Raw genomic sequence first — 56,561 nt, 5'->3', positions numbered from 1 at the left:
ACCGCGTACGTCGTGAAGAAGTCGTCCTGTTCCTTGACCGCGAGCCGCAGGCGCACCGCGTCCTCGTCGACGCCCGCCATCGCCGCCCGCGCGGCGGCCAGCTGCTCCGGGGACTCCACCTGCTCGGCGTGCAGCAGGCGTACCCGGGTGGCGACCGGCACGAAGCCGTCGGCCAGCATCTCGCCGAGCAGGTCGGGGTGGTCGGCGGCCTTCTCGATCAGCGGCAGGTCGGCCGGGGCGACGCACATGGCGCCGAGGTAGCGCACCGAACCGCCGCCGGGCGGCGCGGCGATCACCCGGCCCCGGTCCTCCTTGAGACCGCCGGACGCGTCCGGGACGACGAGCACGGTGCTGCGCCCGGCCGGCTCGGTGGCCAGCGTCCACAGCAGGCTGCCGTGGGCGACCAGGTTGTCGGCGCAGATCAGCAGCGGCTCGCCGGCGTCCCGGGCCTGCCGGGCCAGCTCGCGCAGACGGGCCGCCTCGTCGGTGCCGGGGACGAGCCGGTCGACGGCCGAGACCCCGGCGGCCCGCAGCGCCCCGGTCAGCTCACCGGCGAGCCGATCGGCGTCGTCGTCCGGGAGGGCGTGGCCGGTTCGAGCGGTCAGAACGGCCAGCGTCAACGCTTGCCTCCTTGTAAAGGGTTCGGCACGACGCCGCCACCAGGGCCGAAACGGCATCAGGTTAACAGCGGGCGTCGGGCGGGTACGGGAGACCCTTACGGGAGTTGCACCGCCGGCATCCACCTCGGGAACGAGGGACGCCGTCACTCCCGTACCTACCGTCGAAGTGGCCACGGCAGGAAGCCGGGGCCACCGAAGGAGTGGATGAAGTGACCAGCCCCCTCAGGACCCGCTCGTTCTCCCGCCCGCGTCACAACCGCCGGATCGCCGGCGTCTGTGCAGGTCTGGCCCAGCGCTTCGGGATGAGTCCCGGCATGGTTCGGATCCTGTTCGTCGTCTCCTGCCTGCTGCCCGGCCCGCAGATCCTGATCTACCTGGCCCTCTGGGCCCTGATGCCGAGCGAGTGACGGCTCGGATGCCGAGCGAGTGACGGCTCGGATGCCACGCAAGTGACGGCTCGGATGCCACGCAAGTGACGGCTCGGATGCCACGCACGCGACGGGCCGTCATGTCGAGCTTGTGACGCCGGCACCGTGACTCCGGGCGTCCCGCCCCTGCCCCCGTGGCGGGACGCCCGGATACAACCGACGGGCCGCACCCCGGGCAACGAAGCCAGGGGTGCGGCCCGCCGTATGTCAGACCTCTCAGGGGGCCGCGAACGTGACGGTCACCGTCGTGTACCCCAGCCGGGCGAAAAGGCTCTCCAGCATCCGCTGGGTGTTGTCGCGCGCCCGTTGGTCGAGGCCGCTGGCACGGGCCGCCTCCGTGATGCGCTCCTGGGCCATCTGATAGACCTTCTGCTGCTTGGCCGGATCGTTGGCGAAGGCGTCGCCGATCCGGTTGAACAGGCCGCGCTCCTCCGCCACCACGTAACTGCGCTGCATGTCGAGCGCCGCGGTGGAGTGCTGCGGCGCCGGCAGGGTCAGCTCGATCGTCTTCTTCTCCTCGTCGATCTTCAGCGCGTCGCCGGAGAGGGCGCTGAAGTCCACGTAGGTCTCGACGGTGCCCGAGCCGACGAACAGCGTCCGACGGTTGACCAGGAAGTCGGGGATGTTGTCCCGGTTCTCCTGGAGATCCACGATGACCTGGAAGGTGCCGTCGGCCGCGACATAGCGGTGCAGGTCGCGCATGGACTGCAGCAGCACCGGCTGGCTGCGGTCGGTGGTCTCCTCAGCGAACGGGTTGTCGAAGCTGGGCAGCACGTTGACGGCGCGCAGCCCGAAGCACGTGAGAACGATCAACGCGAAGACGAAACCGACGAAGATCAGCAGCCGCGCACAGCCGCTCGGCCTGACCTGCTCGGGGGTGGGTTCCGAGTCTTCCGGCCGATCGGGCACGGCCGGATATTCGCTGGTGGGGTGATCGGGGGTGGGCGATTCGGCCATACCCATACGGTACGGAGGGGGTACGACAATCCGCGACCGGAGAGCTCCGACCGGTCAGTCCTCGAGCACCAGCACCCGGGCGTGGATCTCCTTACGCTGCTGCAGAGCGGCGCGGAGTGCCCGGTGCAGACCGTCCTCCAGGTAGTAGTAACCCTGATACTCCACGACATGCGGGAAGAGGTCACCGTAGAAGGTCGAGTCCTCGGCGAGGAGCTTGTCGAGCGCCAGCTCACGCTTGGTGGTGATCAGGTCGGCCAGCCACACTTTGCGCGGCGGGATCTCCGCCCACTCCTTGAGCGTCGTCTGGTGATCGGGGTACGGGGCTCCATCCCGGACCGCTTTGAAGATCACGGCGGTTGCCCTTTCCGTGAGAACCGTATGCCAGCGTACTCGCGGGCCGGTCAGACCTCGCCCGACGAAGCCCACCGGCCATGATGCACCACGTCGGCCACCGGCCGGTGGCCACGCCGCAGTGACGGTGACCTCTTGTCGGGTCCCGGGTACCCGACCGTGAGCGCCCCGATCGGGTGGAACTCGTCCGGCACCCCGAACGCGGCCTTGAACGCACCCACCCGGCCGGCCGGCAGCCCGAAGAAGCAAGAGCCGAGGTCCTCGTTGACCGCGGTGAGGTGCATGAGCAGGGCGGCGAACCCCGTGTCGATGTCCCAGTACGGTGCCGGCCAGCGCGACTCGTCCCGATCGGTCCAGCCCTTGTCGGCCTGGGCGTACCGGTCGAGATACGCCGATTTGTTGGACAGCGCCACGATGATCAGCGGCGCGTCCCGCATCCGGGCCAGCCAGCCCTCGGCCGGACCCGCGTCCTCCGCGGTGCTGGACCAGTAGAGCCCGCGATCCTCCGGCGACGTGAGGACCAGGAAGCTCCAGCCCTGCGAGAAACCCGCCGACGGCGCCCGCAGCCCGTGCCGGACGATCTTGTCGACCAGCTCGGGCGGAATCGGACGGTCCGGGTCGTAGCCACGCACCATGCGTCGGCGACGGACAACCTCATCGAAGTCCATCAGAAGCGGATGCCCCAGGACGCGGCCCAGGTCGAGCCCGGAGCCAGGACGGTCAGATCGCGGCCGCTGCGGAAAGCGTCCGGCGGGCAGGTCATCGGCTCGACCGCCACGGACCGGCGGAACCGCTCCCCGTGCAACGTGTCCGCGGTGAAGACCTGCCAGTACCTGAACTTCTCGTCGGCCCAGACCACGATCCGCGCGTCGCTGCCGGGGTCGGACAGCGTGACCGCGGTGATCCCGTCGGCGTCGAAGTCGATGTCGCCGAAGCTGGCGTCCATCACGAGGGAGCCGATCCGCCGTGACTCGGTGAAGTCGAACTCGGTGCCGGCGATCTTGGTGGCACCGATCGGCAGCAGCCGGGCGTCGGCCTGGATCCGCGACCGGGCCGGGACGTGCAGCACGGTGTCGTCCACCGAGACACCGGGCAGCCGCAGGTACGGGTGGACCGAGTACCCGAACGGCGCGTTCGCGTCGGAGGTGTTGACGACCTCCTGGTCGCAGCGCAGCCCGTCGGCCGAGACCGACCACCGGGTCCGGAACAGCAGCGACCACGGGTAACCGACCTGGCCCGGCAGTTCGTACTCGAGCGTGACCGACGCGGCGGTCCGCTCGGCGAGCCGCCAGCGGGACCAGTTGACCAGCCCGTGGATGGCCGTCCGCCGGGGCGGTTCGGTGAGCGCGAGCTGGTAGGCCTGCCCCTCGAACTCGTACTGCCCGTCCCGGATCCGGTTGGGCCACGGCGCGAGGATCTGCCCGGCCGATCCGGGAGAGATCTCGTCGGTGCCGAACCCGTCCAGGATCTCGACCCCGTTCACCGAGTACGACCGGAGCGTCCCGCCGACCTCGACCAGGACGGCACGGTGGCCGTCCGCCTCGATCGACCACTGGATGCCGGACTTGGCGGCTGACTCTGCGCTCATACCCGCGACACTATCGGTCGTCCGACGGGCCCTGTTCAGGCCGGTATCTGATGAGTGCGGGCGAGGTGAGCCCCAGCACGACGGCCAGGCCGGCCGCGACCAGGCCGCCGCCCACCCACGAGGTGGTGACGCTCGTCAGGTCGGCCGTGGCGCCGGCACGCAGGTCGCCGAGACGTGGTCCACCGGCGACCACCACGGTGAACACGCCCTGGAGCCGGCCGCGCAGGTGGTCCGGCGCGAAGGTCTGCATGATCGTCTGCCGGTAGACCGCGCTCACGAGGTCGGCCGCGCCGGCCACGGCGAGCATCAGCACCATCAGCCACAGACTGTGGGCCAGACCGGACAGGGCGATCGCAACGCCCCAGGCGACCACCGCGGCGATCAGGGCGAGGCCCTGACGCTTCACCCGGCCGATCCAGCCCGAGGTGAGCCCACCGGCCATGGCGCCGATCGCGATCGCGCTGTACAGCCAGCCGACCGCCGAGCCACCGCCGAACTGCTCCTGCGCGACCGCCGGGAACAGCGCCCGCGGCATCGCGAACACCATGGCGACCAGGTCGACCGCGAACGAGAGCAGCAGCACCGGCTGGGTGACCAGGAACCGCAGCCCGATCACGATGCCGCGCAATCCGGCGCTCGGCCGCTCCGTCGCGCCCGAGGGGGTCGAGGGCGGGATGCCGGGCAGTCTCCATGTGGCCCAGAACGTGACCGTGAAGAGCAGGGCGTCGAGCGCGTACGCCACGATCACGCCGGTCCCGGTGGACCAGATGCCGATGATCACGCCGGCCGCGAGCGGGCCGAGCACCCCACCGGCTGTGCTGGCCGTGTAGTTCAGCGTGTTGGCGGCCGGGACCAGGGACTCCGGCACGATCCGCGGGACGATCGCCTGACGGGCCGGCGAACTGACCGCGAACCCGGCCGACTGCACGGCGGTCAGCAACAGCAGCAGGTGCCCGCTGCGCACCCCCAGCATCGCCTGCACCAGCAGCGCGAGGGTGGTCACCCAGGTCACCACCGAGCCGGTCAGCAGCAGCTTGCGGCGATCCACCACGTCGGCGGCGGCGCCACCCCAGAGACCGAAGATCAGCAGCGGTACGAGACCCGCGACCCCGAGCAGGCCGACCCAGGTGGTCGAGCCCGTGACGGCGAACATCTGCACCGGCACGGCGACCGCGGTGAACTGGAACCCGAAATACGCGGCGCCGTTGCCCACCCAGGTCCGCCGGAACGTGCGCACGCTCAACGGCCGGGTGTCGATCATCCAGGACCGGGGCTCCTTGGTGCCCTGGCTCAAGGCGCGAGCCTCTCCACGACCCAGTCGTCCTCGACCCGCCGGAACCGCAGCCGATCATGGAGTCGGCTGCTGCGACCCTGCCAGAACTCCACGGTGTCCGGGCGTACCCGGAATCCGCCCCAATGCGGTGGAACCGGAACCGGCCCATCACCGAAACGCTCAGCGGCCGCGGTCAGGTTCGCCTCCAGCGCCTCCGGGCCTGGCAGCACCCGCGACTGCGGACTGGCCCAGGCGCCGAGACGGGAGCCGCGCGGCCGTGACGCGAAATACTCGCCGGTCTCCTCGCGGGACACGCGCTCGACTCCCCCGGCGACGATCACCTGGCGCTGCATCGGAAACCAGGGGAAGACCAGACTTGCGTACGGGTTGAGCGCCAACTCCGTACCCTTGCGGGACTCATAGTTCGTGAAAAAGACGAAACCGTCCTCGTCGTACGCCTTGAGGAGAACCGTGCGCGCCGAGGGACGCCCGTCCCCGCCGGCCGTGGCCACGATCATCGCGTTGGGCTCCGGCAGCGCGGCCGCCGCCGCGTCGGCGAACCAGGCGGCGAACTGGCTGGTCCAGTCGGCGGCCAGCGACTCCTCGGTCAGCGGCGGCCACTCGGTGTAGTCCCGGCGCATCCCGGCTGGTGACAGCGGTTCGGTGGCCACACCGGCTCCTTCGTTCACGTCTCGACGCATCCATGCGACGGAAACGACGGTAAGTCGCGCGCCGCGAATCGTCAGTTGAACCAGGATGGGTGTCATCCAGAGCACAATCGCGACGGGTCGACCGTGCGGTTACCCGCGGGCAAGATGAAACACCCACCGCAGTTCGGTTCCACAGGGAGTGCCGTGACCGACTTCAAGCCGGGGCTCGAGGGCGTCATCGCGTTCGAGACCGAGATCGCCGAGCCCGACCGGGACGGCGGTGCCCTGCGGTACCGCGGTGTCGACATCGAGGACCTGATCGGACAGGTCTCGTTCGGCAACGTCTGGGGCCTTCTCGTGGACGGGAGGTTCGGGCCGGGGCTGCCACCGGCCGAGCCGTTCCCGGTCCCGGTGCACTCCGGCGACATCCGGGTCGACGTGCAGTCCGCGGTGGCGATGCTCGCGCCGTACTGGGGCCTGTCGCAGATGTTCGACATCAATGACGAGCAGGCCCGCCGCGACCTGGCCCGGGTGTCGGTGACCGCGCTCTCCTTCGTCGCCCAGGCGGCCCGGGGGCTGGGTCTGCCGGCCGTCCCGCAGAAGGACATCGACAAGGCCGAGACCATCGTGGAGCGGTTCATGCGCCGGTGGCGCGGCGAACCCGACCCACGGCACGTCAAAGCCGTCGACGCGTACTTCATCGCCGCCTGTGAGCACGGGCTGAACGCGTCCACCTTCACCACCCGCATCGTGGCCTCCACCGGCGCCGACGCGGCCGCCTGCATCTCCTCGGGGATCGGCGCGCTCTCCGGCCCGCTGCACGGTGGCGCGCCCACCCGGGTGATGCACATGATCGAAGCGGTCGAACGCAGCGGCGACGCCGAGGCGTACGTGAAAGATGTCCTCGACCGCGGCGAGCGCCTGATGGGTTTCGGTCATCGCGTCTACCGCGCCGAGGACCCGCGCGCCAAGGTGCTGCGCCGCATCGCCAAGGATCTGGGTGCACCCCGCTACGAGGTGGCCGCCGCGCTGGAGGCGGTCGCACTGGCCGAGCTGCGCGAGCGCAAGCCCGGCCGTGAGCTGTGGACGAACGTCGAGTTCTGGGCCGCCGTTCTCCTCGACTTCGCCGAGGTCCCGACGCACATGTTCACCTCGATGTTCACGTGCGCCCGGGTGGCCGGCTGGAGCGCGCACATCCTCGAACAGAAGAAGCTGGGCCGCATCCTGCGCCCGGGGCTCCACTATGTGGGACCGGAGCCGCGCAAGCCGCAGGAGGTCGAGGGCTGGGATCAGCTCCCGCATAATGTGTGACCGTGAACGACATCCGGATTCCTGACGCGATCAAGCCCGTCGACGGACGGTTCGGCTCCGGGCCGAGCAAGGTTCGTCCCGAAGGCGTCGAGGCGCTCTCCGCGGTGTCCCGCACCTTCATGGGCACCTCCCACCGGCAGAGCACGGTGAAGGACCAGGTGGCCCGGCTGCGCCGCGGCCTGGCCGAGTTCTTCTCGATCCCGGACGGTTACGAGGTCATCCTGTCCAACGGCGGCACCAGCGCGTTCTGGGAGACCGCCACCTTCGGCCTGGTCCGTGAGAAGGCGCAGTTCGCCGAGTTCGGTGAGTTCGGCGCCAAGTTCGTGCAGGCGGTCACCGACGCGCCCTTCCTGGCCGAGCCGACCGTCCACCGCGCACCGGGCGGCCAGGCGTCCTACCTGACCGCCGAGGCCGGCGTCGACGTCTACGCCACCGTGCAGAACGAGACCTCCACCGGCGTGGCCGTCCCGGTCCGCCGGGTCGCCGGCGCCGACCCGGGCGCCCTGCTTCTCACCGACGCCACCTCGGGCGGTGGCAGCCTGCACGTCGACGTCAGCGAGACCGACGTGTACTACCTGGCCCCGCAGAAGGCGCTCGGCTCCGACGGCGGGATCTGGCTGGCCGTGATGTCGCCGGCCGCGATCGAGCGGGCCTTCGAGATCAAGGCGACCGGTCGCTACATCCCTCAGTTCCTCGACCTGGTGACCGCGATCCAGCAGTCCCGGTTGGAGCAGACATACAACACGCCGGCGCTGGCCACCGTCTTCCTCGCCGCCGAGCAGGTCGACTGGATGAACGCGCAGGGCGGTCTGGCCTGGGCGGCCAAGCGCAGCGCCGAGAGCGCGGCGGCCATCTACGGGTGGGCCGACAGCTCGTCGTTCGCCGAGCCGTTCGTCACCGACCCGGCCCTGCGCTCCGCAGCCGTGGCCACCATCGACTTCGCCGAGAACATCGACGCCGCGAAGATCGCGAAGATCCTGCGCGCCAACGAGGTGGTGGACACCGAGCCCTACCGCAAACTGGGCCGCAACCAGCTACGAGTGGCCCTCTACCCCACAGTCGACCCGTCAGACGTGGCAGCCCTGACTGCCTGTATCGACTACGTGGTGGAACACCTGTAATCCCAGCCACAGATCTTGTGGGGTTGTGGCCGACAACTCGGCGCAACCTCACAAGATCCCGAGCTCTCGTAATGGCCGCGCGCCCGCAATCTCCGCGAGGACGGAGCCACGTTACGACCCGCAAAACGCCGCCGGTGACGAGGCAGTCGGTTGCCGGCGCCCAGCAAACCCCGCCGGGTGGCGGGAAATCGCCTGCCTCGTCACCGGTTACAAGGCGTTTTGCCGAGCAGCGAAGCGGAGCCAGCGAGTTCAGTGACCGGGCTCATTGCTGTTGACTCGCTCCCCCCGTACCGATAAATGTCTTGTTGGGTTTGAATGGAACCGGGTTTTGGAAGACGAAGATCATCGGGGCTGGTCAGCAGTTTGACGGCGTGGCTTACCCCCATCGGGTGACCGAGGCGCGTACCGTGTTCCGAAACGCGCCCGGGTGAATGACTCTCGGGGATGTCAGGCCAACGCGACGAGACGGAGGCAACGCATGCGGCCGGTACGCTTCGTCGCCCTCTCCGAAGACGGTCAGGCTCTCGTACTCGCCGACGAGGTCGGCCGGCTACTGGCCCTCCCGATCGACGACAGGGTGGCCGGTGCGCTGAACGAGGGTCCGGTCGCTCCGGGGACTGCTGTGGCGGTGCTCTCACCCGAGCACGCGCCGGTTCTGTCCCCACGTGACATCCAGGCCCGCATCCGTTGCGGCGAGTCCGCCGAGGACGTGGCCCGCATCGCGGGTGTGCCGGTCGACCGGGTGCTCCGCTACGCCGGCCCGGTGCTGCAGGAACGCGCCATGCTGGCGCAGCACGCCCGCCGCACCCGGCTGAAGACGTCTGACTCCGGTCAGCCGCTTGCCGAGGTCGTCGACAGCCGCCTCGCGCAGCACGGCATCGACACCGAGAAGATCTCCTGGGACGCGTTCCGCAAGGACGACGGCACCTGGCGGATCGTCGCGACCTGGCCGTCCGGCAAGGCCACCGCCCAGGCCATCTGGGACCTCGACAAGGGTCGCCAGGTGGTCGCGCCGCACGACGACATGGCTCAGTATCTGTGCGCCGAGCGGCCCACCCAGATCCTCGGCCAGGAGCCGGCCCCCGAGCGCGGCGGCCACGGCCTGCCCGGTCCGGCGCGCAGCTCCGAGCCGACCCGCGGCGGTCACGGCCTGCCCAGTCACGACCAGGCCGCAGCCCGTTCGGGTCGTGACTCGATCCGGGCCAGCCGCGACGCCCTGCTCGCCTCGCTCGACCGCCCGCTCGAGGGTTCGTCCGGGCGCAGCCTGGACACGCCCGCCCGCCGCCCGGTCGCCGGTGGCGCCGCCGCCCTGCTCGGCGGTGGTTCCGGCTCCGCCTTCGACGACGACGCCGACCTGCCCAAGGAGGTGCCGGCCGTGCCGTCCCTGGCGGTGCTCCGGCCACGCCGCACGGTGGGTCAGCCCGCTCCGGCCAGCACCGAGTCCGAGGAGAGCGCCAAGCCTCGCAAGCGGCTCCCCAGCTGGGACGACGTCCTGTTCGGCGGCGGTCCGGCGGCCCGCGAATCCTCCTGAGCAGGCTCTTCGTCGCGGTCTTCCCATCCGAGGAGGCCCGCGATCATCTGCGCGCCCGTCTGCCGCATCGCGCTGCCCGGCGCCCGGAGAAGTGGCACGTCACGCTCGCCTTCCTGGGTGAGGTGCCGGACGGGGACACGGTCCTCGTCTCCCGGGCGCTGGCCACAGTGCCACCTCCCGGCCCGATGTCGCTGCGGCTCGCGGGCACCGGACGGTTCGGGCCGGTCATCTGGACCGGCCTGCGCGGCGACGTGGAGGCGCTGGGCGCGTTCCGGGAGGACGTCCGGGGTGCGCTGGAGGGTGCCGGGTTCCCGATCGACGAGCGGCCGTTCCGGCCGCATTTGACGATCACCTATCGGTACGACCGAAGTATCGCAACAGTCCTCGCCGACTACGCCGGACCGCCCTGGCCGGTCGAGAAGCTGGCCTTGGTCCACAGCGCCGACGGCGACTACCTGCCGGTCTGGGAGCGCCCGCTGTCTCCCTGACAGCCACCGCCACCCACCGCCGCTCGCCGCCCACTCACCACCACCATCCACTCACCCACCCACTTCACCGTCGCCACCAACCCGCTCACCGCGGCAGATCTTGCGCGTTCACGGCCGGCGGGACGGCACAACCCCACAACATCCGCCACCCACCTACCCACCGGCAGATCTTGCGACGTTGTGGTGGGGCAGGCGGCGCAACCTCACAACATCAAGCGCCACCTACCACCGCAGCAGATCTTGCGCGTTCACGGCCGGCGGGACAGCACAACCCCACAACATCAAGCGCCACCTACCACCGCAGCAGATCTTGCGCGTTCACGGCCGGCGGGACAGCACAACCCCACAACATCAAGCGCCACCTACCACCGCAGCAGATCTTGCGCGTTCACGGCCGGCGGGACAGCACAACCCCACAACATCAAGCGCCACCTACCACCGCAGCAGATCTTGCGCGTTCACGGCCGGCGGGACGGCACAACCCCACAACATCAGCCACCCACCTACCCACCGCGGCAGATCTTGCGAAGTCGTGGTTGGGCAGGCGGCGCAACCTCACAAGATCGGCGGTGAGGAGCGGCGCGGACGGCGGCGGCGCCAAGGCCGGGGCCGGAGCCGGGGCCGGAGCCGGAGCCGGGGCCGGAGCCGGGGCCAGGGCCGGAGCCAGGGCCAGGGCCGGAGCCGGGGCCGGGGCCGGAGCCGGGGCCAGGACCGGGGCCAGGACCGGGGTCAGAAGGCCGGGCCCGCCTCGTGGCGTAGGACCAGGCCGGCCTCCTCGAGCAGGCCCTCGACCCGGAGGCGCTCGAGGTCGAGTTCCACGCCTTCGAGCTTCTCCAGGTACTCGGTGATGCCCAGGCACTGGCAGGCCAGACACAGCCGGGTGTCATAGGCGATCATCACGGCGGCCAGGTAGACCTCGGAGTTCATGCCGGGACCGGTGCGGCGCTGGTGGTCGAGACGCCGCAGGTCGAAGGCGATCTGCTCGATCGCGGGCGGCCGCAGCGACGCCAGCCGGGCCGACTGGTCGGAGCCGCGCAGCGAACGGTCCAGACGCCGGTGGGCCCGGTCCGCCCGGCCACGTGGGCCCCGATCGATGATCCGGCGACGGTAGCGCCGGACGGGGCGGCGGCTGGAGGACCGTTCCAGGAGGCGCTCGGCGCGCAGCTCACGACGGCCGTGGCGGGTCAGCAGGCGGCGCAGGTCGGCGGATCCGCCGGTGATCAGGATGGTCGCGGCACACGGCAGGATGAGCAGCGCCGACAGCGCCGCCGAGAGCACAGCTATGTGCGCAATCGCCACGGTTCGACGCTAGGCCCTGACCAGCCAGTCGGGAATACCCGTTCGGGGGAGCCGTTCTGCCAACATCACCGGTAGGCGCCGGCCTTGGAAGGGGCGAGCGGCTCGGCATGCGGACGCTGGACGGGCGCCGGATCCCCTGCCGCCGATGAAGAATCGGACACGGAGGCACCAGGCGCGGAGACACCCGACCCGGCACCAGGCGCGGAGACACCCGACCCGGCACCAGGCGTGAAGAGGCCCGACCCGGCACCAGGCGCGGAGACACCCGACCCGGCACCAGGCGTGAGGGCGCCCGACCCGGCACCAGGCGCGGAGACACCCGACCCGGCACCAGGCGCGGAGACGGATGCAGCGGCGGGCTCTGAGGCGGCGTCAGAGGAGACGGCGGCCGACGGGCTGACGATCCGGAACCGCGGACGCGGCCGTAGCTCGATCCGGATCCGGTCGCCGCTCACCCGCAACTGCCAGACCAGGGCACCGAGCGCCGCCACGAAGCTGATCAACCCGGCCGCCCAGATGCTCGACGGCACCCCGAAGTGCTCACCCCACCATCCTGAGAGCGACGCGCCGATCGGGGTCGTACCGAGGAAGACCAGCACGTACAGCGCCATGACCCGCCCCCGGAACTCCGCGTCCACGCCCATCTGCACCCGGTGGTTGCAGCCCTGGGCCAGGTAGATCGAGAAGAATCCGGTCGGTACGAGCAGCAGCGCCGCGGTCACGAAGTTCGGCGCGAACCCGACGGCGAACTCGAAGATCCCGAAGAGCAGGGCGGCACTGATCACGAGGTAGGCGCTGGGCCGGGAGCGACGCCGGGTGCCGGCCAGCGCCCCACCCAGCGAGCCGATCGCCAGACACGTCGTGAGCAGTCCGAACGTCGACGGGCCGGCGTTGAAGTCGATCTTCGCGAGGGCGGCCAGGGTGACCGGGAAGTTGAATCCGATCATGCCGATCACGGCCATCAAGCAGATCGGCAGCAGCAGGTCGTGACGCTTGCCGACGTACCGCAGGCCGTCGATCACCCGCGCGCCGCCGCGGTTCCGGCGTTCCGAGCGGTACAGGTTCTCGGGGCGCATCCGTACGTAGGTGAAGACCGGCGCGATCGCCAGCGCGGTCGAGATCAGGAACACAGCGGGCGTCGAGAGCAGCGCGAGGAGCACTCCGGCCAGGGCCGGGCCGCTGATCCGGGCCACGTTGAAGGTTGCTGCGGAGAGCGCCAGCGCGTTCGGGAGCAGCCGCAACTCGACCAGCTCGGAGACGAACGACTGCCGGACCGGGGTCTCGACGGCGCTGGCGGTGCCGAGGAACAGCGCGGCGACGAACACGTGCCACAGCTCGACCACCCCGGCGGCGACGATCACGGCGAAGATGACGGCGAAGACCGCGAAGGCGGCGTTCGCGGCGATGAGGAGCTTGCGCTTGTCGTACCGGTCGGCGAGTTTGCCGCTCCAGAGGGTCAGGAGCATGACGGGTACGAATTGAAGCGCCGTGACGATGCCGAGTGCGCCGGGCGAGTTGTCGGAGAGTTCGAGGACCAGCCAGTCCTGGGCGGTGAACATCATCCACACGCCGATCAGCTTCACCAGTTGCCCGGCGGTGAAGAGCCGGTAGTTCTTGACCTGTAGGGATCGGAACATGGCGTTCAGAGCGGCCGCCCCCTAGTTTCGTCGTACGCGTCATGAGCACGTGACGAAGCGGAACGACCTCGGGGGCTTCTCAGCCCCGGGCGACTCGCAGCATGATCTCGGCCGCCTGCGCCAGGGTTTCCCGTTCCTCGGGGGTGAGCCGGTCCAACTCCCCGGCCAGCCACTCGTTGCGGGCCCGCTCGTTGAACGCGTAGACCGCCCGGCCCTCGTCGGTCGGGGCCAGGATGACCTGACGACCGTCGGTCGGGTGGGGTGTCCGCGCCACGAGCCCGCGCTCCTCCAGCTTCCCCACGATCTTGGTCATCGTCGGGGGCTGGACCCGTTCCATGTCGGCGAGCTCACGCGGAGTCAGCGCGCCGGCCAGCTGGAGGCTGGTCAGCGCGGAGAGCTGACTGAACGTCAGGTCACCGACCGGGCGGGCCTGCCGGACTCGCCGGCTGAACCGGATGATCGCGTCACGCAGCGTTTTGGCCAGCGTGTCCGCTGTTGTGCGCTCCGTCGTCATCACCCGCTCCGTCACAATCCTTAGCCTAGCTAATGAGCATGGCTAACGACATCTGTTGACCCATATGACAGCCGTCACCGGGTCTGATGGAGCACCCGGTGACGGCTTGAAACCTCAGAGGATCCAGGATTCCAGGGGACCCCGGGCGAAGTACAGCACGAACAGCGCCGCGATTCCGTACATCAGCGGGTGGATCTCGCGCGCCCTGCCGGTGAACACCTTCAGGACCACGTACGTGATGATCCCGGCCCCGATGCCGTTGGAGATCGAGTACGTGAACGGCATCAGCGTGACGGTGAGGAACGCCGGCACCGCGATGGTGTAGTCCGACCAGTCGATCTGGCGGACCGTGGTGATCATCAGGAAGCCGACCACGACCAGCGCGGTCGACGCCGCCTCGAACGGCACCACCTTCACCAGCGGGGCGAAGAACATCGCGACCAGGAACAGCGCGCCGGTCACGAGGCTCGCCACACCGGTACGGGCACCCTCGCCCACACCGGACGCGCTCTCCACGTACGACGTGTTGCTGGACACACTGGCCGCACCACCGGCCACCGCGGCCACCGAGTCGACGAGCAGGATCTCCTTGGTCCGCGGCGGCATGCCCTCGGAATCGAGGAGCTCGCCCTCCTGGCCGACGGCGACCATCGTGCCCATCGTGTCGAAGAAGTCCGTCACCAGCAGCGTGAAGACGAACATCAGCACGACCAGCGGACCGGCCGTGGTCCACGAGTCGAGCACGTTGAACTGGCCGACCAGCGAGAGATCCGGGGTGTCGATGATCTGGTCCGGCAGCGCCGGCACGTTGAGCGACCAGCCGCCCGGCTTGAGCACGGCCGGGCCCAGGTTCGCGACCGCCTCCACGATGATCGCCAGCACCGTGGTGCCCAGGATGCCGATCAGGATGGCGCCCTTGACCTTGCGGACGAACAGCACCAGCGTGAACAGCAGGCCGATCACGAAGACGAAGGTCGGCCAGGTCACCAGCTTGCCGCCGAGGCCGAGCTCGACCGGGACGGTGGTGTTCGCGGCGTCCGGGATGCGGTGCACGAACCCGGCGTCGACCAGACCGATGATCATCAGGAACAGGCCGATGCCCACACCGATCGCGGTCTTCAGCTGGGTCGGCACGGCCTTGAACACGGCCGTACGGAGCCCTGTCAGCACCAGGATCAGGATGAGCACGCCCTCGATGACGACCAGGCCCATCGCGTCGGCCCAGGTCATCTCCGGCGCGATCTCGTACGCCACCAGCGCGTTGACGCCGAGACCGGCGGCCAGGGCCAGCGGGAACCGGCCCACCACGCCCATCAGGATGGTGATCACACCGGCGACCAGGGCGGTCCCGGCGGCGAGGGCGGTGATCGGGAGTTTCTGGTCGTCGGCGTCGACACCACCGGCCAGGATGAGGGGGTTGAGGACCACGATGTAGGCCATCGTGAAGAACGTGACGACGCCGCCACGGATCTCCCGGCTCAGCGTCGAGCCGCGCTTGGTTATCTCGAAGAACCGGTCGAACCCGTTCTTCGCGGTTGCCGATTCGGTATCAGCAGACATGCGGACCTTCCGAAAGATGGCGCAGGGGTGAACGCGCGCATGCTTTCAGATGCAAGTACCTAGGTAAAAGGGAAGTGATGTTACAACTCTCACGCGCTGCACCGATGCAATGCGTAGTGGTCGTACCCTGTCGGAGTGAGTGACCTGTCTCCCGCCACGCACACCGGCGAACCCCTGCCGGTCCTCGCCGTGGTGACCGGGACGAAACCGAGGCCCGAACCGCTGGACCCACCCATGGTCCCGTTCGCGCTCGCCGGCGTCGCCGCCTTCGCCCTCGCGTCCCTGATCACCTGGCTGGGCAACGCGCCGCAGTCGTGGGTCGAGATCAGCGTCGCGGGCCTGGTGTGGGGAATCCCGGGCACACTGACCATGGTGGTCCACGATCGGCACCGCAAGCGCCGCCGGGCGCTCACGCACCCGGAGTTCCACGCGGTGGACCAGCCCTAGCTGTGGCCGTAATCCTCGGCCGGCTCACCCGACTCGACCGAGCCGTGGCCACGGCTGACCGCCACCGTCTCGACCTCACTGTCGTCGTACACCGTGGGCAGTTCTTCGACCGGCTGCTCGGCAGCGCTCAGCAGAGCCTCGGAGTGGGCGCCGCACCCGTGGTCGGCGCTGACCGCCCGGCCGTCGTCGGGCGCGTAGAGGTTGCCGCAGACCCCGAACATCGACCGCAGCGAACCGGCCAGCGGCAGATAGAACCCGCAGGTGCCACAGCGGGCGTTACGCGGCGCGGCGGAGGCGATCGGCGCCTCCGGACCGGCATCCCCGTCGTACCACCGCTGGGCCGTCTCCATCCGGCCCTCCTGGGACATCACCCGGGACCGGCCCAGGCCCAGCTCCCAGGAGACGTCCTCGACCGCGGCGTCGTCGCTGAGCACGTAACCCGGAGTGAGCCGGTCGTCGTCGGGAGCGGTCGGCATGAGGTCACCGACGCCGAGGTCGCCGGGCTGCACCCGCTCGTTCCACGGCACCCAGCCGGGGGCGAGCAGAGCGTCCGGCCCGGGCAGCAGGACGGTCTCACAGACGGTCACGTGGCGGCTGCGCGGGACGCGGGTCACGGTCACCGCCCACCGCCAGCCGCGATAGCCGTCGAGGTGGCTCTCGAAGAAGTGGGTCACCACGCGATCGCCCTCGGCGATCACTTCGAGATGCTCACCGATGTCGGCGGGGTCCACTTCGGTGATGGCACCACGGGCCACACCGACGGCATCGGCACAGACCTGGTCGAGTCGGGCGGCGCGGGCGGTGGTCCTGGAGGTCACCCGCCCATTGTTGCCTATCACACCCGGTGACCCGCAACGACTCCCCAGATAGCCGAGCGTCAGAGGCGACGCGGGTCGCCCGGATCAGTCAGGATGGTTCCCATGCCGCAGTTCTCCGCGCTCGGACGCATCGTCGGCACCGGCATCAAGGCGGGCCGGCTGATCGTGCGTGGCTCGGTGCGCGGCGGCGCGTGGGCCACCCGCCGGGTCGGCTCGGCGCGCGCCCGTGGCGCCGCCAACGAGATCGGCATGATCCGGCTGTTCGACCTGCACGCCGTCTCCTGTGCCGGTGACGCGCTCATCGCCATCGGGCTCGCCGGGACGATCTTCAGCGTCCCGCTGGGCGAGGCCCGCAGCAAGGTGGCGCTCTACCTGCTCATCACGATGGTGCCGTTCGCCCTGCTGGCGCCGGTGGTGGGCCCGCTGCTCGACCATTTCCGGCACGGCCGGCGGTACGCCCTGGCCAGCACCTTCCTCGGCCGGGCCTTCCTGGCCTACGTGATGTCCGACAACCTGCTCGGCTGGGGGCTCTATCCGGCGGCCTTCGGTGTGCTGGCGCTGTCCCGGGCGTACGGGGTGGCCCGTTCCGCCGCGGTCCCGCGTCTGCTGCCCGAGGGCATCGGACTGTCTCAGGTGGGCGCGCGTGCCAGCGTCTACGGCACCTTCGCCGGCATCCTCGTCGCACCGATCGGCCTGCTGGCCTTCAAGTTCGGGCCACAGTGGCCGCTGCGGGTCGCCACGATCATCTTCATGGTCGGCATGGTCGTCGCGTTGCGCCTGCCACCTCGTGCCGACTCCGACCCGCCGGAGGCACTCCCCCGCGCCTGGCGCACCGTGCTCGGCATCGGCCGCGGCTCGGAGCGCCCGCTCTCCAACCGCCTGGTCGTCGCCACCCTGATCGGTAGCAGCAGTCTCCGCCTGCTCTACGGATTCCTGCTGCTCTTCCTCACTTTCGCGATCATGGGCGATCAGCTGACCACCGAGGTCTTCGGGATGGAGCTCGGCCGTAACACCGCGGCCGGCCTGGTCGGCGGCGCACTGGCCCTGGGCACGTTCCTGTCCACGGCGGCCGGCACCGGTCTGCGCATTCGCAGGCCCTTGGCGCTGCAATCGAGCGGCCTGATCGTGACGGCCGGCGTCGCCGTGCTCACCACGATCTTCTACAACCTCGCGATGGTCACCCTGCTGGCACTGCTCACCGCGGTCTTCAGCGGCATCGCCAAGCTGGCCGTCGACGCCAGCATCCAGGAACGCGTCCCGGAACGACAGCGGGCCACCGCGTTCGCCCACTCCGAGACGGTTCTCATGCTCGCCTGGGTGACAGGCGGCGGCCTCGGCATCATCCCGTTCGACGGCCGGCTCGGCCTCGGCTTCGCCGCGCTCCTCGCGGTCCTCGCCGCGGCCCGGGCCGCCTGGGCGGCGGCGAGACTGCACAACGAACGCCTTGCGGGCCGGCCCGGCGCCGTTTCCCCAGACCTTCCCGACGATGGGGGTACGGGTGAAGCCGGTCCCCGCCCGCCAGCGCCCGCCGGGCCGCACCGCGGTCCGGACGCCGCGGACCAGCCGACCAGCCGGATCGACACGGACGCGTGGGTCGACGCCGAGGACCCGTGGGCCGACCAGGACCAGACCGTGCCGCTCGGCGCCGGTCGTGGCACACCGTCCCAGCGCCACCCCGGCGCGGCCGCCCACGACACCGACACGCGGCTCGCTGGCCGCGGCCGGCCCCGCGACGACACCGCCCGGCCGGTGTCCGGTCCACGAGACGACGTGGAGCAGACGGGCAGCACTCCGCGTGACAGCACCGGCCGGCCGGGCTTCGGTTCCCGCGACGGTGACACGCAGCGGCTCGGCGACGAGACCGAGCCCGACGGCCGTCGCTGGTGGCGGCGGAAGTCGAGGAGCACGGCCACGGCCGGAACCCGGGAGACCAGGAAGCGGGCACGCCAGAGCCCCGGCAGCACGGCCGGAGGCCCCGGCAGCACTCGTGGCGGATCGGGTGGTCCGAGCGAGCGGGACGATGCCGCTCGGGATGTGGACGACGGCGCATCGTCGGTGGCCCCTCCCGGCTATCACGTGTACCGGCCGTCGTCGGCCGGGACGCAGGATGGTGAGCCGGCGCAGAATGAGGACTCGTGACGTCGTACCCCATCCTCGTAGTGACCGCGGTGACCGCTGAGGCCGATGCCGTCCGCGCCCACCTCGACCCCGGGAATGTCCTGGTCGAGGCCGTAGGCGTCGGCCCCGCCGCCGCTGCCGCCGGAACCGCCCGGCTGCTGGCCGGACGCACCTGCCGCGCCGTCCTGAGCCTCGGCATCGCCGGTGGTTTCCCGGGCCGCGCGGCCGTCGGCGGCCTGGTGATCGGGACCCGCAGCATCGCCGCCGACCTGGGCGCCGAATCCCCGGACGGCTTCCTGCCGATCGAGGAACTCGGCTTCGGAACCAGCATCCTCGAATCCGACCCGCAGCTGGTCAAGGCCCTGCAGTCGTCCCTGCCGGACGCCGTCTCCGGCGACGTCCTGACGCTCGCCACGGTCACCGGCACCGCCGCGACCGCCGACCGCCTGGCCACCCGGTTCCCGGACGCCGTGGCCGAGGCGATGGAGGGTTACGGCGTGGCCATCGCGGCCGCGGGCGTGGGCGTCCCGTTCGCCGAACTGCGCGCGATCTCCAACCCGATCGGCCCCCGCGACCGCGCCGCCTGGCGCCTCGGCGACGCCTTCGCCGCGCTACGCGCCGCTGCCCCTGCTCTCGCCGCCCTTCCCTGACACCTCAGGCCGGCAACAGTGGGTCACGGGCGGCAGGACCCCGAGCCGGGCATCCGCGGGATCGTTTACAGCGAAGCTGTTGCTGTTGTCGATCGTGAGCGGCATGCTGCGCTGAAAGGCATGTGATCGAAACCACGTCGCGAACACCCGAGCGAGGCATCGATGAACGACGGCAAGGCCTCCGAGATGTCGGCCGGTGCGCGCGCCCGGCTGATCGGCGCCGGGTATGCCGCGCAGGGGCTGGGCTACGCGGCGGTCGTGACAGCATTGCCGGCGTTCAAGGACCGGCAGGGCATCGACGACACGTTCGTCTCGGCGGTTCTGCTGCTCGTGGTCGTCGCGGCGGCTGGCGGATCGATGCTGGCCGATCGGATCGCGGCCCGCTGGGGCAGCCGGTACGCACTCGCGTCCGGACTGTTCCTGATCGGTGCGGGCCTCGCCGGGACCACGTTCTGGTCACCCAATGCGATCTTCGCGGCGATCTTTCTGGCGTACGGCGTGGGCCTCGGCGCGGTCGACGCCTCGCTGAGCATGCAGGGCGTCCTGGTGCAGGCCCGGCTGGGCCGCAGCGTGATGAGCCGGCTGTTCGCCGCGTACACGGCGGCGGCGATCGCCGCCGCGCTGCTCATGTCGGGGGCGCTGAAGACCGGGGCGGGCGCGGCCGTGGCGGTCGGTGTGGCGTCGGTCTTCGCGGTGCTGGTGGGGCTGGCGGGCTGGCGGCTGTTCGAACCGGGCCGGACCCTGCGATCGAGCGTGGCGCATGCCGAGAGCGGCCGGAGCGTACGCCCGATCGTCATCGTCTGCGGCATGCTGATCTTCACGGCGTTCCTCGTGGACTCGGCGGTCAGCACGTGGAGTTCGGTCTACCTGCAGGACTCGCTGGCCGCGGCTCCGGCGGTGGCCCCGCTGGGCTACGCCGCCTACCAGGGCGCCGTACTGGTGAGCCGTCTGGTGGCCGATCACGTGGTGCCACGGGCCGGCCGGGTGCTGATCGCCGTCGGCGCGCTGATCTTCTGCGGGATCGGGTGCGGCCTGGTGGTGGCGCTTCCGGCCATCGGTGCGGCGGTGGCCGGTTTCGCGGTCGCCGGTATCGGGGTCGGGGTGCTGGTGCCGCTGGCGTTCAGCGCGGCCGGTGAGGCGGCGCTGGAGAGCAGCGACGAGGTCATCGCCAAGGTCAACCTGTTCAACTACGGCGGCGCGCTGCTCGGCGCGGTGCTGCTGGGTGCGCTGTCCGAGCCGATCGGCCTGCAGTGGGCGTTCGCGATCCCGGTGGTCGCGGTGATCGCCACCTTGCCGCTGGCCCGCCGGGTCGGTCACCTGACCACCCGTGAACCCGCCGTCAGCTGACCCGGGTGTGTCGTGGCGCCGTCTCAGGCGCGCTGAGACAGCGGTACGGCACAGCCGCGGAAATCGGAGACGAGACGGCCACTCAGCGTGATCGACCGCGGTGGTTAAGCTGTCCGCGTGCCTAAGCTGGTGGATCACGATCTGCGACGGGCGGAGCTGCTGGCTGCCGCCTGGCGGGTGGTTCGGTCACGCGGCGTGGAGGGCACCACGACCCGGGCCATAGCGGACGAAGCGGGCTGCTCGCTGAGCGTGCTGGCACATTTCCTGGGCGGCAAGGACGACATCCTGGTAGCCGCGCAGAAGGCCATCTACGACCGGATCGTGGAGCGCGCCTTCGAGATCGGTGGCGACCTGTTCGGGCTGGACGGGTTGCGGGCCGCGCTGGAGGCGGTGCTGCCGCTGGACGACGAGCGGGCCGCCGACGCGCACGTGAACGTGGCGTTCGCCGGGGCCGCGCTGTCGCACCCGCGGCTGGCCGAGTCGCGGCGTGACTCGCACCGGGTGATCCGCGGACACCTGATCAACTGCCTGCGCGAGGCGCGGGAGCTGGGTGAGCTGCGGGCCGGGGTCGACGATGAGGCCGTGATCGACGACTTCATCATCCTGGTCGAGGGCAGCACCCTGCTCATGCTGGTGGACGGCTGGGCCGAGGAGGGACGCGCCGACCGGCTGTCCCGCCTCGCCAACCAGTTCGTCGATCAGTTGCGCGCTTGAGCTTTGATCAGCTCCTGGTACCAGTAGTAGGAGTCCTTCGGCGTACGCGAAAGGTCGTCGAAGTCGACGTAGATCAGGCCGAACCTCTCGTCGAAGCCGGCGGCCCACTCGAAGTTGTCGATCGCCGACCACACGTAGTAGCCGTCCACCCGGACGCCGGCGGAGATGGCGTCGGACACCGCCGAGAGATGGGCGTCGAGGTACGCGATGCGCCGCTCGTCGTGGACCCGGCCGTCCGGCCCGGGCGGCGCGTCATGGAACGAGGCCCCGTTCTCGGTGATGATCACGGGCGGTAGTGACGGGTAGCGCTTCTTCAGCGTCACGAGGATCTCGGTGAGCCCGGACGGCACGATCGCCCACCCGAAATCGGTACGCTCGTCGCTCTTCACCGGCACCGGCGAGAACGGCATACCATCCGGAATGTCCACTTCGAGCACGCCGCTGTAGTCCTTGCCGGCCTTCGGCGCCTCGATCATCGTCGGCTCGTAGTAGTTGACGCCGTAGAAGTCGAGCCGCGCCCCGATCAGCTCCAGGTCCCGGTCGAGCTGCGCGTCCGGCACACCCACACCGGCCCGGATCAGTTCGCTCGGATAGTCGCCGAGCAGGATCGGGTCGGAGAAGGTCCAGTTGGTGAGGTCGGAGAAGAGCGTCGCCGCCGCGACGTCCTCGGCGGATTCGGTGGCCGACGTCACGGGGAAGTGCTGGCTCGCGACCCCGACGCCTCGAGCCCCATGGGTACGCAGAACCTGCACCGCCAGCCCGTGGGCGAGCAGCTGGTGATGCCCGGCCGGCAACGCGCCGAGCCCCAGGCCACGCGCCGGGGCGTGATCGGCGAGCGCGTACCCGTACAGCGTGTGCACGTTCATCTCGTTCATGGTGATCCAGTCCCGGACCCGGTCGCCGAGGCGCAACGCGAGCGTGCTGGCGTAGTCGGCGAGCCGGTGCGCGGTGTCCCGGTTCATCCAGCCGCCGGCGTCCTCGAGCTCCTGGGGCAGGTCCCAGTGGTAGAGCGTCGGGACCGGTCGAAGCCCGTTCTCCAGGATCGAGTCGACGAGCCGGTCGTAGAAACCGAGGTCACCGCCGAGCACCCGGGGCCAGGAGAACGAGAACCGGTAGTCCTGCACGCCGGCCGCGGCGATCAGAGCGATGTCGGACTCGTACCGGTGGTAGTGGTCGATCGCCACCCGACCGTCCTGACCGTTCCGGACGGTTCCGGGGCGGGCCGTGAAGGTGTCCCAGATGCTCGGGCCCTTGCCGCCCGTGTCGGCCGCGCCCTCGATCTGGTACGCCGAGGTGGACATGCCGAACCGGAAACCGGGTGGGAACTGGGGGTACAAGGTGGATCCTTTCAGTGGATCGCCCGAAGGCGGGGTAACAGGGCCAGCGCGAGCAGCGCGAAACCGGCCGTGACCAGGTAAAGCGTTTGATAGCCGCCGAGCGTGGTGACGATCGGCGCGGCCAGTACCGGGGCGAGCATCTGCGGCAGGGTGCCGGCCACGTTCGCGACGCCGAGCATGGTGGCCCGGGTCTCCGGGTCGGGCAGCACCTGGGTGAGCACGGCCATGTCGACCGCGATGTAGGCGCCCCAGCCGACACCGACCAGCACGGACGCGGCGATCACCACGGGCACGACCGGGACGAGGGCCATCAGTGTGGTGCCGATCGCCAGGACGACCGCGCCGGCCGCCACGAAGACGCGACGCTTCTCCCAGCGGTCGGACAGGACTCCCCCGGCGAAGCCGAAGATGCCGGCGAACAGCACGTTCACCACGGTCACGATGAGAACCCAGGTGGCCGCGTCGTCGACACCGACCTCGTCCGACAGGTAGTAGAGCAGGTAGACCAGTACGAGCGCGTTGACCAGGTTGAGCAGGAACCGGATCACCCAGGCCCAGGCGAACTGCCCGCCGGGCCACCGCCACCGCCGCGGCGCATCGATCGGGACGATGACCGTCTCGCGGTGGACGATCAGGATGGCCGCGCCGAGGGCGGGCACAGCCACGGCTATCGCGATGTAGCCCACCGTCTGGCTACCCGCGACGACCGCGACGGCCGTACCGAGAATGACCCCGATGATCTGAGCCACCCCGAAGAGTGCCCCGACCGTGCCGCGTTGCCGCTCGGGAACCCGATCGCCGATCATCGCCGCCAGCGCCGCGAGCGGCCCGTTGAGCCCGACCTGCACCAGGATCCACCCGGTGACCATGAGCGCCGTGCCGTCCGCCATCGAGAGCAGGAGCAGCCCCGCCACACCGACCGCGGTCCCGGCGATGAAGATCGGACGGCGTGAGCCCAGCCGGTCGGAGATCAGTCCCCACAATGGATTGGCTACCAGCGACGCCGCCGCGCCCCAGGCGGTGACCAGGGCGAGCAGCGCCTCCTTGCCGTCGTCCCCGGCCAGCCGGGCCGCCTGCTCGGGGAGCAGGATCTGGATCGGCCCGAACCAACCGGCGGCCACGCCGATCATGGCGAGCGCGTAAGCGACCATCCATGATCGGCGGACCGGTGTTTCAACGAGCGTCACGCACGGGACCTTTCCCACATCACCGTGTACGCCTCAGCACCGCTGAGCAGCTGCTTCTTCAGGAGCGGGCCATCGGATCCGGCCTGGTTGATCAGGTCGACGATCCAGTCGGCGTAGAGCCCGTACTGGGCGACGCCGTCGGTGTTGAGGTTGAAGGTCCGGCTGCCGTAGACCTGCTTGTTCACCGTGGTGCCGTTGGTCGCGGTGAACGGGTAGGTGAGCGGGCTGGACCCGGCGTTGAGGCGGGGGGCTGCCTGCGGGCCCAGCCCGTTCACGTCGGTGCCGACGCCGTACCCGGTGATCTTGGAGCCGTTGGCGAGTGCCCGGTGGGTGCGCCATTCGTCGAGGAAGGTGCCGGTGTCCTGGCCGTCGTCGCTGGCCGAGAAGGCGTAGCTTGCGACGAAGCCACCGAGGCCGAGGATCCGGTTGACCAGCGCCGGGTCGGACCAGGTGTGCACCGACGCGACGCCGGGGTAGTTCGCCTGCTGGGCGAGGTCGAGGACCGCCGACGCGGTCTTCACCCCCATGTGGTCCAGGTGGATGATCATCCCCCGGTCCATCATCTTCTGGATGAGGTACGTGCCGAGCTCGGTCAAGCCTCGCGTGTTGCAGATCTTGCCGCTCGGGTAGACCGGAAGGATCGTGCCGGCCGGCAGACCGACGCCGAGCTGGAGCAGTTTCGCGAAGTCGTCACTGACCAGCGGCTGCTCGTTGTCGGACGGCCCGGTGCAGCTCGTCGCCTGCCACCAGCGACCGGTGGAGAGCAGGTTGCCGACGTTGATCGCGGCGCCGGTGACGCCCTCGTCGAACCGGGTACCGCCGAACGCATTGTCGAACTTGTGCACCGGGTAGAGGCCACTGACCCCGATGCTCTCCAGCTCGTTGAGCCCGGCGTCGATGTCGGCCTTGGTGCACTGCGCGACGTTGTTGATCTCACGACAGTTGAAGATCTCGGAGTTCTCCACGCCGATCGTGACGGCGAGTTTGCCCTGCGCGGCGATGCTGCGTACCTCGGCCGGGGTCTTGGCCAGCCGGAAGAAGCCCCTGCCGGGACCGCCACTGCGGGCGTCCACATAGTCCTGCATCTTCTTCAGGTATGTGGCCTGCGCACGGATCTGGTCCATCTCGTTGCAGGAGGTGTGCTCGGGCGTGAGCTCGCAGATCACCCGGTTCGCGACGAGCAGCACGTTGAGCACCCGCTGGCCGGACATCCAGGCACGTTCCAGGCTGCGGAAGTAGGACGCCTCGTGCAGCAGCGTGTCGTACTGCGGCCAGTCGCCGAAGGTGGGCCAGCCGTCCTCGGCCGAGTTGATCGGGTCGGTGCCGGAGAGGATCGCCTCGAGCAGCGCGCCCCAGCCGAGGGTTCCGTGCGAGGCGCAGCCTTTGAGGGCCACGGAAACACCACCGGGGGCGTACGCGTCACCGCAGTGCAGTGCTCCGCCGAAGGCCTCACCGGCCGTGACGTGCGCGTGCGCGTCGATCCAGCCGACCAGCTTGCCGTTGGCGTCGACGCCCGGAGCCGGTGTGCCGCTGACACCGGTGGCGATGTCCGGGATCGCGGCGCAGCCGGAGGCCGGTGCGAGCTTGAAGGTGCTGCCGCCGGTGCCGAGTCCGCCGAGGTACTGGCCCATCTGCTGACCGGTCGACGTGTTCACGAACTTGTGGGTGCTGCCGTCGGTGGTGACGGTCCAGTCGGCGCGGACGCCGTATTCGGCTCCGGCCCACACCCAGTTCAGCACGCTCTGATAGGGCGGCGCGCCGTCCTGGTCACGCAGGACGTAGCGGCCGAGCTGGGTGGCTTCGAGCCGGAACGGTTCAGCACTCGACACCGAGCTCTTGAAGCCGTAGCCGACCGAGTCCTTCCAGACGTACCCCAGCGAGTTCGATCCGTTGAAAGCCTGGAGGGTGACGCAAGCGCCCTCCAGGTCGTTAGCGGGCGTCCAGCTCGCGGCTCCTTGGGCGGGCGCGGACAGCCCACCGACGAGGCCGAGCACCAAGACGCCCGCGACCAGCTTACGAGCCACGCGGCACCCCCTTGGTCGATCACTTGATCCAACAAAGCGGAGTGTAGGAAGGATCACACCTCGGAAGCCAGAGGAAGACGTGAATATTTTTCCCTGGAGAACGGACTAGCGTGAGAGGGTGGCGCTTTCTCTCGCGGTCTCGCCGTGCCCCAACGACACCTTCGTGTTCCACGCGCTCGTGCACGGTCTCGTCCCTGGCGCCCCGCCGATCGACCTGACCTTCGCCGACGTCGACGTCACCAACACGGCCGCCCTCGACGGCACATTCGACCTGGTCAAGGTCAGTTATGCGGCGCTGCCGTGGCTGCTGGACGACTATGAGCTGCTGCCCTGCGGCGGCGCGCTCGGCCGGGGCTGCGGACCGCTCGTGCTCACCAACGGCCGCACCGACCTCGACGGCGCGACCGTGGCCGTCCCCGGTGACCGCACCACGGCGTACCTTCTGTTCCGCCTCTGGGCCGCCGACCGGGGGCCGGCGAAGATCGAGGTCGTCCCGTTCCACCAGATCATGCCCGGAGTCGCCGAAGGCCGCTTCGACGCCGGCCTGGTCATCCACGAGGCCCGATTCACGTACCAGCGATATGGTTTGACCGCTCTGGCCGATCTCGGTAAGTGGTGGGAGACCGACACCGGCCTGCCGATCCCGCTCGGTGCCATCCTCGCCAAGCGGGACACCGTCGATCCGGTGCGAGCCACCGAGTGGATCCGCGAATCCCTCCGGTACGGCTGGCGCGACCCCTCCGTCAGCCAGGACTTCATCCTCGCCAACGCGCAGGAGATGGAGCCGGCCGTGGTGAAACAGCACATCGAGCTCTACGTCAACGAATTCACCCTGGAACTGGGCAAAGACGGACTCGCCGCCGCCGACGCCCTGCTCGGACGTGCGGCGGCGGCGGGTCTGACGCCTGCTGTGCCGTCGCTGCTGTAACGGCGTCCTTGCGGTAGCCGCTCAGGTCTCGAACTCGCGGGCGACCGCGTGCACCAGCTGCGCGATCTTCAGCGAGGTCTTCTTGTCCGGGTAGCGCCCCCGCTGGAGCGACGGCTGCACCGAGCTCTCCAGCACCTTGATCATGTCCTCGATCATGCTGGCCAGCTCGTCCGCCGGGCGGCGGCGCAGCTCGGCCAGGGACGGCGGAGCGTCCAAGAGCTTCACACCCATGGCCTGCGCGCCTTTCCGGCTGTCGACGACGCCGAACTCGACCCGCTGACCCGTTTTCAGTTCCGTGACCCCCGCCGGCAGCGCACCCTTGGGAAGGAACACGTCTCCGCCCTCATCACTGGTGACGAAGCCGAATCCCTTCGTAGCGTCGTACCACTTCACTCGACCCGTGGGCACCGCTGACCTCAACTTCACTCAATGGACACAACCGCTCACGCCAAGGCTATCTAGCGGATAGCCCGCGGCCCAACTGCAATCTCACTGAGTAACGTCGGAAACACGGTCAGATCCGGCAGGATGTGTGCGGCCCCGGCATCGCGGAGTTCCGCCTCCGAACACGGCCCGGTCGCCACACCGATTCCGGGGACGCCCGCGGTCCGTGCCGCGACCATGTCCGCCACGTGATCACCGACGTACCACCGCACGCCGTGCTCCACGAGCGCGGTCGCCTTGCCCTCGGCGAACAGGTCGCCGGCCAACTCGTCGGGGTGCATGCCCAGGTGGTCGAGGTGCAGACGGGCCAGGCGGCCGAGTTTCGACGTGACCACCACGATCCGCAGGCCGGCCGCGCGTACCGCCTCGAGAGTCTCGACGGCGCCGGGTGTCGGCAGGCTCGGAGTGATCGCCAGCTCCTCGTAGAGGGCGCGATAGGCGGTGACCGCCTCCTCCACCTGCTCCTCCGGGAACCAATACCGCAGCTCGGTCCGCAACGGCGGACCGAGCCGGGACACCGCGAGATCGGCGTCGACGAAGACGCCGGTCTCGGCGGTGAGTGCCAGGTACGCCTCCCGGATACCCGGACGGGAGTCGATCAGCGTCATGTCCAGGTCGAAACCGACCGCTGGGACGTCAGTCACCCTGGCCGTGGGTGGCCCGGTAGGTCAGGCTCTCCACCGGAAGAGGGAAAGTCTGGTCGTCGCCGAAGGGGGACGGGGCCGCCGCGCGGTCGGAGATGAGCTCGGAGACGTGCATCCGGCCCTTCATGTCCACGCCCCGCGGGCCATGGGAGTTCTCCCCCGTCGGCACCTTGGTGCCCGGCAGGTTGGCCTTCGCCACTTCGGTCCTCCTCAGATCGAACGTCCGGCCACGCCCGGACCCACCACCATCGTCCCATGAACGTTAGCGTTGAAGACGATGGCCACCACATTCGCCGATCAACTCCGGTCGCTCCCCGACGAGGCTCTGGGCGCGCTCATTGCGCTGCGCCCCGATCTCGTCATCCCGGTGCCGGCCGACATCTCGGCCCTCGCCGTGCGCGCACAATCCCGTAACTCGGTCGCCCGCTGTCTGGACGGCCTCGACGAGTTCACCCTCGCCGTCCTCGACGCGGCCCGCCTCACCCGGGCCGCCGACACGGCGCTGACCTCGGTCGACGCCATTCTCGAGCTGACACCGGGCATCCCCGGTGGCGACGTCGTGGCAGCGATCGACCGGCTCCGCGTCCGCTTCCTGCTGCACGGTCCACCGGACGGGCTGCACGTGGTCGGCGCCGTCGACGAGGTCACCTCGCCGTACCCTGCCGGGCTCGGCCGGCCCGCCGACTTCCTCGACCCGCAGACCGCCGCCCTCTGTGCCGACCGTGCCCGGCTGCGCCGCACCGTGCTGTCCGCACCGCCGGGCGCCCGCGCCGTCCTCGACCGGCTCGCCGCCGGTCCCCCGGTCGGGGCCCTCGCCCGTGACTCGGTCGCCGAACCGGTGCGCTGGCTGGTCGAGCAGCACGTGCTGGTGCCCGTCTCAGAGGTCGGCCGGAGCCCGCGGCCCGACGGTGAGCTGGTCGAACTTCCCCGCGAGATCGGCATGTTGCTGCGTCGCGAAACCGGCCCGCTCGGCGTTCTGCGCCCGCAACCGCCGGTGCCCGACGGCTCGTCCCGCGGTCCGCGGGCCGCCGACTCGGCCGGCGCCGGGCAGACCATGGAGGCGGTCCGCGCCACCGAGTCGCTGCTCGAGGCCCTCGCCACCGAGCCGGCCCCGGTCCTGCGCACCGGCGGCCTCGGCGTGCGCGACCTGAAACGCCTGGCCAAGGCTGCCGGCATCGACGAGGCCGGTGCGGCGCTGCTCATCGAGACGGCATACGCGGCGGGCCTGCTCGGTGAGTCCGAGATCGGCCCGTCCCAGGACGTCTTCATGCCCACCGGGGCGTACGACCTGTGGCGCGCCACCGGCATCGCACACCGCTGGGCCGCCCTGGCCCGGGCGTGGCTCGCCATGACCCGGCAGCCCGGTCTCGTCGGCCGCCGCGACGAACGGGACCGGCCGATCAACGCCCTCGCGCCGGACGCCGAACGGGCCGGGTCACCCCAGGCCCGCCGGGAGGTGCTGGGCGCCCTCGCCGACCTGGAACCCGGCGCCGCACCCGGTCTCGACGACCTGCTGGCGCTGCTCGCCTGGCAGGCGCCACGGCGGGCCCGCGGCCGGGAGGCGGTGCACACCGACGCGTACGCCGGAGCGGCCCAGCTCGGGGTCACCGGATTGGGAGCGCTCACCTCGTACTCCCGGGTGTTGTTGACCGACGCCGGCCCGGACGACAGCGATCCGCTCGGACTGCACCCCGAGGACGCCCACGCCGACGCGGTCCGCGCCCTCGACCAGCTGCTGCCCGCGCCCGTCGACCACATCCTGGTGCAGGCCGACCTGACCGTGATCGTCCCCGGACCGCCCGAACCCGAGCTAGCCGGCGAGCTCGACGTCCTGGCCGACCCCGAGTCGGCGGGCGGCGCCAGCGTCTTCCGGGTCACCCCGGCCAGCGTCCGGCGCGCCCTCGACGTCGGCTATCAGGCCGCCGACCTGCACGAACTGTTCCGGCGCCGCTCCCGCACCCCGGTGCCGCAGACGCTGACGTACCTGATCGACGACGCCGCCCGGCGGCACGGCGGCCTGCGCACCGGTTCGGCCGGTTCTTACCTGCGCAGCGACGACGAGGCCCTGCTCGCCGAGGTCGTCGCCGACAAGCGCGTGACCGGCCTGGACCTGCGGCGGATCGCGCCCACTGTGCTGGTCAGCCCACGCCCGGTGGCCCGTCTGCTCGGTGCGCTGCGCGAGGCCGGCTACGCCCCGGTCGCCGAGGACGCCGGTGGCGCGACCGTCCTGACCAGACCGAAAGCCAGGCGGTCACCGACCCGCTCCCCGCGGACCGTCGAACCGGCCGGCCCTGTGCTGACGGGCCCGCGCCTGGCCGGCGTCGTCGAACAGCTCCGCCGCGGCGACATCGCGACCAGGGCCGCCCGACGCGCGCCGGTCACCGTGCGGGCCGCCCATGGCCAGGCGATCCCCGGCCTCACCGCGGTCCAGCAGCACACCCAGGCCATGGCGGTCCTCCAGCAGGCGGTCCGCGACAAGGCCCGCGTCTGGGTCGGTTACGTCGACTCCCACGGCGCGACCCTGTCCCGTCTGGTCCGGCCGGTCTCCCTCTCCGCCGGTTACCTGCGGGCCGAGGACGAACGGGGCGAGAGCCTGCACACCTTCGCCCTGCACCGCATCACCGCGGCGGTCACCGAGGAGTAGTCCCTGACTTATCCGGCTTGCGACTAGATGGCGAAAGGACAGTAGCCTTTCGCCATCTAGTCATTGGCTTTTATCAACGAGGCGGGCAGTGCCATCACGCCTGTAGCCAATCAGTACGCCGTGGTGACAAAACGCATCTGGAGTTTCAGCGACGTGCGGACGCACGATGGCGGACCGCATGCTGATCTACCGGAGCCTGCTTCGAGTCGAGCCCGCCAGCACGTCATCGGCGAGGGCACGTCACCCAGCCGGATCGACGAACCACCCGACCTCACCTTCGCTTTTCGAATCCACTCGTCGCACAGGATGCCGACACTGCGGCGGAACGGGCCGCCTTCGACGAACTGGACAGGCTCACCGTGCTGTTCGCCGACCAGTAGTGGTCTTTGCCGGGTCGTGCGCCCCCGATTTACAGCGCACGACCCGGCCGTAAGGTCCGACGCGCGAGAGGGCCGAAAGGTTGTAAGCGAATTTCGTGGCACACTTGAGGGTCGTCTTTTTAGGCCTTCGGAGGTTGTACGGGTGAGCGGCGGACCACTGATCGTGCAGTCGGACAAGACCCTGCTTCTGGAGGTGGATCACCCGGACGCCCAAGCCTGCAGGATGGCGATCGCGCCGTTCGCGGAGCTGGAGCGCTCGCCCGAGCATGTGCACACCTACCGGCTGACCCCGCTGGGCCTGTGGAACTCGCGGGCCGCCGGCCACGACGCGGAGAGCGTGGTCGATGCGCTGATCAAGTTCTCCCGCTACCCGGTTCCGCATGCCCTGCTCGTGGACGTCGCCGAGACGATGGATCGCTACGGTCGTCTGCAGCTGCTCAACGACCCGGTGCACGGGCTGGTCCTGCGTGGCCTCGACAAGATCGTGCTGATCGAGGTGGCGAAGTCGAAGAAGCTGGCGGGCATGCTCGGCGCCCGCCTCGACGACGAGACGATCGCGGTGCACGGCTCCGAGCGGGGCCGGCTCAAGCAGGCGTTGCTGAAGCTGGGCTGGCCGGCCGAGGACCTGGCCGGCTACGTCGACGGCGAGGCGCACGAGATCGATCTAGCCGAGGACGGCTGGACGCTCCGTTCGTACCAGCAAGAGGCCGTTGATGGTTTCTGGGCGGGTGGCTCAGGGGTCGTCGTGCTTCCGTGCGGTGCCGGAAAGACGCTGGTCGGCGCCGCGGCGATGGCGACCGCGAAGGCGACCACGCTGATCCTGGTGACCAACACGGTCGCCGGCCGGCAGTGGAAACGGGAGTTGCTGGCCCGCACCACGCTCACCGAGGACGAGATCGGCGAGTACAGCGGGGAGCGTAAGGAGATCCGCCCGGTCACGATCGCGACGTATCAGGTGCTGACGTCCCGCCGGGGTGGGGCGTTCACGCATCTGGATCTGTTCGGCGCGCGTGACTGGGGCCTGGTCATCTACGACGAGGTGCACCTGCTGCCGGCGCCGATCTTCCGGTTCACCGCCGACCTGCAGGCCCGCCGCCGGCTCGGCCTGACCGCGACGCTGGTCCGCGAGGACGGCCGCGAGGGTGACGTGTTCTCGCTGATCGGCCCGAAACGCTACGACGCCCCGTGGAAGGACATCGAGGCGCAGGGCTGGATCGCTCCGGCCGAGTGTGTCGAGGTCCGGGTGACGCTGACCGACGCCGAGCGGATGTCGTACGCGGTGACCGAGGCCGAGGAGCGCTACCGGGTGGCGGCGACCGCCCGGACCAAGCTGCCGGTGGTCAAGGCTCTGGTCGAACGGCACCCGGGTGAGCAGGTGCTGGTGATCGGCGGTTTCCTGGACCAGTTGCACGAGCTCGGTGAATATCTTGATGCCCCGATCGTGCAGGGTTCGACGACGAACAAGGAGCGGGAGCGTCTGTTCGACGCATTCCGGGACGGTTCACTTCGGACACTGGTGCTGTCGAAAGTCGGCAACTTCTCCATCGACCTGCCGGAGGCGGCGGTCGCGATCCAGGTGTCCGGCACGTTCGGCTCACGTCAGGAGGAGGCCCAGCGTTTGGGCCGGGTCCTGCGTCCGAAGGGCGACGGCCGGCAGGCCCACTTCTACACGGTGGTCTCCCGGGACACCATCGACACGGAGTACGCCGCCCACCGTCAGCGCTTCCTGGCCGAACAGGGCTACGCCTACAAGATCATCGACGCCGATGACGTGCTCGGCCCGCCCCTGCCCAAGATCGACTGACTGACATACTTCCATCCGTGAAGATCACGGGGAATCACCAGTTCACCTACCGAACGTTCCGTCTCGTATGCCTTGAGGCCTTCCCCAGAAGGCACGTTCTCCAGGGAGTCGGAGCGATCGGTCTGGTGCTCATCCTGTTCACCGGCGTCGAGTCGGACAAGACGGTCCCGATCGTCGGGCTCGCGTTCTGCGTCGTGATGCCCGAGCTGTTCGCCCTGCTGTCCTGGTTCCCTCAGCGACAGCAGGCGAACCAGCCGACCCATTACGAGCTCGACGACACCGGGCTCCACGTCCACACGGCCACCAGCGACGTGCGAGTGACCTGGCCAGGCGTGACGTGGGTGAAGACCCACCGTCACGCCTGGATGGTACGGAACGGCGCAACCCAGCTCCCGATCCCCCGAGCGGCTTTCAGCCCGGACGACCAGGCCACGTTCGACGCCTTCGTCGCCGCACGAGCCGCCATCAAGCCCTGATTCATCAGCCCGGCAAACCACCGCTGCGGATGACCCGGCATACGCCAGCGGCAGACACCGCCGCCCGGACGCACCTCCCCGCCCCGAGCCCCTGACCTCGGACCCACGCCCCGAACCCACGCCTCGGACCCGCCGCCTCGCACCCCCGCGCCCGGACTCCCACGCGCTGGCCCCCGGCGCCTCGGACTCGGTCTCGGACCCGCCGCCCGACCCCCACGTCCCGGACTTTCCCGCCCCGGATCCTCCCCGGGCCGCCGCCGCGGACTCCCACGCCCGGTCTCCCACGCCCGGACTCGCACGCCCGGACTTTCCCGCTCAGGATCCCGCCTCGGAGGACGCATACGCTGGGCGGGTTTGACCCGTTTCGACGAACGGGTCGGCGACTTGATCGTCAAGCCGCCTTGAAAGCCAGCAGCGGGGCGATGGGCTCCACCCGCCTTGGTCAACTATGTCGATCTCCACTGTAGAGACAGACGGGTGGCGGCCCGCTCGGCGCGGATCTCCATGAGGTCGCCGAGGATGACGGCTCGATCGTGGACCACCGGCTGGTCGTCCATGGCGTAGGTGGTGCGCTCGCTGACGAACACCGCCCCGCCGACCGGCCGCTGAAGGTGGCCGGCGATCGGCTCTTCGAGCAGGCCCGGAACGATCCGTTCCGAGGCCCGGACGATGGTGACTCCCGCTTCCGCGAGCGCCACGTAAAGCGACATCAGCCGGAAGGCCTCGCCGCGGACCCGGGATCCGTGCGGCTCCGGTACCCACGACGTCTGGTGGATCACCGGCTTGCCGCCGAGCAGTCGTAGTCGCTCCAGTCGCAACCCACGCCCGCTGACGTCAGCCGAGTCCTCCAGCGAGACGGACAGCACCTCGGTGGTCACGGCATGGCCCTGTTCGCGCAGGTCCTCGACGAAGCTGCGCAGCGTGTCGACCCGATAGGCGGCCTGCACCGGCGCGATGAACGTCCCGCGACCAGCCTGCTGGATGATCAGTCCCTCGTCGCGGAGTTCCTGCAGTGCCTGACGCAGTGTCATCAGCGTGACGCCGTACTGAGCACTCAGATCCCGCTGCGCCGGAAGGGCATCACCCGGCCGATAGGTCCCTTCCCGGATCTTGTCGGCCAGATCAGCGGCAATGCGCCGGTACGCGGGAACCCTCACACCTCACAGTCTGGCCCATCACGATCGAACGCCTTCCGGAACCCGGCCGCGGCCACACCGAGCACACCCAGCACCGCCCTCACGATCGAACGCCACCCGAGCCCGGCCGCGCGGCCACACCGAGCACACCCAGCGCCGCCATCATGGTCGAGCGCCGTCCGGCAGCCGGCCGGCATCAAGGTCGAGCGCCTTGCGCAACCCGGCCACGGTCGCGCCGAGTTCGTCCGGTGTGCCGCCCTCCAGGACGCGCCGCATCAGCGCGGCCCCGATGACGACCCCATCGGCGGACTGCACCGCGGTCAGGGCGTCATCGGGTGTGGCGACACCGAAGGCGAGCAGGACCGGCCGGTCGGTGAGCTGCCGCAGGTCGGCGGCGAGCCGGCCGCCCGAGGCCGCGAACTGTGCGCCCGTGGTGCCCATGGTCGAGACCGCGTAGACGAATCCGCGGGACGCCGCGGCGATCTCGGCGAGCCGCTCCGCTGAGGTGGTCGGCGCGGCCAGCAGTGTGAGATCGACGCCGGCCGCTGCGGCCGCCTCGGCGAGCGACGCCGACTCGTCGATCGGCAGGTCCGGAACGATCAACCCGTGGATCCCGGCCGCCGCCAGGTCACGGCAGAAGTCGGCTGCGCCACGGTGGACGACGAGGTTGTAGTAGGTCATGGCGATCAGCGGGACGTCGATCCGGACCGCTGCCACCTCGTCGAGCAGGCCGCGAACCGTGACACCGCGCCGCAACGCCCGGCCGGAGGCCTCCTGGATGACGGGCCCGTCGAGGATCGGATCGGAGAACGGCAGTCCGATCTCGATCGCGTCGGCACCGGCCCGCGCGTATGCGGTCAGATAGTCGATCCAGTCGGCTCGGATGCCACCGGTCACATAGGGCACCAGCAGCGACCTGCCTTCGGAACGTCGCCGCCGCAGGTGGGTCTCGATCACGATGCCTCCATCAGCGTCGCCATGTCCTTGTCGCCCCGGCCGGAGAGCGTCACCAGCACCGTCGACCACGGTGGGAGCTCGCCCGACTCGGCGGCACGGATCACCCAGGCGATGGCGTGCGCCGACTCGAGGGCGCACAGGATCCCCTCGGTGCGGGCCAGCCGTTGGAGGGCCGGGATGACCTCGGCGTCGCCGACCGTGACGTAGCGGGCCCGGCCGGTGTCCCTGAGGTGGGCGTGTTCCGGCCCGATGCCGGGGTAGTCGAGGCCGGCGGCGATCGAGTGAGCCTCGGTGACCTGCCCGTTCTCGTCCTGCAGGAGGTACGACCGGAACCCGTGCAGCACGCCGACCTGCCCGAACGCGACGGCCGCGCCACCCTCGGCCTCGACGCCGACGAGCTGCGCCCCGGTGTCGGCGAATCCGGCGAACGTGCCGGCCGCGTTGGAGCCGCCGCCGATGCAGGCGACCACGTAGTCGGGGGTGCCAGTGCTGAGCTCGGCTGCGCACTGGCGCCGGGCCTCGTCGCCGACGACCCGCTGGAGCTCCCGGACCATCCAGGGGTAGGGGTGCGGTCCCATCACCGAGCCGAGGCAGTAGTGGGCCTCGTCCACGCAGGTGACCCAGTGCCGCAGCGCTTCGCTGGTGGAGTCCTTGAGGGTGCGGGTGCCGCTGGTGACGGGGATGACCTCGGCGCCGAGCATCTTCATCCGGAAGACGTTGAGGGCCTGCCGCTCGATGTCGACCTCGCCCATGAAGACCGTCGCGTCGAGGCCGAGAAGCGCCGCCGCGGTGGCGGTGGCGACGCCGTGCTGGCCGGCGCCGGTCTCGGCGAGGAGCCGGGTCTTGCCCATCCGCTTGGCGAGCAGCGCCTGCCCGAGCACGTTGTTGATTTTGTGGGAGCCGGTGTGCGCCAGGTCCTCGCGCTTGAGCAGGAGGTTGATGCCGAGCTCCTCGGACAGCCGCCAGGCCGGGGTGAGCGCGGTCGGCCGGCCGGCGTGGACGGCGAGCAGCCGATCGAGATCGCGGCGGAACCGCGGGTCGGCCCAGGCGTCGCGGAACGCCTCCTCCAGCTCGGCGCACGCGGGGATCAGCGACTCGGGCACGTAACGGCCGCCGTACTCCCCGAAGCGACCGGACGAGCCGGGGTCGGACATGACGCCGGCGGCAGGACGAGTGACACCCGTGGCCGGGCGCGGCAACGCGACCTCGGTCATGACAGCCTCCAACTGTTCTAGAACTGAGTTCTAGAACAGTTATACACAACTGCTGGCTACTCGGGAACCTCCGGGCCCGGTTGAAGGAGGTCAGCCATGAGATCGCCCAGACGAGCGGCCCGTTCGAGTACCTGAGAAGATCCGAACTGCGCGGCCGGCATCTCCCCGGTCGCCATGGCGACGACCTCGTCCCAGGTCAGCGGCGCCGAGGCGGTCGGCGACGAGCCCGCACGCAGCGAATACGGCGTGACCGTCGTCTTGGCCGCGTTGTTCTGGCTCCAGTCGATGAAGACCTTCCCGGGCCGCAACTGCTTGGCCATCTTCGCGGTGATGGAGCCGGGCACCATCGCCGCGAGTTCCTCGGCCACCGACCGCGCGAACGACGACACGACCTCGGCCGGCTGCGTTCCGGAGATCGGGCAGCACAGCTGCATGCCCTTCTTCCCCGACGTCTTCGGGTACGCGGCGATCCCGGAGGCGGCCAGCCGGTCCCGCATCAGGACCGCCACGGCACAGCACTCCTTCAACGAGGCGGGCGCGCCCGGATCCAGGTCGACGACGAGCAGGTCGGGGTCGGTGCCGATCCGCCACTGCGGGGTGTGCAGTTCGATGGCCGCGAGATTCGCCAGCCAGACGAGGGTGGCCAGCTCGTCGACGACCACGAAGTCGATGGTCTCCCGGCTCTTGGTCGAGCCGGGCACCGGCAGCGTCTCCAGGCGCACCCACGGAGGCGTACCGCCGGGTTTGTTCTTCTCGAAGAAGTGCGCCTCGTCGACGCCGTTCGGGTAGCGGATCCGCGTGACGGCACGGTCCGCCAGGTGCGGCAGCATGAACTCCGAGATCCGGGTGTAGTAGTCGATCACCTCGCCCTTGGTGAAACCGGCCGCCGGGTACATGACCTTGTCCAGGTTGGAGAGCTCGAGGTCACGGCCCTCGATGGCCACCGGGATCCGGTCACGAGGCATCGTCGGCACACTCTCCGGGCGTCTTGTCGTCACGCAGCCGCAGGAAGCGGGGGAAGCGCAGACGGCGGTCGGGTGTCTGGTTGCCGTACCGGATCTCGGCCACCAGCTCCGGACGTACCCAATGTGCTCCTTTGGAATCCTCTCGCGGCACCGCACCGGGAGCGAAGGGCGAAGCGGGGGTCGCGAGCGGCGCCAGCCGCGAGAGGAGATCCTTCTCGGCGGCCGCGCCGATGCCACCGCCGACCCGGCCCCGGAAGGCCAGGCCGTCCGGGGTCGGCACGCCGATCAGGAGGCCGCCGAGTTTGCGGGCGCCGGGCCGCCAGCCGCCGATCACGTAGTCGCCGGTGCGGTCGAACTTGACCTTCACCCAGTCCGCGGATCGGAGTCCGGGCAGGTAGACCGAGTCGGAACGCTTGGCCATCACGCCCTCGAGCCGGTTCTCCCGGGCCGCGGCGGCGGTGGCCGCCCCGTCGCCGAACGACGGCGGGACCATCCAGTGCGTACCGGCCAGGTCTAGCTCCTCGAGACGTTCACGACGGGCCAGGTACGGCAGCCCGGTGTAGTCGATCCCGTCGAGGAAGAGCAGGTCGAAGACCATATAGGTGACCGGCGAGGTGATCGCCAGCCGGGACGCGCGGTTCTTGTCGCGGACGTGCATGCGTTCGGCCAGGGCGGTGAACGACGGCCGGCCGGCTGCGTCGAGGACGACCATCTCGCCGTCGAGCAGCGTCCCCTCCGGCAGGTGCAGGCCGGCGATCTCCGGGTAGGCGGCGGTCACCACCGCGCCGGAACGCGCGAACAGGGCGGGCGCGTCGTCGGTGAACAGTGCGAGAACCCGGACCCCGTCCCACTTGAACTCGTAGCTCCAGTCCGCGCCCACCGGCAGATCGCCCGCGGTCGCGAGCATCGGTGACAGTGGTGGTCCCGGCACTCGATCACCATAGGCAAAAGCAATCACCTTACGCAGGCGTCTCAGTGATGCCATTCTGAGGTCATGCGAGCGATCTGGAAGGGCGCTGTCTCATTCGGTCTGGTGTCGATCGCCGTCAAGCTGTATTCGGCGACCGAGGAGAAGGACATCCGCTTCCACCAGGTGCATCGCACCGACGGGGGCCGGATCAAGTACCAGCGCACCTGCTCGGTCGACGGTGAGGTGGTGACCTACGACGACATCGCCAAGGGTTACGACATCGGCGGCGGGGAAATGGTGATCTTGACCGATGAGGATTTCGCCGAGCTGCCCCTGAGCACGTCCCGAGCCATTGACGTGCTGGAATTCGTGCCGTCCGAGCAGATCGACCCGATCCTCTTCGCCAAGGCGTACTACCTGGAACCCGAGGGGCAGGCCGCCAAGCCGTACGTGCTGTTGCGCGACGCTCTCCGGGACGCCGACAGGGTGGCCATCGTCAAGATCGCGATCCGGCAGCGTGAGCAGCTCGCCACCCTCCGGGTCCGCGACGACGTGCTGGTCCTCAACACCATGATGTGGCCCGACGAGGTGCGCACGCCCGAATTCGGCTTCCTCGACGACGACATCGAGACCCGCCCGGCCGAGCTCGCGATGGCCAGTTCCCTGATCGACTCGATGGCCGGCAGCTTCAAGCCGGAGGAGTTCACCGACAACTACCGGGCCGCGTTGCAGGAGGTCATCGACGCCAAGGTGGAGGGCCGCGAGGTGGTCCAGCCGGAGGAGGCCGAGGAGGCGCCGGCAGCGGCCATCGACCTCATGGCGGCACTCAAGGCCTCCGTCGAACGTGCGAAGCAGGCAAGAGGCGAAAACCCTTCATCCGGTACGGACGGAGCGGTCAAGAAGAGTGCTCCTGCGAAGAAGGCCGCACCCGCCGCCAAGAAGGCGCCCGCCAAGAAGACCGCGAGCGCGAGGAAGACCACTACGGCCGCGAAGGCCACGAAGAAGTCGGCATGACTAGGCTTCTCCCATGGGTCTTGCATGCGGGGTGTCCCGATGGCGCTGACTTGGGCGGAGTCCTACCTGGGGAGGGTTCGCGCCAGCGTCGGTGACACCGACACGATCTTCTTCGTCGGCGCCCGCACACTGGTCTTCGACGAGCAGGACCGGCTGTTGCTGATCCAGCGGTCCGACAACCATCGCTGGGCGATCCCGGCCGGCGCCATGGAGCTCGGCGAGAGCATGGAGCAGTGCGCCGTCCGGGAACTGTGGGAGGAGACCGGCCTGCGGGCCACCTCCCTGACGCCGTACGCGTTCTACACCGCCTACACCTACACCAATCAGTACGAGCACACGTACCAGCAGGTGTTGATGACCTTCGTGGTGAACGCCTGGGAAGGTGAGCTGCTCCGTCAGACCGAGGAGAGCGTGGACGCCGGTTTCTTCCCGCTGGACGCGCTTCCCGGACAGAAGTCGTTCGTGATCGACGAGGCCCTCGCCGACCTTGCCACGTTCCGCGAAACGGGCATCCTGGTCATGAAGTAAGGGTGGGATAAATCGCGATGCGCCGTCCTGTCCGCTGGGGCAGGATGGCCCTTCGTGACGAGTAAGCGCCGCCTGAGCCTGGACCTGTCCCCGTTACGCACCTCCCGGGACTTCCGGCTCGTCTTCATCGCCGGCCTGGTGACCGCGTTCGGGTCGTTCATCAGCTACGTCACGATCCCCTACCAGGTGGCGAAGCTGACCGACGACCCGCTGATGGTGGGCCTGATCGGCGTCTGCGAGCTGCTGCCGCTGATCTTCATGTCGTTCGTCGGTGGCGCCCTGGCCGACTACATCGACCGGCGGCTGCTGGTCTGGGGCAGCGAGGCCGCACTCGCCGTGATCTGCGGCATCCTGCTGGTCAACTCGCTCTCCGACGAGCCGCACCTGTGGCTGCTGTACGTCGCCGCGTTCCTCACCGCCGCGGTCGCCGGCCTGCAGCGCCCGGCCCTGCAGGCGATGGTTCCCCGGCTGGTGAAGCCCGAGGAGCTGCCGGCCACCATGTCGCTGCAGTCGCTGAGCATGCAGTTCGCCCAGCTCGCCGGTCTGCCGCTGGCCGGCATTCTGCTCGCCTCCTTCGACCTGGCCTGGGTGTACGCATTCGACCTGCTCACCTTCGCCGCGTCACTGATCTGTCTGTTCCTGGTCAGGGCGGTCCCGCCACCGGTGGCCGCCGACCGCCCGTCGGTGAAGAGCGTGGTCATCGGCCTGAAGTACGCGAAGTCGCGCCCCGAGCTGCTCGGCACGTACCTGGTCGACATCAACGCCATGTTCTTCGGCATGCCGTCCGCGCTGTACCCGTTCCTCGCCGACGATCTCGGCGGCCCGAAGGTGCTCGGCCTGCTCTACGCCGCTCCCGCGGTCGGCTCGCTGCTGGCTACGGTCGGGTCCGGCTGGACGGCCCGGGTGCACCGGCACGGCCTGATGGTGCTGATAGCCGCCGCGCTGTGGGGTGTCGGCATCGTCGGCGTGGGTCTGTCGAACACCCTGTGGCTGACCCTGTTCTGCCTGGCCTTCGCCGGCGCTGCCGACATGGTGTCCGGGCTGTTCCGCATGATCATCTGGAACCAGACGATCCCCGATCACCTGCGCGGGCGCCTGGCCGGCATCGAGATGCTGTCGTACACCACCGGCCCGTTGCTGGGTCAGCTCCGGGCCGGGGCGATGGCGCGTACCGGCCTCGGGGTCGCCGGTTCGATCTGGGTCGGCGGTGTGCTGTGCGTGGCCGGGACCCTGGCCCTGGCCGCGGCGCTGCCGAAGTTCCTCCGTTACGACGGCGAACACGGCATGGCCCTCAAGAAGGCCGCCGACGACGAGTGGAACGCCACCGCCGACTCCCGGCGCGGACAGTGAGCACGACGGTGGCGGACTCTCTTACTTGACCTTGACCGCATCGAACCGGGTCTGCGGCTGCCGGATGCTGCTGCCGGCGTAGACGACCATCCAGGTGCCGGACTTGGTGGCCTTGATCTTCTTGCTGTACTTGCCGCCGGTCCCGGTCGTGGTCTGCCCCTTGTACACGTAGGCGCTGGTCCCGGCAGCCTTGAAGTAGAACTTCAGCACCGCGCCTTTGAGGCCGTACTTCGCGCCGTAGCCCACCGGGTCGACCTTGAGGACGCCGCTGTGGGTCAGGGCGCTGTTCCGCTTCACCGGCTCCGGCGTCGCGTTGTAGGTGAGCGACGTCGGCCGCTTGACGTAGAACGTGTTGACCCGCTCCACCACGTGCCGGGTGAAGTCGTCGCCGTACCACTCCAGCTCGGTGCGGATGGTGTACCGGCCGGGCCCGTCGAGGCCTCCGCAGATGAAAATGTAATCCGTCAGATAGGCATGGTCCCCGCTGCGCGAGGACTGAGCGGGGTACAGGAAGTCGGCCCAGTCGCCGTCCGGCCCGACGACGTCCGCGGTGACGCCCGCGTAGTTCTCCTCGGCCAGCGGGTCGTACACCTTGAAGGTCACCTTCACCCGGTTCGCACACCCCGCGTCTCCGTCGAGCACCACGGTGCTCGTCGACAACGTGACGCCGACGAGAGCGGGCTCGGCCTGCGCCGGTGAGGCGGTCAGTACCGCGGTGGCCAGTCCGGTGAAGACGGCGAGAGCTGCCGCGGCACCGCGGCGAGCAAGAGACTTGCGCATGGATTCCCTTCCCCAGGCGAACGGACGGTTCCGTACCGTCGTATCGCGTGGCAATCCTCCATGCACCCGGTCGTCACTTTCCAGCCACCGAGGCCACTTCTGACCTACGGTATCGGCGACCTTGGCCGAACAGTCAGATCGAAAGAACCGAAACGGCTTTGCCGCTTTCAGCCAAGGTCGCCGCCGGGCATGGCGTCAGTAGTTCCGGCCACCGGCCGCGGCGCGCGCTCCGACCGCCGCCTTCGCGAACGCGGGTGGCCGGCCGTTGGCGAGCTCCCCGCCGAACCAGGCGCCGAAAGCGGCCAGCCCCAGGGCGAGCAACTCGACGGTGAACAGGCCACCGCCGACGACCCGGTCGTCGGCCTGGACCCGCAGCATCGCGATGACAGCGAAGACCACGAGCACGCCCATGTTGATCAGGCTGCGCAGCGCGCCGAGCCGGCGGTCCTGCGAGCGGCGGACGAACATGACGTCGACGGCACCGGCCACGGCGGCCAGAGCCCCACCGACCAGGCCGGCCACGACGTTCCAGTAGGCCAGGGCACCGAGGATGCTAGGTCCCCCTAGCAAATCCGCCATATCGAACATGACGGCCATAGCGAACAGCCCGAGCGGGAACATCACGAGAATGGGCTGCACCGCCTGGCCGGCGACACTCAATCGGCTTTCCATTCCGTTATCGCCTTCCCACCTGCACGAATACAGGTTTGTAACGGCATCCGCGCTTGGCCTACCCGGTGGGTTCCGGGCGCAAACACGTAGGCGACCGCCGATGGACGCCGTACACGAACCTCGCACAGCTTGTACGCAATCTGCAACATGGCAGATTGAGTGATGGCGGTCTGCCGGGTGGCGTGCTTCACTGCTAGTAGGGCAACAAAGGGCGGAGTTGGAGGGAGAGACAAACAACGGCTCCCGGCGGCAAACGGGAGCCGTTGTCCACCTCTGCGACTTCGTTCGTTGCGACTCGAGCGAGGCGGGAATGGGTCTCTCGCGCCAATGGTGGCCCCGCTCCATCCCCTCTCGCAAGAATCCGCGAAGAGGAGTTCGCCATGCGCACACGGATCTACTATCGCGGGCCGGACGCTCTGGTGTCCGACGATCGGTTCGTCTGGCACCCCACCACCGCACCGCAGGTCTTCGCCATTCCGGATCTTCGCAACGTCGGCCTGGTCCAGGCACCGGCCCGAGTCCGTCCCCATGCTGCCGCTGCCGCCGCCGTCGCCATCGCCGCGGCCGCCGCCGGCTGGCTCCTGCTTCCCGATCCGACCGTGTACGTCCTCGCCTTCCTCGGCCTCGCCATACCGGGCGTCGCCATGATGTGGCGCGAGCCAGGCCGCTGGGAGCTCCACGCGCAGTACCGCGGGACCGCCGTCGTGCTCTACTCCTCCCCCGACGCACGGGTCTTCAACCAGGTGAGCCGGGCGCTGCGGCGCGCCATGGAGGACCGGCGCCCCTCCGCGTGGGGCTACGGTCTCGCAGCCGCCTGAGCTGGGAATTCGTGAGGACCTCTCGGGTGAGATCTCGAATTGATCAAAACCGCACCTTGCAGCCGTCGTTCTGATAGGACAGTAATAGGATGTCCGCGACCTCGCTGGTTGCCACCTAGCAGTCAGCGAGGTGGCGGAGTGCATCTCAGCCGCTACAGAACGTCACCGAACACTTCGACGATGAAGGACTCATGACTGAGGGTGACTCGCCGACGATCGCGCGCCGGCGCGTACGTCTCGCGCTCCGTGAAGCGCGCGAGCGAGCCAAACTCACCCAAGTTCAGGTCGCCGAAGCGATGGAGTGGTCGCACAGCAAGGTCATCAGGATCGAGAACGGGGATGTCACCATCTCCACGAACGATCTGCGGCCGTTGCTGGCCTATCTCGGAATCAAGGACAAGACGGTCGCCGCCGCATTGCTGGCCGACGCACGTATCGCGCGGACCCGGCAGCAGAAAGCGTGGTACCAGGCCACCGAATTCCGCGACAATCTCACCGATGACCTGCGTAAACTGATCGAGTACGAAGGTGACGCATCGGAGATCCGCTCGTACTCGATTTATTACATACCCGGTCCTCTGCAGACGCCGGACTACGCGACCGCGCTGATGGCCCGGTACGAGGACGAGCTGTCCGAGGATCAGCGCAGGTTGCGCGTCGAGGCCAGGAAGAAGCGTCGCGAGGCGCTGCTCGCCCGGTCCAGCGAAGTGCAGATTTTGCTCATGGTCGACGAGTCGGTGCTCCGTCGTACCGTCGGCGGTCCGGCGGTCTTCGCCGCACAACTGCGTGACCTGAGGAAACACAGCGAGGACGGCTCGATCCGGGTGCGGATGGTGCCCTTCTCGCTCGACGCCTCGGTAACCAACAACGCCAGCTTCGACCTGCTCAAGCTGGGCGAGGGAGAAGTGCTGTACCGGGAGACCGGTCTCGGCGACGAAATGATCGAGGACCAGGGGACGGCCGCGAAACATCGCGCGCGATACGACCGGGTCTGGCAGGAGGCCGCGGATGAGGCGGACACGATTCAATTCATCGAACGGCGCATCAAAGACCTGGAGCGGGCCGATACGGACCGGTCGCCCCGGTAACAAAATACAACACCACCAACACCAGAAGAATTCTTGAAAGGTCCCCAATGGAAGAGATGAACGTGCCCGCATGGCGTAAGAGCAGCCGTTGCGGAACGTCGACCTGTGTCGAAGTCGCGAAGGTGGACGAGCAGTACCTCATCCGCGACTCGAAGAACCCTGAGGCCGCCGCTCTCAGCTTTACGCAGGAGGAATGGGACGCCTTCGTGGAGGGTGTGGCCGCGGGCGAGTTCCGCTTCTGAAGTCGTCGTGCCGACCGCTCTGCGATCACGTTTCGCAGAGCGGGACGGTCCAAAATACTCGCATAACAGTTAAATAGCAACAATTTGACGCCGCATACTTCTCATTGAGTGAGGTAAGCGGCATTTTCTCTGTTTCATTCATGTTCGTGCCCGGTCAGGTCCGGTCCATTCGCTTAACGTGGATTCCGAACCGTCACGGAGGTGCACACAACATGATCAAAGCGACGGAAGTGCCGCAGTGGCGTCGGAGCAGACGATGTGCGACCGGCACCTGCGTCGAGGTGGCCCGAGTCGGGGACCGAATGCTGGTCCGCGACTCCAAGGACCTCGACATCGCGCCCCTCCGCTTCACCGAGGAGCAGTGGGAGGAGTTCGTGGCAGGAGTCAAGGCGGGAACCTTCGGTTTCTGATGACTCACCTTCCTTCGGTGCACCCGGATGTCGCGGGCCGAGCGCGGCATACTGCAATGGTGGACGGCAAACCGGGTGCCACCGAGACCGACCGCTTCGCCACCTTGCATGAGGCGGCCGAATCCCTGCTGGACGAGCTCACCGACCGCTACCTCGTGGAGCGGCGGGAGAGCAAGGAACCGCTCGGGCTCGACGACGCGCTCGTACGGACCGTCCGGCTCATCCCCCGCATGCCCACCGGCGCACCGTTGGCGATCAACTTCGCCGAGCCGGGACTGATGGTGCGATTCGGGCGCTGGTGGACCGAGACGCTGCCGGCCTGCGCCTGCGACATCTGCGACGAGGACCCGAAACTCCTCGCCGAGCAGTTGCGCACGCACGCCGACGCGCTCATCGAAGGCGGGCTGTGGGAACGCGTACGCCGTGGGTTGAGTGGGTCCTGGTTCGAGACCCGGCTGATCGGCACGGGCGTCAAATCCGACCGGGAGGGGCCGCTGTCGGCGGCCGGAGCCCGGGACGCGCGTCGCGGTGGTTTCGCCGCACCGATCCAGTGGGCGCCCTGGCAACGTCGTTCACTCTGATCGCCTGAGGCACCGGGCGGGTGGCCGGACTGGCCACCCGCCCGAATGCTGCTCACGAAATCTGTGGGTACCTTGAGCGGAGCAAACGCTCTCACAGCCACACGGAGTCATCGTTTGAGTACGGTCGAGACAGCCGACCTGCGGGCCACCACCCGATCGGTCTACGTCACCTTCATCTTCCTCGGCGTGGCCATGGCCAGCTTCGCCGCCCGTATCCCACAGATCCGCGACCAGCTCGGACTCACCCCGTCCGAATTGGGACTGGTGCTGCTCGCCATCGCGGCCGGATCGATCACCTCGCTGCCCCTGGCCGGGCACCTGGTCCACCGATTCGGCTCGCGTGCCATGGTCGGCACGATGGCCGTGGTGCTGGGCGCAGCCCTGGCCGCCACCGCGATCGGCTACGAGTTCGGCGTCGCCCCGGTCGTCATCGCGCTGTACGTCTACGGCTTCGCGACCGGCGCGTGGGACGTCGCCATGAATGTGCAGGCCGCGGTGGTGGAACGCCGCCTCGGCCGGTCGATCATGTCCCGGTTCCACGCCGGCTACAGCGTCGGCACCGTCGCCGGCGCGCTGGCCGGCGCCGGCGCGGTCAAGGCCGGACTCCCGGTCACCGAGCACGTGGTGATCGCCTGCGTGATCGTCACGGCGGCCGTGGTCGTCGCGGTGCGCGGATTCGTGGCCGACGAGACCGAGCCCGAGCACGAATCCGGCAAGTCCGGTGGCGGCGCCCTGGCGGCGTGGCGCGAACCCCGTACCCTCCTGATCGGCCTTTTCGTCCTTGCCTTCGCCCTGACCGAAGGCGCCGGGATCGACTGGATCAGCATCGCCCTGATCGACGACCACGGCACCGAGGCGTCCACCGGTACCCTCGGCTTCGCGCTGTTCCTGGCCGCGATGACCGTCGGCCGCTGGTTCGGGCCCAACCTGCTCGACCGTTACGGTCGGGTACCGGTGCTCCGGCTACTCGCCGTCACCGGGCTGGCCGGTCTGCTCATCTTCGTCTTCGGCCCGAACCCGGCGATCGCGTTCGGCGGCGCCATGCTCTGGGGACTCGGGGCCTCACTCGGCTTCCCGGTCGGCATGAGCGCCGCCGCCGACGAGCCCGCGAAGGCGCCGGCCCGCGTCGGCGTGGTCGCGTCGATCGGTTACTGCGCGTTCCTCGGCGGGCCGCCGCTGATCGGTTTCCTCGGCGACCACTTCACGGTCTCTCGCGGATTGCTCGCCGTAGCCATGCTGCTGGTGCTGTCGATCGCCCTGACCCCCGCGCTACGCGAACCGGCCCGCTGACGTCATCGGCGCCGGCCGTCTCGCTTGTGCTTGGTACGGCCCGTGAAGCGGCCGCCACCCTGAACCGGCACGGCCGGCCGGCGCCGTTTCCTGCGTGGCCCGATCTTCGCCAGGATCGCCGGAACCCCGATCGTCAGCAGCAGCAATCCCACTACACCCAGCCCGCCCTGAAGGCGTCCGCGGTGCCCGCTGAGCATGTCGAAATCCGTCGCGAAGTCGGTGGGGTCGGCCGGGTTCACCCAGATCGGCACCTCGGTGTCCGGCGGCAGGCACACCTGCGTGCAACCGACCTCCTCCCAGTGCATCCGGCCGTTCACCACGTACCGGAGATACATCGTGGTCGACGCGCTCTCCCGGTTGCCGCCCTTCTCCGTCACCCGGTCGTAGACGGTCGCCCGTGCCGGGATGCCGGTGGCCCTGAGCTCGTCCTTCCAGTCGTCGAGCATGCCGAAGGTGTGGAACGGCAGCCACAGCAGCGCGCCCCCGACCACGGCGAGCAACCCACACCCGGCAGCCAGCCAGATCGATGGAGACCGCTGCGCGTTCACGCGATCATCATGGCCTAAACGAGGGGAACCTTCACTCCCGCTGTGAACGCCGACTCGTGCAGCACCACGGAGGTCAGCTTCGTTCCGCTCGGCACGTCGAAGACCAGCTTCCCCTTGACGGAGTTGCCCGGATTGATCTGCTCCAGGAACGTCGAGGAATCCTCGTTGGCGAAGATCGCCGCGCCGGAGTCGACCGAGTACTCGGTGTTCGCCCCGTCGTAAGCCTTCTGGGAACCGTCGTTGAAGATCTCCGCGGACGTGCCCACGTTCTTGATCGTGACGTCGATCAAGCAGAACTCGCCCTGCGCCTTCTCATTCGCGAACTCGCCACCGACCTCCGCCACACCGCACTTCATGCCGGTCACGGTGAACTGGAACTTCCCGTCCGTCGCGGGTTTGTTCATCTCGCCCGCGGCGGCGTTCTTGCCGCTCTGATTGTCGTCCAGATCCTCGGCCACTTTCGCCGCCCCACCGACGAAAAGGGCGAAAATGCCGACGCATCCCAGGATCATCACCAGAACAATGCCACCGACGATGAACGGCCATTTCTTACGTTTCTTCGGCGGCTGCTGCATCGGCGCGGGGTAGGCACCAAACTGCGGTGGACCGGCCGGATGACCCGGTGGCGGGGTGCCGTACTGCGGCGGCTCGGGTGGCTGGCCGTAGGACGGTGGGCCACTCGCCGGCTGATTCGGGTCGTGTGGCGGCGGATAGGTCACTTGAGGCTCCACGGACCGGCGAGAATGGTAGTGCGGTCAAGTCCGGTCCAGAACCGAACCCCACTTCGAAACACACTAGGGCCCGCGGGTTGCAGTGAGCCGTCAGCCGAGATTGTTTCCGTCGATCGAGACAGCTTGAGAGAACCTCATCTTGGATGGCGCCATTTCACCGACGGGCGTTCCGCCGGTGAAGTCCGGCGCAGTGAAGAATGGTCAAGTTTCTCGACGGCTTCCGCGTACGCCGCAGCCGCATGGTCCACAGGGCCCGCACACGGAAGTCCGTACAGTCTTCCCAAGTAGTCCGGCGCGCTGACGGTTCGGCGGTAGCAACCGCAACGCTGGCGCTATCTGACTGGGCTCACTCCGCACGACCTGCGGCACACCGCGGCGTCACTCGCGGTCGCGGCCGGCGCCGACGTCAAGGCGGTCCAGCGGATGGTCGGCCACGCCTCGGCGGCCATGACGCTGGTCGTGTACACGGACCTCATCGGGGACGAGGTGGCGGACCGTCTCGACCAGGCGGCTCGGCAGGGTGCGGACCAGCACGGTCGGGAGCACGGTGGTCGGCCTGTTCAAAAGAAGAAGCCCAGGTCAGTGACCTGGGCTTTCCCTCTGAGCCGCCTGACGGAATCGAACCGTCGACCTACGCATTACGAGTGCGTCGCTCTAGCCGACTGAGCTAAGGCGGCAACGAGACTGATTCTACTGCATAGACGGACACGGTCTCACCGGGGGAGGATCGTTCGGTGGCCATCGTTCCCCGACAGCGACCCGTCGAGTCCGAGACGAGTGTGCCGAATCGGCCACGTAGCCTCGATCCGCAGGAGCTCGGGTTCACCCGGGAAGGGCCGATCGGCTGGCTCGCGCCGTTGTTGCTGCTCAGCACCGGGCTGCGGACTCTGCTGCACATCCTGTTCGGGGCCTACCTGGACAAGCGGGAACTGCAGAACTCGCTCGACAGTGACGTCTTCGACCACTCGGCCACCGCTACCGGTGAGCTCTGGCTCGACTATGTCGCCGATCTTGGGGACGGGTTCGATGCCACGTACTCGGTGGCCTATCTGCTGGCGCAGGAGGAGCTCGAGGTCGACGGCGAGCGTCTGCCGCGGGGGCGGCTCCTGCTGATGGGCGGTGACCAGGTCTATCCGCTGGCCAGTGGTGACGGTTACGAGAACCGGACGAAGGGTCCCTACCGCGCGGCGTTGCCGGAGGCCCCTGCGGGAGAGCCGCGGCCCACGCTCTTCGCGCTTCCCGGCAACCACGACTGGTACGACGGCCTGACCGCGTTCCTCCGGCTCTTCGCGCGGCGCAAGGACGGACACATCGGCGGGTGGCGGACCGAGCAGCGGCGGTCGTACTTCGCGGTCAAGCTGCCGGCCAACTGGTGGCTGTTCGCGGTCGACGAGCAGTTCGGGGCGTACATCGATGATCCGCAGTTGTTGTATTTCGAGCGCGCCGCGGAGCATGTCGGCCCGGAGGACCGGATCATCCTGATGACGCCGTCGCCCACCTGGGTCAAAGCCCGTCAGAACCCGGATGCGTACGACGCGATCGACTACTTCATCCGGACCATCCTGGCGCCGACGCAGGCGCACGTCCGGGTGCTGGTCTCCGGGGATCTGCACCACTACGCGCGGTACTCGGGCGCGGATCGAGAGTTGATCACCTGCGGTGGCGGCGGGGCGTACACGCTGGGCACGCAGAACCTGCCGGACCATCTGATGGTGCCGCCGAAGGAGACGCTGGCTCGCAGCAGCAGCCGCAGCCGGCGTTACGAGCGGGAGGCGACCTTTCCGGACACGAAGAAGTCGTGGCGGATGGGCTGGGGCGTCTTCCACCGGGTGCCGCGGCGCAATCCCGGGTTCGCCACGATGCTGGGCATCATTCAGACGTTGACCATGCTCGCGATGGCCGGCGCGGCCAGTCAGGGCGGCAACATCCAGCGGTTGTTCAGCATCCCGCTGGTCCTGATGCTGGTGTTGATCATGCTGGGTACGATCCTGTTCGCGAAACCGGACGGGAAGGCGCGTCACTGGATCTTCGGGGTGGCGCACGGGCTGGCTCAGATCGGGCTGGCGGTCGCCGGCACCTGGGTGTGGCTGCAGTTCCCGTTCCGGGACTGGATGTGGCCGGGGCCGCTCGCGGTGGCGGCGCTCGCGTACGGCCCCCTGATCGCCATCGTCTCCACGCAGCTGCTGGCGCTGTATCTGCTGATCGGCGCCCGTTTCGACGTCAATCTGAACGAGCTGTACGCGGGTCAGGGCGTCGAGCACGCGAAGAGTTTCCTGCGGATGCACATCCGCGCCGACGGGACCCTCACGATCCACGCCCTCGGCATCGACCGGATCTGCAAGAGCTGGACGACCGCCCCCGAGGGTGAGCCGCACTCGTCGTGGGTGCGGCCCAAGACCCCGCTGACCGTTCACCGCATCGAGCCGCCGGTCGACGTCGTCTGATCGTCGAGTGCCGGATCCGGGTCGATGATCAGGGTGCGGGCGATGCCGACCATCCACAGCACGGTGAACGCGATGATCGTCGGGTTCTTCACCGCAACCAGCCAGGCGGTCACGAGCTCCCGCCCGGATTCGGGCACGACTGTGGCGATCAGCACATTCGGCACCAGGTCGAAGGTCGCGAACGCGACCGCGAGCAGCGCCCACTGACCCCAGAAGGCGATCCGGCGCGCGTCGAGTCCGAACTTCAGCCGGGCCCAGGCCTCAGGAGCCGGAAAACCACATTCAAGGACCATCAGTCGTACGGCGAGCGCGACGAGCAGAATGCGGACCAGTGCGACCAGCACCTCTGTGGTGATCGAGACGGCGGGCGGGAGATCCCAGCGGACGACCGCGAACCGTTGCAGCGTCGGGATCAGTGACAGACCGAAGACGAGCACGAAGTGGCGTAGGTAGAACCCGCCGGCCCAGGTGGCGGCGGCGCTGCCGAGTGACAGTGTGTCTTTCATGGCAACCTCCAGATATTCCACTAGAGTGGACTATCCAGATGCATGAAGTAAAGGGGTGGTCGTGGCACGTGATTACGGCTGGGAGCTGAGCACCGCGGTCGTGCTCTTTCACGAGGCGGTCGCGCGCCGGCTCGGACTCAACGCGGCCGAGCACAAGGCCCTCGGCGTGATCCTGCGCGGCGGGCCCATGCCGATCGGGGCGCTCGCGCCCGAGCTGGGAGTCGGCGCGACCGCGCTCACCGGGATCGTCGACAGGCTGGAGAAGGCCGGATACGTGCTACGCCAGCCCGATCCGGCCGACCGCCGGCGGACCCTGCTCGTGGCCGATCCCACGAAGACGCCCGACCTCGGCGGCATCTTCGCGGATCTGGGCCGGGCCATGGGCGAGTTCCAGAGCCGCTACGACGAGCAGGAGATGGCCGTGATCACCGACTATCTCGACAACACGATCCGCGTCCTCCGCGCCCAGGTCGCGAAACTCACACAGACTGATCCGGGGCGCGCGTAGCCGTACAAAATGATGGTCTTTATCCGTTGTTGTATTGAGCGTCGTGAGCCTGGCGAGGGGCGCAGACCGAAGCCCGGCTGCAGGAGCAGCGGGAGCCATCGGCGTCCATGCGCACGACGACCGAGTCCTTGGGAACGCTGTGCGCCACGACGCGACCGTCACCCTCCGGAGTCGTCACGCGGGTGCCGATCGCCGGCGCCGAGGCCTGGAACTGCTGGTACAGCGGGTGCTCGTATTTGAGGCAGCACATCAGGCGGCCGCACGCGCCGGAGATGCGCAGCGGGTTGAGCGGCAGATCCTGATCTTTCGCCATGCGGATGGTGACCGGTTCGAAATCGGTCAGGAAGGTCGCGCAACACAGGTCGCGACCGCATGACCCGATGCCGCCCTGGACCCGGGCGGAGTCACGAGCGGAGAGCTGGCGCAGCTCGACGCGGCAGTGCAGCGTGGCGCCGAGATCGCGGACAAGTGATCGGAAATCGACTCGGTGCGGAGCTGTGAAATAGATCGTCGTGCGAGCACCGCCGTTACCCGGCGCATCCAGCACATGGTCGACCGCGACTACCTTCATCGGCAGCTCATGCGCCTTGATCAGCTTCTTTGCGGCGACCTTGGCCTCCGCCTTGCGCTTACGCAACGTCTCGTCGCGGCGAACGTCGGTGTCGTCCGCCAAGCCGGCGATCTTGGGGAATCCGGAGGTGTCCTCCTCGACCCACTGCGGTGCCCAGACGCACTCCGCCACCTCGGGCCCGTCATCGGTCGGCACCAGGACGCGGTCGCCGACGGCCGGGGTGAAGCCGGCCGGATCGAGGTAGTAGAGGCGGCCATACCGATTGAAGCTGACCGCACACAGCATGCCCATGCGATCAACCCTACGACGGTTGGCAAGCCGCACCAAATGCCGGATTTGAACTACCCGCGAGGGTTGTCGCATAGATGCCGCGCAACCGCCCCAATCGACCCTCGTTGGCCAGTCCCGTAGAAGCACCACGCCTCGAAAGGAACTGACCATGACACCCGCCCGCTCGGTGGCCGCCAGCGTCGTAGCACTCGGGTTGGCGGGAACGCTGACCGTTCCGATCCCGGCCTTCGGGGCGCCCGCGTTCAATGCGCCGGCCACCTGTGATCGGCCCGAGCACTACGCCGCGCAGTCCGGCGCCGAGCTCCTCCGCATCGATCGGCTCGACCTCGGTCCGGCCGCCAAGATCACAAACCGGAAGCCGGCGGAGAACAAGGCGAGCGATCCGGATCCGGCTTCCCCTTCCCCGGGTGCCAAAGCCTCCTCCGGTACGGGTGAAGCCGGCACCGGGGGAGGATCGGGCTCCCCCTCCGTCGGGTCTTCCTCCGGCGCGTCCGGGTCTGGCGGCGGCGTGCTTTCCTCTGTGGGGCCTGGCTCGGCTGACGGCGTACTTCCCGTTGTCGGGTCTTCCGGCGGCCGCTCCGGTTCGCCTGACCTCGCCCGGTCCGGGCCCGCCTCCGGGGCGCCCTCCTCTGGCGGGGCTGGTTCTGACGACCTCGCCTCGGAAGCCCGGACGCTGCCCGCCTTCGAACGGACGAGCGGCGGACGGGGCGGCGGCGGGGCGGATCCCGTACTCGGCAGCGTGGGGCTCGGGGAGGCCCGCAGCGTGCTGATCTCCGACGGGCCGGTCAACTCGGCCGGCGCCGCACGGTTGTTGAACGGGAAGGTGGCCGGTTCGACCGATCGTGACGAACTGGTCGTTCAGCAGGCGCCACCGGTCAGCCCGAAGGCGAACACGCGACGGACCGGCTCGAAGAAGTACGGGCCGATGAAGGTCGGTGCCGGCAACCTCAGCGCCCGCGCGATCTGGGCACACGCCATGGGCTGCGGAAACACGACCGGCGACACATCCACGGCGACCGCCGCGATCAGCCGGGTCACCATCGCCGGCGGAGGCAGTGCCGCGCTGGTACGCGTACCGGAGAAGATCACCAGCCGCAGCGGCACCGCCATGCGCCGTCGCGGCGGCGATCCGCAGTCGGTCGCGTCCGCCACGATCACCGCCGGACGGATCAGCCTGGCCGACAACGAGGTGCGCATCCGGGTACTGCGAGCCCCCGAGCTGCACGTCAGCATGACCGCACGTGGCAAGAGCCGTGTCGACTACCAGCCGGCGGTCGTCGAGATCTCCGGCAAGAACGGCAAACAGACCCGCCTGACTACACCTGGTGACTATCTTGACATCACACTGAGTAATGAAATGCGTCTGCTCGAGTCACTCCCCGGTCGACTCGACCCGATCGGGGACATGCCGCTGCCGAAGGTCACCGACCTGCCGCGAATCGCCGACACCGAGCACACTCCCAAAACGGGCGACAAACCGGGAGCGACACTCCGAATCGGACTCGGCGACGTACGCCAGGCGACCAAGGGAAACGCGATCGCCGCCCGAGCCACCGCGATCCGGGTGACGCTGACGCGCAATGTGGATGGAGGCGACCACGCACCGTCCGGTTTGGTGGCCGACTTCGGCATCGGAATGCTCGAAGCCGCGGCGGTAGCCCCCAAGGGCATCGCCGGCCGCTCCGGCGCGCCGTCCCGGCAGGGCGGTCACACCCAGCAGGGCGGCTCGGCTCAGCAGGGCGGCTCGGCTCAGCAAGGCGGCTCGGCTCAGCAAGGCGGCTCGGCCCAGCAAGGCGGTCACGGCCAGGGCAGTTCTGCTCACCAGAGCGGTCCGACCCAGCACGGCGCTTCTCCCGGCGCCGGTACTGCGAGATTGCCGGTCACCGGCCCCAGCCTCGTTCCACTGCTGATCACCGGAGCCGCCTTGATCATCTTTGGTGCGGGCGCGATCGCCCTGACCACCCGCCGCCGCCGCAACCAGCCCTGACCGCGGCCCACAAACACCGAGCGTCGCGTTGAGTCGGGCCGGTTCCGTTCGGACCGGATCAAATCGCGGCGAGCCAGGCGGATCGGACCGGATCACGGCAGGCGCGCGGATCAGGTCGAACCGGACGGATCGTCGCGCCGGATCGGTCCGAACCAGGCGGACCGCCGCGTCGAATCGGGCCGAGACGGGCCGCGTCGCCGCGCCGCGTCGGATCGGTCCGATCCAGGCGGACCGCCGCGTCGAATCGGGACAAGACGGGGCGGGTCGCCGCGCCGCGCCGCGTCGGATCGGGACAAGACGGGTCGCCGCGCCGCGTCGGATCGGGCCGAGACGGGGCGGGTCGGATCGGATCGCGCGACTCAATCGGATCGCGCCCAGCCGGGCGTATCCGATCGAGTCCGATCGGATCGTGCCGAGACGGGCGGATGGACTCGCGCCCCAGCCGGCCGGATCGGATTGCATCGCGTCGGATGGCGCTGAGCCGGTCGGGTCGGGGTCATTCACAGCTCGCGCGGGCCCTGACTCAGAAGGCCCAACGAAATTCTGGAGTCAGGGTCTCCGGCAGGCCCGCGAGCCGAAGTCCAAGAACCGTAGCCGAGCCACGTAATTGCACCGGGACTCTACGTCGGAGGGACGGCTGACGGGGAGGACCTCGACAATAAAAGATCTGGACACCTTTTTCGATCAGGGTCTGAGCGAGCCGTGGCTGATCCCCGACATCAACCAGCGGATTAACGTTCCAAGGCCTCGAAAACCGCAACATCACTGTGCTGGACGATCATCTTGGCCGGCTTTTCGAGGCCGGCTGTGCCCTATGACTGCTTCCCCGGCCGAGAAGGGTGCGCAAGGCGCGGCTGGCCGATCGAATGTCGGGCATGCGGCTTCCCTGTCCGACGTGACCGCCAAGGGAGATCCTGACCGGCGTGGAAGGTCCTAACAGGTGTGATAGGTCCTGACCGGCACGGGAAGTTATGACCGGCACGGGAAGCCCTGACCCCGACTCCGGAAGCCGTCTAAATGGGAATGGCGGGCAGGCAGCATTGCAAGAAGTTTGGTCGGGGCTTTGCAGCGATGAGCGCTAGACACCTTTTACGGTCAGGGTCTGTTTGGGGCCGGTAAGGACAGTCCTGTCCCGGGCCACCTGCTGGTGGGGACAGTCCTGTCCCGGGCCACCTGATCGCCCAGCCGTGGCCGGCGAACCCTTCCCCGGGCTGTTGATCGCCCAGCCGTAGCCGGCGAACCCTTCCTCAGACCGCCTGATCGCCCAGCCGTGGCCGGCCAACCCTTCCTCAGACCGCCTGATCGCCCAGCCGTGGGCGGCGAACCCTTCCCCGGGCTGTTGATCGCCCAGCCATGCCCAGCGAACCCTTCCCCAGACCGCCTGATCGCCCAGCCGTGGGCGGCGAACCCTTTACCGGGCCGGAGGCAGCGATATCCCGGAGCCCGGCTCCGAAAACGGCCCTAGTTGATCGTCCAGCACCGGGTCGCGGCGGTAACCGACCCCGCGAGCCCGGAGCCCACGACGGTAACGCCCGGCCATCAGCCGACCGAGCGCCACCGACGGCTCAAACGAATGCGGCTGACGGGCCGGGAACCCCGACTGCGAAAGGTGTCTAGTGTCCTGCGCCAGAAATTCGGCTACAAAATCGGGCGAGTGATTCGAGGATTTCTTCGGCTGTCTTGGTCCATATGAACGGGCGCGGGTTGGTGTTCCAGTCGGCGATCCAGTC

The 56,561-nt window shown here is 69.1% G+C and carries 55 protein-coding genes, 1 tRNA gene and 2 pseudogenes (1 of these 58 running past the window's edge); 27 read left to right on the top strand and 31 right to left on the bottom strand.

The features are described 5' to 3' along the window. On the bottom strand, positions 1-620 hold the start of the coding sequence (locus tag CLV67_RS43925) for a DUF5941 domain-containing protein (protein ID WP_106329652.1). It extends 1,240 nt beyond the left edge of the window; 620 of the gene's 1,860 nt are visible here — the first part of the coding sequence; its start codon is at positions 618-620; its stop codon lies off the left edge, out of view. Between the two features lie 209 nt (positions 621-829). Between CLV67_RS43925 and CLV67_RS43920 the strand changes: the two genes are divergently transcribed. Continuing rightward, complete coding sequence (locus CLV67_RS43920) at positions 830-1,027, top strand: PspC domain-containing protein (protein ID WP_106329650.1); 198 nt, start codon at positions 830-832, stop codon at positions 1,025-1,027. A gap of 237 nt (positions 1,028-1,264) precedes the next feature. Here the strand turns inward: CLV67_RS43920 and CLV67_RS43915 are convergent, their stop codons facing one another. Genes CLV67_RS43915 through pdxH form a run of 6 tightly spaced genes read right to left on the bottom strand, consistent with a single transcriptional unit; the run spans position 1,265 to position 5,918 of the window. Continuing rightward, positions 1,265-2,005, bottom strand: coding sequence for a DUF4230 domain-containing protein (locus CLV67_RS43915; RefSeq protein ID WP_106329648.1), 741 nt, complete (start codon positions 2,003-2,005; stop codon positions 1,265-1,267). A gap of 54 nt (positions 2,006-2,059) precedes the next feature. Beyond that, positions 2,060-2,356 (bottom strand): type II toxin-antitoxin system VapB family antitoxin, encoded by a 297-nt coding sequence (locus CLV67_RS43910; RefSeq protein WP_106329646.1) that lies wholly within the window; start codon positions 2,354-2,356, stop codon positions 2,060-2,062. A gap of 50 nt (positions 2,357-2,406) precedes the next feature. Further along, positions 2,407-3,024 (bottom strand): nitroreductase family protein, encoded by a 618-nt coding sequence (locus tag CLV67_RS43905; protein WP_106329644.1) that lies wholly within the window; start codon positions 3,022-3,024, stop codon positions 2,407-2,409. Continuing rightward, positions 3,024-3,944 carry an aldose 1-epimerase family protein gene (locus CLV67_RS43900; RefSeq protein WP_106329642.1) on the bottom strand — a complete coding sequence of 307 codons (921 nt, stop codon included), beginning with the start codon at positions 3,942-3,944 and terminating at the stop codon, positions 3,024-3,026. The genes CLV67_RS43905 and CLV67_RS43900 overlap by 1 nt, the downstream gene beginning before the upstream one ends. A 10-nt stretch (positions 3,945-3,954) precedes the next feature. Beyond that, the gene (locus CLV67_RS43895) at positions 3,955-5,205 is read right to left on the bottom strand and encodes an MFS transporter (RefSeq protein ID WP_106329770.1); all 1,251 of its coding nucleotides are present in this window, start codon (positions 5,203-5,205) and stop codon (positions 3,955-3,957) included. A 29-nt stretch (positions 5,206-5,234) separates the two neighbouring features. Beyond that, on the bottom strand, positions 5,235-5,918 hold the full coding sequence (gene pdxH, locus CLV67_RS43890) for a pyridoxamine 5'-phosphate oxidase (protein WP_373873212.1): 684 nt from the start codon (positions 5,916-5,918) through the stop codon (positions 5,235-5,237). A 153-nt stretch (positions 5,919-6,071) separates the two neighbouring features. Here pdxH and CLV67_RS43885 point away from each other — a divergent pair, with 153 nt between their 5' ends. From CLV67_RS43885 to thpR, 4 genes are all read left to right on the top strand, one after another. Beyond that, entirely contained in the window at positions 6,072-7,178 is a 1,107-nt protein-coding gene (locus CLV67_RS43885; protein WP_106329640.1) for a citrate synthase 2, read from the top strand. After that, on the top strand, positions 7,175-8,299 hold the full coding sequence (gene serC, locus CLV67_RS43880; protein ID WP_106329638.1) for a phosphoserine transaminase: 1,125 nt from the start codon (positions 7,175-7,177) through the stop codon (positions 8,297-8,299). The genes CLV67_RS43885 and serC overlap by 4 nt, the downstream gene beginning before the upstream one ends. Positions 8,300-8,777: 478 nt before the next feature. Further along, positions 8,778-9,830: a septation protein SepH gene (gene sepH, locus CLV67_RS43875; RefSeq protein ID WP_106329636.1), complete on the top strand. Its 1,053-nt coding sequence runs from the start codon at positions 8,778-8,780 to the stop codon at positions 9,828-9,830. After that, the gene (gene thpR / locus CLV67_RS43870) at positions 9,779-10,318 is read left to right on the top strand and encodes an RNA 2',3'-cyclic phosphodiesterase (protein WP_307833903.1); all 540 of its coding nucleotides are present in this window, start codon (positions 9,779-9,781) and stop codon (positions 10,316-10,318) included. Before sepH ends, thpR begins: the two co-directional genes overlap by 52 nt. Before the next feature lie 729 nt (positions 10,319-11,047). Here the strand turns inward: thpR and CLV67_RS43860 are convergent. From CLV67_RS43860 to CLV67_RS43840, 4 genes and pseudogenes are all read right to left on the bottom strand, one after another. Beyond that, positions 11,048-11,617, bottom strand: a complete 570-nt coding sequence (locus CLV67_RS43860) for a hypothetical protein (RefSeq protein ID WP_146169539.1) — start codon at positions 11,615-11,617, stop codon at positions 11,048-11,050. 407 nt (positions 11,618-12,024) lie between these two features. Continuing rightward, positions 12,025-13,254: pseudogene (locus CLV67_RS43850) on the bottom strand (MFS transporter); the annotation flags it as partial. Positions 13,255-13,333: 79 nt separating this feature from the next. Next, complete coding sequence (locus CLV67_RS43845; RefSeq protein ID WP_373873211.1) at positions 13,334-13,783, bottom strand: MarR family winged helix-turn-helix transcriptional regulator; 450 nt, start codon at positions 13,781-13,783, stop codon at positions 13,334-13,336. 99 nt (positions 13,784-13,882) lie between these two features. Beyond that, entirely contained in the window at positions 13,883-15,328 is a 1,446-nt protein-coding gene (locus tag CLV67_RS43840; protein WP_106329628.1) for an NCS2 family permease, read from the bottom strand. A gap of 234 nt (positions 15,329-15,562) precedes the next feature. On the opposite strand from CLV67_RS43840, the gene CLV67_RS43835 reads away from it, so the two are divergent. Beyond that, positions 15,563-15,775, top strand: a complete 213-nt coding sequence (locus CLV67_RS43835; protein WP_106329766.1) for a DUF2530 domain-containing protein — start codon at positions 15,563-15,565, stop codon at positions 15,773-15,775. Here CLV67_RS43835 and CLV67_RS43830 read toward each other — a convergent pair. Continuing rightward, positions 15,772-16,611 carry a DUF3027 domain-containing protein gene (locus tag CLV67_RS43830; RefSeq protein WP_106329764.1) on the bottom strand — a complete coding sequence of 280 codons (840 nt, stop codon included), beginning with the start codon at positions 16,609-16,611 and terminating at the stop codon, positions 15,772-15,774. The genes CLV67_RS43835 and CLV67_RS43830 overlap by 4 nt on opposite strands. Positions 16,612-16,686: 75 nt before the next feature. Between CLV67_RS43830 and CLV67_RS43825 the strand changes: the two genes are divergently transcribed. From CLV67_RS43825 to CLV67_RS43810, 4 genes are all read left to right on the top strand, one after another. Next, positions 16,687-18,732: an MFS transporter gene (locus CLV67_RS43825; RefSeq protein WP_106329626.1), complete on the top strand. Its 2,046-nt coding sequence runs from the start codon at positions 16,687-16,689 to the stop codon at positions 18,730-18,732. Beyond that, positions 18,729-19,361, top strand: coding sequence for a futalosine hydrolase (locus CLV67_RS43820; protein WP_106329624.1), 633 nt, complete (start codon positions 18,729-18,731; stop codon positions 19,359-19,361). Before CLV67_RS43825 ends, CLV67_RS43820 begins: the two co-directional genes overlap by 4 nt. A 162-nt stretch (positions 19,362-19,523) precedes the next feature. Further along, complete coding sequence (locus CLV67_RS43815; protein ID WP_106329623.1) at positions 19,524-20,708, top strand: MFS transporter; 1,185 nt, start codon at positions 19,524-19,526, stop codon at positions 20,706-20,708. Between the two features lie 117 nt (positions 20,709-20,825). Then, positions 20,826-21,422, top strand: coding sequence for a TetR/AcrR family transcriptional regulator (locus tag CLV67_RS43810; protein WP_106329621.1), 597 nt, complete (start codon positions 20,826-20,828; stop codon positions 21,420-21,422). On the opposite strand, the gene CLV67_RS43805 is transcribed toward CLV67_RS43810, so the two are convergent. The 3 genes from CLV67_RS43805 to CLV67_RS43795 are packed head-to-tail and all read right to left on the bottom strand — an operon-like array spanning position 21,407 to position 25,970. Next, on the bottom strand, positions 21,407-22,759 hold the full coding sequence (locus CLV67_RS43805; RefSeq protein WP_106329619.1) for a GH1 family beta-glucosidase: 1,353 nt from the start codon (positions 22,757-22,759) through the stop codon (positions 21,407-21,409). The two genes, CLV67_RS43810 and CLV67_RS43805, sit on opposite strands and share 16 nt — an antisense overlap. Before the next feature lie 11 nt (positions 22,760-22,770). Beyond that, positions 22,771-23,946, bottom strand: a complete 1,176-nt coding sequence (locus tag CLV67_RS43800) for an MFS transporter (RefSeq protein ID WP_106329617.1) — start codon at positions 23,944-23,946, stop codon at positions 22,771-22,773. Next, on the bottom strand, positions 23,943-25,970 hold the full coding sequence (locus CLV67_RS43795) for an amidohydrolase family protein (RefSeq protein WP_106329615.1): 2,028 nt from the start codon (positions 25,968-25,970) through the stop codon (positions 23,943-23,945). The genes CLV67_RS43800 and CLV67_RS43795 overlap by 4 nt, the downstream gene beginning before the upstream one ends. Positions 25,971-26,088: 118 nt before the next feature. Here CLV67_RS43795 and CLV67_RS43790 point away from each other — a divergent pair, with 118 nt between their 5' ends. Next, positions 26,089-26,898: a 1,4-dihydroxy-6-naphtoate synthase gene (locus CLV67_RS43790; RefSeq protein ID WP_106329613.1), complete on the top strand. Its 810-nt coding sequence runs from the start codon at positions 26,089-26,091 to the stop codon at positions 26,896-26,898. Between the two features lie 21 nt (positions 26,899-26,919). Here CLV67_RS43790 and CLV67_RS43785 read toward each other — a convergent pair whose 3' ends face one another. The 3 genes from CLV67_RS43785 to CLV67_RS43775 are packed head-to-tail and all read right to left on the bottom strand — an operon-like array spanning position 26,920 to position 28,185. Next, positions 26,920-27,306, bottom strand: a complete 387-nt coding sequence (locus CLV67_RS43785) for a cold-shock protein (RefSeq protein ID WP_106329611.1) — start codon at positions 27,304-27,306, stop codon at positions 26,920-26,922. Positions 27,307-27,356: 50 nt separating this feature from the next. Continuing rightward, on the bottom strand, positions 27,357-27,986 hold the full coding sequence (locus CLV67_RS43780) for an HAD family hydrolase (protein WP_373873210.1): 630 nt from the start codon (positions 27,984-27,986) through the stop codon (positions 27,357-27,359). After that, a complete protein-coding gene (locus CLV67_RS43775) occupies positions 27,979-28,185 on the bottom strand; it encodes a hypothetical protein (RefSeq protein WP_106329609.1) in 207 nt (68 codons plus the stop codon). Before CLV67_RS43775 ends, CLV67_RS43780 begins: the two co-directional genes overlap by 8 nt. Positions 28,186-28,263: 78 nt before the next feature. Between CLV67_RS43775 and CLV67_RS43770 the strand changes: the two genes are divergently transcribed. The 3 genes from CLV67_RS43770 (at position 28,264) to CLV67_RS43760 (ending at position 33,290) form a co-directional block, all read left to right on the top strand. Next, entirely contained in the window at positions 28,264-30,630 is a 2,367-nt protein-coding gene (locus tag CLV67_RS43770; protein WP_106329607.1) for a helicase-associated domain-containing protein, read from the top strand. A gap of 522 nt (positions 30,631-31,152) precedes the next feature. After that, positions 31,153-32,814, top strand: a complete 1,662-nt coding sequence (locus tag CLV67_RS43765; protein WP_106329605.1) for a DNA repair helicase XPB — start codon at positions 31,153-31,155, stop codon at positions 32,812-32,814. A 125-nt stretch (positions 32,815-32,939) separates the two neighbouring features. Beyond that, the gene (locus CLV67_RS43760; RefSeq protein WP_146169538.1) at positions 32,940-33,290 is read left to right on the top strand and encodes a YcxB family protein; all 351 of its coding nucleotides are present in this window, start codon (positions 32,940-32,942) and stop codon (positions 33,288-33,290) included. Positions 33,291-33,736: 446 nt separating this feature from the next. Here the strand turns inward: CLV67_RS43760 and CLV67_RS43755 are convergent, their stop codons facing one another. From CLV67_RS43755 to ligD (CLV67_RS43735), 5 genes are all read right to left on the bottom strand, one after another. Next, the gene (locus CLV67_RS43755; RefSeq protein ID WP_106329602.1) at positions 33,737-34,447 is read right to left on the bottom strand and encodes a GntR family transcriptional regulator; all 711 of its coding nucleotides are present in this window, start codon (positions 34,445-34,447) and stop codon (positions 33,737-33,739) included. A gap of 141 nt (positions 34,448-34,588) precedes the next feature. Then, the gene (gene trpA, locus CLV67_RS43750) at positions 34,589-35,383 is read right to left on the bottom strand and encodes a tryptophan synthase subunit alpha (RefSeq protein WP_239166842.1); all 795 of its coding nucleotides are present in this window, start codon (positions 35,381-35,383) and stop codon (positions 34,589-34,591) included. Further along, complete coding sequence (trpB, locus tag CLV67_RS43745; RefSeq protein ID WP_203737711.1) at positions 35,380-36,597, bottom strand: tryptophan synthase subunit beta; 1,218 nt, start codon at positions 36,595-36,597, stop codon at positions 35,380-35,382. The genes trpA and trpB overlap by 4 nt, the downstream gene beginning before the upstream one ends. A 56-nt stretch (positions 36,598-36,653) precedes the next feature. Continuing rightward, the gene (gene ligD, locus CLV67_RS43740) at positions 36,654-37,562 is read right to left on the bottom strand and encodes a non-homologous end-joining DNA ligase (protein ID WP_106329756.1); all 909 of its coding nucleotides are present in this window, start codon (positions 37,560-37,562) and stop codon (positions 36,654-36,656) included. Next, positions 37,552-38,493: a non-homologous end-joining DNA ligase gene (gene ligD / locus CLV67_RS43735; RefSeq protein WP_106329600.1), complete on the bottom strand. Its 942-nt coding sequence runs from the start codon at positions 38,491-38,493 to the stop codon at positions 37,552-37,554. The genes ligD (CLV67_RS43740) and ligD (CLV67_RS43735) overlap by 11 nt, the downstream gene beginning before the upstream one ends. Positions 38,494-38,556: 63 nt before the next feature. On the opposite strand from ligD (CLV67_RS43735), the gene ku reads away from it, so the two are divergent. Genes ku through CLV67_RS43720 form a run of 3 tightly spaced genes read left to right on the top strand, consistent with a single transcriptional unit; the run spans position 38,557 to position 41,364 of the window. Further along, entirely contained in the window at positions 38,557-39,486 is a 930-nt protein-coding gene (ku, locus tag CLV67_RS43730; RefSeq protein WP_106329598.1) for a non-homologous end joining protein Ku, read from the top strand. A 39-nt stretch (positions 39,487-39,525) separates the two neighbouring features. Beyond that, complete coding sequence (locus CLV67_RS43725; protein ID WP_106329755.1) at positions 39,526-40,014, top strand: NUDIX domain-containing protein; 489 nt, start codon at positions 39,526-39,528, stop codon at positions 40,012-40,014. 54 nt (positions 40,015-40,068) lie between these two features. Further along, complete coding sequence (locus CLV67_RS43720; RefSeq protein WP_239166841.1) at positions 40,069-41,364, top strand: MFS transporter; 1,296 nt, start codon at positions 40,069-40,071, stop codon at positions 41,362-41,364. A gap of 21 nt (positions 41,365-41,385) precedes the next feature. Here the strand turns inward: CLV67_RS43720 and CLV67_RS43715 are convergent, their stop codons facing one another. Then, the gene (locus CLV67_RS43715) at positions 41,386-42,144 is read right to left on the bottom strand and encodes a hypothetical protein (RefSeq protein ID WP_106329596.1); all 759 of its coding nucleotides are present in this window, start codon (positions 42,142-42,144) and stop codon (positions 41,386-41,388) included. A gap of 195 nt (positions 42,145-42,339) precedes the next feature. Continuing rightward, a complete protein-coding gene (locus CLV67_RS43710) occupies positions 42,340-42,816 on the bottom strand; it encodes a DUF2231 domain-containing protein (RefSeq protein WP_106329594.1) in 477 nt (158 codons plus the stop codon). 380 nt (positions 42,817-43,196) lie between these two features. Between CLV67_RS43710 and CLV67_RS43705 the strand changes: the two genes are divergently transcribed. From CLV67_RS43705 to CLV67_RS43680, 6 genes are all read left to right on the top strand, one after another. After that, positions 43,197-43,634, top strand: coding sequence for a DUF6232 family protein (locus CLV67_RS43705; protein ID WP_106329592.1), 438 nt, complete (start codon positions 43,197-43,199; stop codon positions 43,632-43,634). 191 nt (positions 43,635-43,825) lie between these two features. Next, complete coding sequence (locus tag CLV67_RS43700; RefSeq protein WP_106329590.1) at positions 43,826-44,722, top strand: helix-turn-helix domain-containing protein; 897 nt, start codon at positions 43,826-43,828, stop codon at positions 44,720-44,722. Positions 44,723-44,769: 47 nt separating this feature from the next. Further along, positions 44,770-44,964, top strand: coding sequence for a DUF397 domain-containing protein (locus CLV67_RS43695; RefSeq protein ID WP_106329588.1), 195 nt, complete (start codon positions 44,770-44,772; stop codon positions 44,962-44,964). Between the two features lie 212 nt (positions 44,965-45,176). Continuing rightward, positions 45,177-45,374: a DUF397 domain-containing protein gene (locus CLV67_RS43690; protein WP_106329586.1), complete on the top strand. Its 198-nt coding sequence runs from the start codon at positions 45,177-45,179 to the stop codon at positions 45,372-45,374. 56 nt (positions 45,375-45,430) lie between these two features. Further along, complete coding sequence (locus CLV67_RS43685) at positions 45,431-45,955, top strand: DUF6226 family protein (protein ID WP_239166840.1); 525 nt, start codon at positions 45,431-45,433, stop codon at positions 45,953-45,955. A gap of 114 nt (positions 45,956-46,069) precedes the next feature. Then, positions 46,070-47,245, top strand: a complete 1,176-nt coding sequence (locus CLV67_RS43680; RefSeq protein WP_239166839.1) for an MFS transporter — start codon at positions 46,070-46,072, stop codon at positions 47,243-47,245. A 2-nt stretch (positions 47,246-47,247) separates the two neighbouring features. Here CLV67_RS43680 and CLV67_RS43675 read toward each other — a convergent pair whose 3' ends face one another. Further along, a complete protein-coding gene (locus CLV67_RS43675; protein WP_239166838.1) occupies positions 47,248-47,793 on the bottom strand; it encodes a DUF3592 domain-containing protein in 546 nt (181 codons plus the stop codon). 14 nt (positions 47,794-47,807) lie between these two features. After that, the gene (locus tag CLV67_RS43670) at positions 47,808-48,368 is read right to left on the bottom strand and encodes a DUF4352 domain-containing protein (protein WP_106329749.1); all 561 of its coding nucleotides are present in this window, start codon (positions 48,366-48,368) and stop codon (positions 47,808-47,810) included. 492 nt (positions 48,369-48,860) lie between these two features. Between CLV67_RS43670 and CLV67_RS53980 the strand changes: the two are divergent. Next, positions 48,861-48,938: pseudogene (locus tag CLV67_RS53980) on the top strand (tyrosine-type recombinase/integrase); the annotation flags it as partial. Here CLV67_RS53980 and CLV67_RS54630 read toward each other — a convergent pair. Together CLV67_RS54630 and CLV67_RS43660 are read right to left on the bottom strand one after the other, a co-directional pair. Next, positions 48,903-49,088 carry a hypothetical protein gene (locus tag CLV67_RS54630; protein WP_307833902.1) on the bottom strand — a complete coding sequence of 62 codons (186 nt, stop codon included), beginning with the start codon at positions 49,086-49,088 and terminating at the stop codon, positions 48,903-48,905. The pseudogene CLV67_RS53980 and the gene CLV67_RS54630 sit on opposite strands and share 36 nt — an antisense overlap. 39 nt (positions 49,089-49,127) lie before the next feature. Continuing rightward, positions 49,128-49,201 (bottom strand) — tRNA-Thr (locus CLV67_RS43660). A 57-nt stretch (positions 49,202-49,258) separates the two neighbouring features. On the opposite strand from CLV67_RS43660, the gene CLV67_RS43655 reads away from it, so the two are divergent. Continuing rightward, positions 49,259-50,968 (top strand): metallophosphoesterase, encoded by a 1,710-nt coding sequence (locus CLV67_RS43655; RefSeq protein ID WP_106329580.1) that lies wholly within the window; start codon positions 49,259-49,261, stop codon positions 50,966-50,968. Here the strand turns inward: CLV67_RS43655 and CLV67_RS43650 are convergent. Further along, positions 50,935-51,474, bottom strand: coding sequence for a hypothetical protein (locus tag CLV67_RS43650; RefSeq protein WP_106329578.1), 540 nt, complete (start codon positions 51,472-51,474; stop codon positions 50,935-50,937). The genes CLV67_RS43655 and CLV67_RS43650 overlap by 34 nt on opposite strands. A gap of 61 nt (positions 51,475-51,535) precedes the next feature. On the opposite strand from CLV67_RS43650, the gene CLV67_RS43645 reads away from it, so the two are divergent. Then, on the top strand, positions 51,536-51,982 hold the full coding sequence (locus CLV67_RS43645; protein WP_239166837.1) for a MarR family winged helix-turn-helix transcriptional regulator: 447 nt from the start codon (positions 51,536-51,538) through the stop codon (positions 51,980-51,982). Between the two features lie 19 nt (positions 51,983-52,001). Here the strand turns inward: CLV67_RS43645 and CLV67_RS43640 are convergent, their stop codons facing one another. Next, on the bottom strand, positions 52,002-52,844 hold the full coding sequence (locus CLV67_RS43640; RefSeq protein ID WP_106329574.1) for a PSP1 domain-containing protein: 843 nt from the start codon (positions 52,842-52,844) through the stop codon (positions 52,002-52,004). 739 nt (positions 52,845-53,583) lie between these two features. Here CLV67_RS43640 and CLV67_RS43635 point away from each other — a divergent pair. After that, positions 53,584-54,831, top strand: a complete 1,248-nt coding sequence (locus tag CLV67_RS43635; protein ID WP_106329572.1) for a hypothetical protein — start codon at positions 53,584-53,586, stop codon at positions 54,829-54,831. Positions 54,832-56,561: the final 1,730 nt, after the last annotated feature.

Origin of the sequence: Actinoplanes italicus (assembly GCF_003001815.1) — a bacterium.
GTDB lineage: Bacteria > Actinomycetota > Actinomycetes > Mycobacteriales > Micromonosporaceae > Actinoplanes > Actinoplanes italicus.
Note: the sequence above shows the minus strand (reverse complement) of the source record. Positions and strands in the feature narration are given on the sequence as shown.

What these genes read in the sequence shown, in the direction of transcription:
- CLV67_RS43915 (WP_106329648.1), bottom strand. Translation starts at nt 2,005, where the DNA reads ATGGCCGAATCGCCCACCCCCGATCACCCCACCAGCGAATATCCGGCC.
- CLV67_RS43905 (WP_106329644.1), bottom strand. Translation starts at nt 3,024, where the DNA reads ATGGACTTCGATGAGGTTGTCCGTCGCCGACGCATGGTGCGTGGCTAC.
- CLV67_RS43900 (WP_106329642.1), bottom strand. Translation starts at nt 3,944, where the DNA reads ATGAGCGCAGAGTCAGCCGCCAAGTCCGGCATCCAGTGGTCGATCGAG.
- CLV67_RS43895 (WP_106329770.1), bottom strand. Translation starts at nt 5,205, where the DNA reads ATGATCGACACCCGGCCGTTGAGCGTGCGCACGTTCCGGCGGACCTGG.
- pdxH (WP_373873212.1), bottom strand. Translation starts at nt 5,918, where the DNA reads ATGCGTCGAGACGTGAACGAAGGAGCCGGTGTGGCCACCGAACCGCTG.
- sepH (WP_106329636.1), top strand. Translation starts at nt 8,778, where the DNA reads ATGCGGCCGGTACGCTTCGTCGCCCTCTCCGAAGACGGTCAGGCTCTC.
- CLV67_RS43840 (WP_106329628.1), bottom strand. Translation starts at nt 15,328, where the DNA reads ATGTCTGCTGATACCGAATCGGCAACCGCGAAGAACGGGTTCGACCGG.
- CLV67_RS43835 (WP_106329766.1), top strand. Translation starts at nt 15,563, where the DNA reads ATGGTCCCGTTCGCGCTCGCCGGCGTCGCCGCCTTCGCCCTCGCGTCC.
- CLV67_RS43825 (WP_106329626.1), top strand. Translation starts at nt 16,687, where the DNA reads ATGGTTCCCATGCCGCAGTTCTCCGCGCTCGGACGCATCGTCGGCACC.
- CLV67_RS43815 (WP_106329623.1), top strand. Translation starts at nt 19,524, where the DNA reads ATGAACGACGGCAAGGCCTCCGAGATGTCGGCCGGTGCGCGCGCCCGG.
- CLV67_RS43770 (WP_106329607.1), top strand. Translation starts at nt 28,264, where the DNA reads ATGGCCACCACATTCGCCGATCAACTCCGGTCGCTCCCCGACGAGGCT.
- trpB (WP_203737711.1), bottom strand. Translation starts at nt 36,597, where the DNA reads ATGACCGAGGTCGCGTTGCCGCGCCCGGCCACGGGTGTCACTCGTCCT.
- ligD (WP_106329756.1), bottom strand. Translation starts at nt 37,562, where the DNA reads ATGCCTCGTGACCGGATCCCGGTGGCCATCGAGGGCCGTGACCTCGAG.
- ku (WP_106329598.1), top strand. Translation starts at nt 38,557, where the DNA reads ATGCGAGCGATCTGGAAGGGCGCTGTCTCATTCGGTCTGGTGTCGATC.
- CLV67_RS43725 (WP_106329755.1), top strand. Translation starts at nt 39,526, where the DNA reads ATGGCGCTGACTTGGGCGGAGTCCTACCTGGGGAGGGTTCGCGCCAGC.
- CLV67_RS43715 (WP_106329596.1), bottom strand. Translation starts at nt 42,144, where the DNA reads ATGCGCAAGTCTCTTGCTCGCCGCGGTGCCGCGGCAGCTCTCGCCGTC.
- CLV67_RS43710 (WP_106329594.1), bottom strand. Translation starts at nt 42,816, where the DNA reads ATGGAAAGCCGATTGAGTGTCGCCGGCCAGGCGGTGCAGCCCATTCTC.
- CLV67_RS43705 (WP_106329592.1), top strand. Translation starts at nt 43,197, where the DNA reads ATGCGCACACGGATCTACTATCGCGGGCCGGACGCTCTGGTGTCCGAC.
- CLV67_RS43700 (WP_106329590.1), top strand. Translation starts at nt 43,826, where the DNA reads ATGACTGAGGGTGACTCGCCGACGATCGCGCGCCGGCGCGTACGTCTC.
- CLV67_RS43695 (WP_106329588.1), top strand. Translation starts at nt 44,770, where the DNA reads ATGGAAGAGATGAACGTGCCCGCATGGCGTAAGAGCAGCCGTTGCGGA.
- CLV67_RS43690 (WP_106329586.1), top strand. Translation starts at nt 45,177, where the DNA reads ATGATCAAAGCGACGGAAGTGCCGCAGTGGCGTCGGAGCAGACGATGT.
- CLV67_RS43685 (WP_239166840.1), top strand. Translation starts at nt 45,431, where the DNA reads ATGGTGGACGGCAAACCGGGTGCCACCGAGACCGACCGCTTCGCCACC.
- CLV67_RS43670 (WP_106329749.1), bottom strand. Translation starts at nt 48,368, where the DNA reads ATGCAGCAGCCGCCGAAGAAACGTAAGAAATGGCCGTTCATCGTCGGT.
- CLV67_RS43650 (WP_106329578.1), bottom strand. Translation starts at nt 51,474, where the DNA reads ATGAAAGACACACTGTCACTCGGCAGCGCCGCCGCCACCTGGGCCGGC.
- CLV67_RS43640 (WP_106329574.1), bottom strand. Translation starts at nt 52,844, where the DNA reads ATGGGCATGCTGTGTGCGGTCAGCTTCAATCGGTATGGCCGCCTCTAC.